54 protein-coding genes and 2 tRNA genes (2 of these 56 cut by a window edge) are annotated in these 56,647 nt (G+C 63.8%); 30 read left to right on the forward strand and 26 right to left on the reverse strand.

Annotation, left to right across the window (positions count from 1 at the left end):
* From GSQ92_RS01235 to recJ, 3 genes are all read left to right on the forward strand, one after another.
* On the forward strand, positions 1-1,159 hold the 3' portion of the coding sequence (locus GSQ92_RS01235; protein WP_158801068.1) for a homoserine dehydrogenase. Its footprint begins 134 nt before the window's first position; the window shows 1,159 of its 1,293 coding nt (coding positions 135-1,293); its start codon lies beyond the left edge, outside the window; the stop codon is at positions 1,157-1,159.
* A 101-nt stretch (positions 1,160-1,260) separates the two neighbouring features.
* Positions 1,261-2,244 carry a class II fructose-bisphosphatase gene (gene glpX, locus GSQ92_RS01240; RefSeq protein WP_158801069.1) on the forward strand — a complete coding sequence of 328 codons (984 nt, stop codon included), beginning with the start codon at positions 1,261-1,263 and terminating at the stop codon, positions 2,242-2,244.
* A 34-nt stretch (positions 2,245-2,278) separates the two neighbouring features.
* Positions 2,279-4,096, forward strand: a complete 1,818-nt coding sequence (gene recJ, locus GSQ92_RS01245; protein ID WP_159012848.1) for a single-stranded-DNA-specific exonuclease RecJ — start codon at positions 2,279-2,281, stop codon at positions 4,094-4,096.
* Positions 4,097-4,100: 4 nt separating this feature from the next.
* On the opposite strand, the gene GSQ92_RS01250 is transcribed toward recJ, so the two are convergent.
* On the reverse strand, positions 4,101-4,340 hold the full coding sequence (locus tag GSQ92_RS01250) for a DUF1902 domain-containing protein (RefSeq protein ID WP_158801071.1): 240 nt from the start codon (positions 4,338-4,340) through the stop codon (positions 4,101-4,103).
* 887 nt (positions 4,341-5,227) lie between these two features.
* Positions 5,228-6,046, reverse strand: coding sequence for a hypothetical protein (locus GSQ92_RS01255; RefSeq protein WP_159012849.1), 819 nt, complete (start codon positions 6,044-6,046; stop codon positions 5,228-5,230).
* A 96-nt stretch (positions 6,047-6,142) separates the two neighbouring features.
* Here GSQ92_RS01255 and GSQ92_RS01260 point away from each other — a divergent pair, with 96 nt between their 5' ends.
* The gene (locus tag GSQ92_RS01260; protein ID WP_216849870.1) at positions 6,143-7,096 is read left to right on the forward strand and encodes a DUF5996 family protein; all 954 of its coding nucleotides are present in this window, start codon (positions 6,143-6,145) and stop codon (positions 7,094-7,096) included.
* Between the two features lie 24 nt (positions 7,097-7,120).
* On the opposite strand, the gene GSQ92_RS01265 is transcribed toward GSQ92_RS01260, so the two are convergent.
* The 8 genes from GSQ92_RS01265 to GSQ92_RS01300 form a co-directional block, all read right to left on the reverse strand.
* Complete coding sequence (locus GSQ92_RS01265; RefSeq protein ID WP_158801074.1) at positions 7,121-8,023, reverse strand: alpha/beta fold hydrolase; 903 nt, start codon at positions 8,021-8,023, stop codon at positions 7,121-7,123.
* 231 nt (positions 8,024-8,254) lie between these two features.
* A complete protein-coding gene (locus GSQ92_RS01270; RefSeq protein WP_159012850.1) occupies positions 8,255-8,995 on the reverse strand; it encodes a helix-turn-helix domain-containing protein in 741 nt (246 codons plus the stop codon).
* A 368-nt stretch (positions 8,996-9,363) separates the two neighbouring features.
* Positions 9,364-9,576 carry a hypothetical protein gene (locus GSQ92_RS01275; protein WP_158801076.1) on the reverse strand — a complete coding sequence of 71 codons (213 nt, stop codon included), beginning with the start codon at positions 9,574-9,576 and terminating at the stop codon, positions 9,364-9,366.
* Positions 9,577-9,699: 123 nt separating this feature from the next.
* Entirely contained in the window at positions 9,700-11,406 is a 1,707-nt protein-coding gene (locus tag GSQ92_RS01280; RefSeq protein WP_159012851.1) for a hypothetical protein, read from the reverse strand.
* 109 nt (positions 11,407-11,515) lie between these two features.
* Positions 11,516-12,850 (reverse strand): DUF1254 domain-containing protein, encoded by a 1,335-nt coding sequence (locus GSQ92_RS01285; protein ID WP_158801078.1) that lies wholly within the window; start codon positions 12,848-12,850, stop codon positions 11,516-11,518.
* A gap of 143 nt (positions 12,851-12,993) precedes the next feature.
* Positions 12,994-13,069, reverse strand: a tRNA-Glu gene (locus GSQ92_RS01290).
* Positions 13,070-13,213: 144 nt separating this feature from the next.
* Positions 13,214-13,390: a hypothetical protein gene (locus tag GSQ92_RS01295; protein ID WP_158805634.1), complete on the reverse strand. Its 177-nt coding sequence runs from the start codon at positions 13,388-13,390 to the stop codon at positions 13,214-13,216.
* A gap of 18 nt (positions 13,391-13,408) precedes the next feature.
* Positions 13,409-13,741: a DUF1488 family protein gene (locus GSQ92_RS01300; RefSeq protein ID WP_158805633.1), complete on the reverse strand. Its 333-nt coding sequence runs from the start codon at positions 13,739-13,741 to the stop codon at positions 13,409-13,411.
* A gap of 314 nt (positions 13,742-14,055) precedes the next feature.
* Here GSQ92_RS01300 and GSQ92_RS01305 point away from each other — a divergent pair, with 314 nt between their 5' ends.
* A complete protein-coding gene (locus tag GSQ92_RS01305) occupies positions 14,056-14,265 on the forward strand; it encodes a molybdopterin-binding protein (RefSeq protein ID WP_158805632.1) in 210 nt (69 codons plus the stop codon).
* A gap of 5 nt (positions 14,266-14,270) precedes the next feature.
* Here GSQ92_RS01305 and GSQ92_RS01310 read toward each other — a convergent pair whose 3' ends face one another.
* Complete coding sequence (locus tag GSQ92_RS01310) at positions 14,271-14,912, reverse strand: DUF1345 domain-containing protein (protein WP_158805631.1); 642 nt, start codon at positions 14,910-14,912, stop codon at positions 14,271-14,273.
* A 120-nt stretch (positions 14,913-15,032) separates the two neighbouring features.
* Between GSQ92_RS01310 and GSQ92_RS01315 the strand changes: the two genes are divergently transcribed.
* Positions 15,033-16,262 (forward strand): AGE family epimerase/isomerase, encoded by a 1,230-nt coding sequence (locus GSQ92_RS01315; RefSeq protein WP_158805630.1) that lies wholly within the window; start codon positions 15,033-15,035, stop codon positions 16,260-16,262.
* Between the two features lie 387 nt (positions 16,263-16,649).
* Positions 16,650-17,405 (forward strand): hypothetical protein, encoded by a 756-nt coding sequence (locus tag GSQ92_RS01320; RefSeq protein WP_159012852.1) that lies wholly within the window; start codon positions 16,650-16,652, stop codon positions 17,403-17,405.
* A 313-nt stretch (positions 17,406-17,718) separates the two neighbouring features.
* On the opposite strand, the gene GSQ92_RS01325 is transcribed toward GSQ92_RS01320, so the two are convergent.
* The 4 genes from GSQ92_RS01325 to GSQ92_RS01340 form a co-directional block, all read right to left on the reverse strand.
* Positions 17,719-18,582 carry a carbohydrate ABC transporter permease gene (locus tag GSQ92_RS01325; RefSeq protein WP_216850564.1) on the reverse strand — a complete coding sequence of 288 codons (864 nt, stop codon included), beginning with the start codon at positions 18,580-18,582 and terminating at the stop codon, positions 17,719-17,721.
* Positions 18,583-18,683: 101 nt separating this feature from the next.
* On the reverse strand, positions 18,684-19,976 hold the full coding sequence (locus GSQ92_RS01330; RefSeq protein WP_158805629.1) for an extracellular solute-binding protein: 1,293 nt from the start codon (positions 19,974-19,976) through the stop codon (positions 18,684-18,686).
* Positions 19,977-20,028: 52 nt separating this feature from the next.
* A complete protein-coding gene (locus GSQ92_RS01335) occupies positions 20,029-20,871 on the reverse strand; it encodes a carbohydrate ABC transporter permease (RefSeq protein ID WP_158805628.1) in 843 nt (280 codons plus the stop codon).
* The gene (locus tag GSQ92_RS01340; RefSeq protein WP_158805627.1) at positions 20,868-21,653 is read right to left on the reverse strand and encodes an SDR family NAD(P)-dependent oxidoreductase; all 786 of its coding nucleotides are present in this window, start codon (positions 21,651-21,653) and stop codon (positions 20,868-20,870) included. Before GSQ92_RS01340 ends, GSQ92_RS01335 begins: the two co-directional genes overlap by 4 nt.
* Positions 21,654-21,784: 131 nt before the next feature.
* Between GSQ92_RS01340 and GSQ92_RS01345 the strand changes: the two genes are divergently transcribed.
* The 3 genes from GSQ92_RS01345 (at position 21,785) to GSQ92_RS01355 (ending at position 23,988) form a co-directional block, all read left to right on the forward strand.
* Entirely contained in the window at positions 21,785-22,627 is an 843-nt protein-coding gene (locus tag GSQ92_RS01345) for a DeoR/GlpR family DNA-binding transcription regulator (RefSeq protein WP_158805626.1), read from the forward strand.
* A 26-nt stretch (positions 22,628-22,653) separates the two neighbouring features.
* Complete coding sequence (locus GSQ92_RS01350; RefSeq protein WP_158805625.1) at positions 22,654-23,454, forward strand: BtpA/SgcQ family protein; 801 nt, start codon at positions 22,654-22,656, stop codon at positions 23,452-23,454.
* 171 nt (positions 23,455-23,625) lie between these two features.
* Positions 23,626-23,988 (forward strand): response regulator, encoded by a 363-nt coding sequence (locus GSQ92_RS01355; RefSeq protein WP_158805624.1) that lies wholly within the window; start codon positions 23,626-23,628, stop codon positions 23,986-23,988.
* Between the two features lie 15 nt (positions 23,989-24,003).
* Here GSQ92_RS01355 and GSQ92_RS01360 read toward each other — a convergent pair whose 3' ends face one another.
* Complete coding sequence (locus GSQ92_RS01360; protein WP_254065899.1) at positions 24,004-24,702, reverse strand: SDR family oxidoreductase; 699 nt, start codon at positions 24,700-24,702, stop codon at positions 24,004-24,006.
* A 114-nt stretch (positions 24,703-24,816) separates the two neighbouring features.
* On the opposite strand from GSQ92_RS01360, the gene GSQ92_RS01365 reads away from it, so the two are divergent.
* Complete coding sequence (locus tag GSQ92_RS01365; protein ID WP_159012853.1) at positions 24,817-28,296, forward strand: tetratricopeptide repeat protein; 3,480 nt, start codon at positions 24,817-24,819, stop codon at positions 28,294-28,296.
* Positions 28,297-28,328: 32 nt separating this feature from the next.
* Here GSQ92_RS01365 and GSQ92_RS01370 read toward each other — a convergent pair whose 3' ends face one another.
* Positions 28,329-30,887, reverse strand: coding sequence for a glycosyltransferase (locus GSQ92_RS01370; RefSeq protein ID WP_158805621.1), 2,559 nt, complete (start codon positions 30,885-30,887; stop codon positions 28,329-28,331).
* The gene (locus GSQ92_RS01375) at positions 30,884-33,040 is read right to left on the reverse strand and encodes a lipopolysaccharide assembly protein LapB (RefSeq protein WP_158805620.1); all 2,157 of its coding nucleotides are present in this window, start codon (positions 33,038-33,040) and stop codon (positions 30,884-30,886) included. Before GSQ92_RS01375 ends, GSQ92_RS01370 begins: the two co-directional genes overlap by 4 nt.
* Positions 33,041-33,578: 538 nt before the next feature.
* Between GSQ92_RS01375 and GSQ92_RS01380 the strand changes: the two genes are divergently transcribed.
* The 6 genes from GSQ92_RS01380 (at position 33,579) to GSQ92_RS01405 (ending at position 39,843) form a co-directional block, all read left to right on the forward strand.
* On the forward strand, positions 33,579-34,751 hold the full coding sequence (locus GSQ92_RS01380; protein WP_158805619.1) for an acetyl-CoA C-acetyltransferase: 1,173 nt from the start codon (positions 33,579-33,581) through the stop codon (positions 34,749-34,751).
* Positions 34,752-34,925: 174 nt separating this feature from the next.
* Positions 34,926-35,495: a biotin transporter BioY gene (locus GSQ92_RS01385; RefSeq protein WP_254065898.1), complete on the forward strand. Its 570-nt coding sequence runs from the start codon at positions 34,926-34,928 to the stop codon at positions 35,493-35,495.
* Between the two features lie 7 nt (positions 35,496-35,502).
* Complete coding sequence (locus GSQ92_RS01390) at positions 35,503-35,979, forward strand: DUF6314 family protein (protein WP_256367062.1); 477 nt, start codon at positions 35,503-35,505, stop codon at positions 35,977-35,979.
* A gap of 96 nt (positions 35,980-36,075) precedes the next feature.
* Positions 36,076-37,278: a pyridoxal phosphate-dependent aminotransferase gene (locus GSQ92_RS01395; protein ID WP_158805617.1), complete on the forward strand. Its 1,203-nt coding sequence runs from the start codon at positions 36,076-36,078 to the stop codon at positions 37,276-37,278.
* A 10-nt stretch (positions 37,279-37,288) separates the two neighbouring features.
* On the forward strand, positions 37,289-38,500 hold the full coding sequence (locus GSQ92_RS01400; protein ID WP_159012854.1) for a pyridoxal phosphate-dependent aminotransferase: 1,212 nt from the start codon (positions 37,289-37,291) through the stop codon (positions 38,498-38,500).
* A 128-nt stretch (positions 38,501-38,628) separates the two neighbouring features.
* On the forward strand, positions 38,629-39,843 hold the full coding sequence (locus GSQ92_RS01405; protein WP_158805615.1) for a DUF1232 domain-containing protein: 1,215 nt from the start codon (positions 38,629-38,631) through the stop codon (positions 39,841-39,843).
* Positions 39,844-39,963: 120 nt separating this feature from the next.
* Here GSQ92_RS01405 and typA read toward each other — a convergent pair whose 3' ends face one another.
* From typA to GSQ92_RS01420, 3 genes are all read right to left on the reverse strand, one after another.
* The gene (gene typA, locus GSQ92_RS01410; RefSeq protein WP_158805614.1) at positions 39,964-41,793 is read right to left on the reverse strand and encodes a translational GTPase TypA; all 1,830 of its coding nucleotides are present in this window, start codon (positions 41,791-41,793) and stop codon (positions 39,964-39,966) included.
* Between the two features lie 206 nt (positions 41,794-41,999).
* A complete protein-coding gene (locus tag GSQ92_RS01415; protein WP_158805613.1) occupies positions 42,000-42,188 on the reverse strand; it encodes a hypothetical protein in 189 nt (62 codons plus the stop codon).
* A 133-nt stretch (positions 42,189-42,321) separates the two neighbouring features.
* The gene (locus GSQ92_RS01420) at positions 42,322-43,593 is read right to left on the reverse strand and encodes an RsmB/NOP family class I SAM-dependent RNA methyltransferase (protein ID WP_254065897.1); all 1,272 of its coding nucleotides are present in this window, start codon (positions 43,591-43,593) and stop codon (positions 42,322-42,324) included.
* A gap of 70 nt (positions 43,594-43,663) precedes the next feature.
* On the opposite strand from GSQ92_RS01420, the gene GSQ92_RS01425 reads away from it, so the two are divergent.
* Together GSQ92_RS01425 and GSQ92_RS01430 are read left to right on the forward strand one after the other, a co-directional pair.
* On the forward strand, positions 43,664-44,503 hold the full coding sequence (locus GSQ92_RS01425) for an undecaprenyl-diphosphate phosphatase (protein WP_158805612.1): 840 nt from the start codon (positions 43,664-43,666) through the stop codon (positions 44,501-44,503).
* A 9-nt stretch (positions 44,504-44,512) separates the two neighbouring features.
* Positions 44,513-45,352: a GDSL-type esterase/lipase family protein gene (locus GSQ92_RS01430; RefSeq protein WP_158805611.1), complete on the forward strand. Its 840-nt coding sequence runs from the start codon at positions 44,513-44,515 to the stop codon at positions 45,350-45,352.
* Between the two features lie 76 nt (positions 45,353-45,428).
* Here GSQ92_RS01430 and GSQ92_RS01435 read toward each other — a convergent pair whose 3' ends face one another.
* Complete coding sequence (locus tag GSQ92_RS01435) at positions 45,429-45,920, reverse strand: Lrp/AsnC family transcriptional regulator (RefSeq protein ID WP_158805610.1); 492 nt, start codon at positions 45,918-45,920, stop codon at positions 45,429-45,431.
* 165 nt (positions 45,921-46,085) lie between these two features.
* On the opposite strand from GSQ92_RS01435, the gene trxB reads away from it, so the two are divergent.
* Both trxB and GSQ92_RS01445 read left to right on the forward strand, forming a co-directional pair.
* Positions 46,086-47,054 carry a thioredoxin-disulfide reductase gene (gene trxB, locus GSQ92_RS01440; protein WP_159012855.1) on the forward strand — a complete coding sequence of 323 codons (969 nt, stop codon included), beginning with the start codon at positions 46,086-46,088 and terminating at the stop codon, positions 47,052-47,054.
* Between the two features lie 60 nt (positions 47,055-47,114).
* Complete coding sequence (locus tag GSQ92_RS01445; protein ID WP_158805608.1) at positions 47,115-47,999, forward strand: LysR family transcriptional regulator; 885 nt, start codon at positions 47,115-47,117, stop codon at positions 47,997-47,999.
* 28 nt (positions 48,000-48,027) lie between these two features.
* On the opposite strand, the gene GSQ92_RS01450 is transcribed toward GSQ92_RS01445, so the two are convergent.
* A complete protein-coding gene (locus GSQ92_RS01450) occupies positions 48,028-48,537 on the reverse strand; it encodes a DUF2244 domain-containing protein (protein ID WP_159012856.1) in 510 nt (169 codons plus the stop codon).
* 93 nt (positions 48,538-48,630) lie between these two features.
* Here GSQ92_RS01450 and nth point away from each other — a divergent pair, with 93 nt between their 5' ends.
* From nth to GSQ92_RS01470, 4 genes are all read left to right on the forward strand, one after another.
* Positions 48,631-49,374 (forward strand): endonuclease III, encoded by a 744-nt coding sequence (gene nth / locus GSQ92_RS01455; protein WP_159012857.1) that lies wholly within the window; start codon positions 48,631-48,633, stop codon positions 49,372-49,374.
* A gap of 20 nt (positions 49,375-49,394) precedes the next feature.
* On the forward strand, positions 49,395-50,474 hold the full coding sequence (mnmA, locus tag GSQ92_RS01460; protein ID WP_159012858.1) for a tRNA 2-thiouridine(34) synthase MnmA: 1,080 nt from the start codon (positions 49,395-49,397) through the stop codon (positions 50,472-50,474).
* Between the two features lie 17 nt (positions 50,475-50,491).
* On the forward strand, positions 50,492-51,328 hold the full coding sequence (locus tag GSQ92_RS01465; protein WP_158805604.1) for a phosphodiesterase: 837 nt from the start codon (positions 50,492-50,494) through the stop codon (positions 51,326-51,328).
* A 100-nt stretch (positions 51,329-51,428) separates the two neighbouring features.
* Positions 51,429-51,503: transfer RNA gene (locus GSQ92_RS01470), tRNA-Met, on the forward strand.
* Between the two features lie 110 nt (positions 51,504-51,613).
* Here the strand turns inward: GSQ92_RS01470 and GSQ92_RS01475 are convergent.
* Positions 51,614-52,105, reverse strand: coding sequence for a hypothetical protein (locus GSQ92_RS01475; RefSeq protein ID WP_216850563.1), 492 nt, complete (start codon positions 52,103-52,105; stop codon positions 51,614-51,616).
* Positions 52,106-52,548: 443 nt separating this feature from the next.
* On the opposite strand from GSQ92_RS01475, the gene GSQ92_RS01480 reads away from it, so the two are divergent.
* A complete protein-coding gene (locus GSQ92_RS01480) occupies positions 52,549-52,818 on the forward strand; it encodes a hypothetical protein (protein WP_158805602.1) in 270 nt (89 codons plus the stop codon).
* Positions 52,819-52,948: 130 nt separating this feature from the next.
* Here the strand turns inward: GSQ92_RS01480 and GSQ92_RS01485 are convergent, their stop codons facing one another.
* Positions 52,949-53,194 carry a hypothetical protein gene (locus GSQ92_RS01485; RefSeq protein ID WP_158805601.1) on the reverse strand — a complete coding sequence of 82 codons (246 nt, stop codon included), beginning with the start codon at positions 53,192-53,194 and terminating at the stop codon, positions 52,949-52,951.
* 358 nt (positions 53,195-53,552) lie between these two features.
* On the opposite strand from GSQ92_RS01485, the gene GSQ92_RS01490 reads away from it, so the two are divergent.
* Positions 53,553-54,257, forward strand: coding sequence for a glycosyl hydrolase 108 family protein (locus GSQ92_RS01490; RefSeq protein WP_158805600.1), 705 nt, complete (start codon positions 53,553-53,555; stop codon positions 54,255-54,257).
* Between the two features lie 131 nt (positions 54,258-54,388).
* Positions 54,389-54,520 carry a hypothetical protein gene (locus GSQ92_RS31355; RefSeq protein WP_256367063.1) on the forward strand — a complete coding sequence of 44 codons (132 nt, stop codon included), beginning with the start codon at positions 54,389-54,391 and terminating at the stop codon, positions 54,518-54,520.
* A 66-nt stretch (positions 54,521-54,586) separates the two neighbouring features.
* Here GSQ92_RS31355 and GSQ92_RS01495 read toward each other — a convergent pair whose 3' ends face one another.
* Positions 54,587-54,811, reverse strand: a complete 225-nt coding sequence (locus GSQ92_RS01495) for a cysteine rich repeat-containing protein (RefSeq protein WP_158805599.1) — start codon at positions 54,809-54,811, stop codon at positions 54,587-54,589.
* A 250-nt stretch (positions 54,812-55,061) separates the two neighbouring features.
* Here GSQ92_RS01495 and GSQ92_RS01500 point away from each other — a divergent pair, with 250 nt between their 5' ends.
* Both GSQ92_RS01500 and GSQ92_RS01505 read left to right on the forward strand, forming a co-directional pair.
* The gene (locus tag GSQ92_RS01500; protein WP_158805598.1) at positions 55,062-55,358 is read left to right on the forward strand and encodes a hypothetical protein; all 297 of its coding nucleotides are present in this window, start codon (positions 55,062-55,064) and stop codon (positions 55,356-55,358) included.
* Between the two features lie 428 nt (positions 55,359-55,786).
* On the forward strand, positions 55,787-56,647 hold the 5' portion of the coding sequence (locus GSQ92_RS01505; RefSeq protein WP_158805597.1) for a redoxin domain-containing protein. Its footprint extends 276 nt past the window's final position; 861 of the gene's 1,137 nt are visible here — the first part of the coding sequence; its start codon is at positions 55,787-55,789; the stop codon falls past the right edge of the window.

Genomic DNA, 56,647 nt, shown 5'->3' on the forward strand with positions numbered 1-56,647 from the left:
GCGGAACCGCACACGGGATCGCGGCCTGCCGGTGGCGGGTCTGTCCTGGCATGAGGACGCGGTGGCGCTCGCCAACGATCCCGAGGTCGATGTCGTGGTCGAGGTCATCGGCGGCAGCGAAGGCGCGGCACCGGCCTTGGTGCGGGCGGCGATCGCCGCAGGCAAGCCGGTGGTGACCGCGAACAAGGCACTGCTCGCGCTGCATGGCGGCGAGCTTGCCGGGGCGGCAGAAGCGGCCGGTGTGCCGCTGGCTTTCGAGGCCGCCGTGGCGGGCGGCATTCCCGCCATCAAGGCGCTGCGCGAAGGCCTGGCCGCGAACAATCTGACCTCCGTCGCGGGCATCCTCAACGGCACCTGCAACTACATCCTGACCGTGATGCGCGAGCAGGGCCATGACTTCGCCGAGGTCCTGGCCGAGGCGCAGCGGCTCGGCTACGCCGAGGCCGATCCCGCCTTCGACGTCGACGGGATCGACGCCGCGCATAAGCTCGCCATTCTCGCCAGCCTGGCCTTCGGTGCGCCGGTGTCCTTCGCGAGCATGCATGTCGAGGGCATCCGCCGCATCTCCGCGCTGGATATCGCCTTTGCCCGCGAGCTAGGTTTCCGCATCAAGCTGCTGGGTATCACCCGGCGGCGCGACGGCGGTATCGAGATGCGCGTGCACCCCGCGCTGGTGCCGGAGGCCGACCCCCTGGCGCAGGTCGATGGCGTCTTCAACGCCGTCGTGGCGGAGGGCGACGCGGTCGGCCGGGTCATGCTGATGGGGCGCGGCGCCGGTGCGGGACCCACCGCCTCCGCCGTGGTTGCCGACCTCATCGATATCGCGCGCGGCCGGTTCGCGCCGAGCTGGGGCGCGACAGTTGGCGCCTTGCCCGCTTTGCCGACGCTGCCGATGGAACGGCATGTTGGCGCCTATTACCTCCGCCTGACGGTGCGCGATCAGCCTGGCGTCATCGCCGATGTCGCGGCGGCGCTGCGGGATGCGGGTGTCTCGCTCCAGTCGATGCTGCAACACGGCCAGGATCCGGGTGAGCAGGTGCCGATCGTCCTGGTGACGCATGAGACGGTGGAGGCGCAGATGATGACCGCCCTCGCCGCTATCGCCGCCCTGCCGACAGTATTGGAGCCGCCGGCTTTGATCCGAATCGAGGCGGGGTAGTAAGGGCTGGACCGGGCCGCCTGTTCTCCAGCCACCCTCGGCGAAGGCCGGGTCCGCGTCTGATCTGATCGCCGCTTAGGCCCCGAAGGAGAAAACGTCCCATGGTCTTACAGACACCGCAGCATTCCGACCGCAACCTCGCCCTCGAGCTGGTGCGGGTCACGGAAGCCGCCGCCATCGCGGCCGCGCAGTGGATCGGCAGGGGTGATAAGAACTCCGCCGATGGCGCCGCCGTCGAGGCCATGCGCCACGCTTTCGACTCTGTCGCCATTTCCGGCACGGTCGTCATCGGCGAAGGCGAAATGGACGAGGCGCCGATGCTCTATATCGGCGAGAAGGTCGGCCAGGGCGGGCCGGAAATGGATATCGCCGTCGATCCGCTTGAGGGCACCGAGATCGTCGCCAAGGGCGCCGCCAATGGCATGGCGGTGATCGCGCTGGCCGATAAGGGACGCTTCCTGCACGCGCCCGATGTCTACATGCAGAAGATCGCGGTCGGCCCCAACTTGCCGCAGGGCGTCGTGGACCTCGACGCGCCGACGCGCGAGAACCTGCGCAACCTGGCGCGGGCGAAAAAGATCGATGTCTCGGATCTCGTCGTCTGCCTGCTCGACCGCGAGCGCCATGAGGAGATCATCGCCGAGTGCCGCGAGGCCGGCGCCCGTATCATGCTGATCTCCGCGGGCGATGTCGCGGGCTGCATCGCGACGAGCCGGCCGGAGGGCGGCGTCGATATCTATCTTGGTTCCGGCGGTGCGCCCGAGGGCGTGATCGCGGCGGCGGCCTTGCGTTGCGTCAACGGGCAGATGCAATGCCGCCTGTTGTTCGAGGACGACGCCCAGATCGCCCGCGCCCACGGCATGGGTGTTACGGATCCGCGCCGCAAATATGGGCTGCACGAAATGGCTGGTGGCGACGTGATGTTTGCCGCGACCGGCGTCACTACCGGTCCCATGCTGCGCGGCGTGATGCGCGAGGGGGACGGCGCCGTGACCCATTCGGTCATCATGCGCAGCAAATCCGGCACAGTGCGTTTCGTGGAAGCACATCACGATTTCAGCACGAAGACCTGGTCGCGCGGGTGATATCGACACTGGCGATTTTCGCATCGGACTTCTCTTGAGCGCCGTCACTCGCTTGCCGGAGCCAGAGGCCGCGTCCCCCTCAGAACTTGTGCTTGGTGTCGAGCTCAGCCTCGGCGGGCGACGCTGGGTATGGCACCCCTCCACCGCGACGGCCTCAGAAGCGCAGGCGCTTGGCCTCGCACAGCGGCTCGAATTGCCGGAGATCCTGGGCCGACTGCTCGCCATGCGCGGCGTGACGCAGGAATTGGCGGCGCAGTTCCTCGCTCCGACGCTGCGCGCGCTGCTGCCGGACCCGTCCTGCTTCTCGGACATGGACATTGCCGCTGCCCGCCTCGCGGCTGCCGTGCGCGCGGGTGAAACGGTCGGCATCTTCGGCGACTACGACGTGGACGGCGCCTGCGCGACGGCGCTGATGACGCAGTTGCTGCGCGGCCTCGGCTGCGTCGTCCATACCCATGTGCCCGACCGCATGAAAGAGGGCTACGGCCCCAATCTGCCAGCACTGCGCGGACTCTGCGCGCGAGGCGCCACACTCATCCTCTGCGTCGATTGCGGCACGGCAGCGACGGACGTTTTCGCGGCGATGGCGGGTGAGGCCGAGATCATCGTGCTCGACCACCACAAGGCCGAGGGACCGCCGCCGCCGGTGCTGGCGACGGTCAATCCCAACCGGCTCGACTGCAACTCCGGCCACGGCCATATCTGCGCCACGGCGGTGGTCTTTCTCGCGGCGGTCGCGGCGATGCGGGTGCTGCGGCGGGACGGCTTCTTCACGAGCCATCCAGAGCCCGACCTCATGGCGCTGATCGATCTTGTGGCGCTGGCGACGATCTGCGATGTGATGCCGCTGACGGGCCTCAATCGCGCGCTGGTCGGCCAGGGTTTGCGCGTCATGGGGCGCGGCTTGCGGCCGGGTGTGGCGGCGTTGCTGGAGGTCGCGCAGGTGCGCGGCCTGCCCACCGCGATGACCTGCGGTTTCGCGCTTGGCCCGCGCATAAATGCCGGTGGGCGGGTCTCCGATTCCGGTCTCGGCCTGCGGCTGCTGCTCACCGAGGATGCCGCCGAGGCGCGGGAAATCGCCGAAATCCTGGATGGGGTGAACCGCCAGCGTCAGCAGATCGAGGCGGGTGTTCTGGAACAGGCCATCGCCATGGCGGCGGCCCAGGTCGCGTCCGGCTGTGCCGTGCTGTTGGTGGCGGGCGACTGGCATGCCGGCGTCGTCGGCATCGTGGCCGGCCGCCTCAAGGAACGCTTCAACCGCCCCGCCTGCGTGCTCGCGATCACGGAAGGCAATGCCGTCGGTTCTGGGCGTTCCATGCCCGGCCTCGATCTTGGCGCCGCGATCCTGGCAGCGCGCCAAAGCGGCCTGCTGGACCGAGGCGGCGGCCACGCCATGGCGGCCGGCTTCGCATTGCCCGAGGCCGGGATTGCGGCCTTGCACGACTTCCTCAACACACAGCTGAACGCGGCGACGGCCATGCCCCGCGCCGCGGCACTCACCATCGAGGGAAGTCTCGCCATTCGCGGCGCCACCGTGGAAGTCGCAGAACATTTGCTACGCCTCGCCCCCTTCGGTTCGGGCAATGACGAGCCGCTGCTTGTAGTGCCGCATGCCCGGGTCAGCCGCGCTGACCGTATCGGGAAAGATGGCGCCACGGTCCGGGCTTTCCTCACTGGCGAGGATGGCGGCCGTTTGAAAGCGGTGCTGTTTCGCGGCAAGACCGGCGCGGTCGCGGAGGCGCTGCTCGACCCCTCCGGCCGGCCGCTCCATCTAGTAGGCCACCTCCGCGCCGAGGCCTGGAACGGCGCGGTGTCGGCGAGCTTTATTGTGGTCGATGCAAGCTGGGCATGAGGCGTTAGGTAAAGTGGCGGGCACCCCATTCGGCGCGATCGGCAATCAGTCTGAACGGGATTGGGCCACTTGCGTGATAGGGATCGACCTTGGTGCTCAGCAACTCGGGCACAAGATCGCGCAGATCACGTAGCAGTAGCTCCACGGTCGCCGCCTCAGCCACCAAACCCGGCACATCCTCGCTTTCGGCTCGCCAGAGCCGTCCTTCGCCATCCCAATGCGCCTTGACCTCGTAGATTTTCATTTCCCCTCACCCCTGCAAGCCCCTTTGCGGAGCCGTTTTGTTTTATCCAAGCGTAGCGCTGCGGATCGTCAAGCGACACTCCCGAGAGGCACTTTACATTCCAGGCGACATCGACCGGCCCGGCCCGCGGCATCGCTCAGCGCCATTATGGTCGTCTTCATTGCGATAAACCAACAGACAGAAACCGTAATCCTCTACCTCGATTTCGAGCCAGGCGTCGATCATCCATCGCCCAGGCGGCGCCGCCGTCTTGGTTCACGGATAGCAATTGGCACGGGAAAGGCCGCCCCCCGTTATACGCCTAATGGCTAAAAAACGGGGCAATTTTTCAGCCCAATCGCGGCGACGCCGGACCACCCAGCTCCGCCCCGGACGCTAGATGGACGCGCGCAAGTTGCATTTCGCTTTACAATTGCACTTAAGGGTTGCGTTTCTCTCCCCGCCGACCAAAAGTTGTTTGTCCGCAGGAGAACGGGATGAGAGGAACGCCTGCCGGCATCCTGGTTTCGACTCCTCAAGTAACAACACAATTCCCGGGTCTAACGCGCGGCCACATTTCGCGAGTTTCTCCGGCCGCGGTTCATCACCCGGCGCGCAAACGCCGACGACACTGGCATCGGGGTCCAGACGCTTGGACTTCCGCCAAATTAGACCTCAATCCTGCGAGAGCGCCTCCGCGTTCTGGTCGGGCAATAATAGTCGGATTTCGATTTTTCTGGATTTGCGAATCCTTGTGACGCTCTCGCGAGCGCCGGTGGGAGCATTCCCAGCGCGACCATTATAGGCGAGGCAACCGGAGCATCTCTCGGGCAATGGAAGCGACGTCATCTATGCCGAGGAAAATCAATCCGATGGCGCGCTCGCACCGAGCGGGCACGGGCGCGAAGCTAGGAGGACCCGAAGAAACCGATCCGCACCGCTTCGTAGACGGCAGGCTTCTGATTTGCCTGGTCGATCGGATAGGTCTGGCCTTTTCTGGTCTTCCCCGTTCTGGTCGGAGTTGGCGGAGGCGCACCGAACTCATTCCATTTAACCTGGCCGAAATTCCCCTCCGTGCAGGTGTTGCTATATTTCGCTTTTCCTCCACTCGGGTCGCCGCATTTGTAATAGGTGTTGAGCCACTGGAAGAAACACATTCTTCGTAAAATCGCATAATACGCGCGGGTATTGTTTGTGTTGGCGATCTGCTGCGCGACGATTCGGGCTTGATTTGCTTCGTCATGGGTTCCGCCGTTGCCTTGATATATCGGCAACGCGGCTTGAACCGCGTCAAACCCATGCTCGGTCAAAAGGATCGGAACTTCACTTTGATATTTTTTCCAGACGGCCTGAACGAAGTTGTGGATTTCACCGGTAAACTGAAATGATTGGATGCCGATGACAAAGCGCTCCGTCCACACCTTGCGGCTATTGAGGAAGTGATTGCCTCGAACCACAGTGCCATCGGGCAACCTACCGCCGGAAACAAAGGCGAAGCGCAACGCCTCGATCTGTCCCCTCGACTGTCCGCTTACCCCGAATTTCTCCGCGGTGGGCACCCCGACAATGATCGGAATTTTGTTTTCATCGGCTGTGACGCCTGCCGCCTCCTCGACCCGGACGATATATTCAACCAGCCGGGCGCGGTGCAACATTGACGGGCGGGAAGATCTGGCCTTCGCCTGGTCTTGGACCAGCGGCGCTGCCAGTATTGCAGTCGCCTCCAAAGGGCTAGATACGGATTGGCTTCCGTAGGTTGTATTGAGTGACCCGCTGTTCTGTGCGAATATTCGTGCTCCGCCTAGTGCCCAGGGAGAATGCGTGTGGCGCGACCAGCTTCGGATAGTGCTTGGCCCCATCTGGACTATGATGCGCTTCGACCCACGATCGAAACTCTGCAGCTTTGGACGCAAATTGTCGGCAAGATCCGCCTGGCCCGAACGCCTTGGTTAAATCACGCCTGGCACGCGACATTCTATGCCTCCGCACGCGGATTGACGACGAGCCTGATTCCGCACGACGCCCTCGCATTTGAACTCGAATTTGATCTCATCTCACATGTGTTGCTCATTCGAGTGAGCAACGGCGGCCAAGATCAGATTCCGCTCTCTTGCGGCAGCGTCGCGAGTTTTTATTCGAAGGTTCTGGAAACGTTGACGAGGCTTGGTGTCCCAGTCGAAATCGATATCCATCCAAACGAACTGGCAGATCCGACGCCGTTCCCTGAAGACGTAACGATGCGAGAGTACGACAGGGAGTCCGCGCATCGCTTCTGGCTCGCGCTCGTCCAGTGCGACCGGGTTTTCAAACGCTTCCGCACGCGATTCATCGGCAAGTGCAGTCCTGTCCATTTGTTCTGGGGCAGCTTCGACCTTGCCGTGACCCGGTTCTCCGGCCGCCCCGCGCCTCTGCACCCGGGCGGCGTTCCTCACTTGCCGGATCCCGTGACACGCGAAGCCTATTCGCATGAGGTGTCGAGCGCCGGTTTCTGGCCCGGCGGCGGCACTGTTCTCCACGCCGCCTTCTACTCCTACTGCTACCCTGCCCCTCCCGACTTCGCGCGCGCCCCGGTCCTGCCGAGCGAAGCGAAGTTCGACCCGAAGCTTGGCGAATTCATACTGCCATACGATGTCGTTCGAGCCGCCAAGGATCCGGACACCACTCTGCTCGCATTTCTGCAGAGCACCTACGAGGCCGCGGCGAGCACCCAGCAATGGGACCGCAAGACTCTCGAAATCGAGGAAGGCCTGCTCAGCCGGCCACGCTTTGTCGGCTGAGCCACCGACGGATACGGGTTCGGCCTATCGCGCGTTGGTGCGGTCGAGGAAATCGTGGATCAGCGGGGCCATGACATCCAGCCTATCCTCAAGCGCGAAATGCCCGGTATCAAGAAGGTGGAGTTCGGCATTTGGAAGATCCCGAAGATAGGGTCCAGCGCCATCGGCCGGGAATATCTTGTCATTCTTGCCCCAGACGATCAGCGTCGGGGGCTGCCGCTCCCGGAAGAAGGCCTGGAATTTGGGATAGAGCGGGACATTCGTGCGGTAGTCGTAGAACAAGTCCATCTGGATATCCTCGTTGCCCGGTCGATCCAGCAGAGCCTGGTCATGCTGCCAGTTGTCCGGATCGATGCGCGACACATCGCTCATGCCATCCGTGTACTGGAACTTCGTCGTGGCAGAGGCCACCAAGACACTCAGCGCCTTGCGATGGGCCGCCGAGCCATCCGCCCAGTAGAGCTTGATCGGGTCCCAGAACTCCTTGAGACCTTCCTCATAGGCATTGCCATTCTGCACGATCAGGGCGCTGACCCGCTCCGGGTGCAGCAGCGCGAGGCGGTAGCCGACCGGCGCGCCATAATCCATCACATACATCGCGTAGCGCGTTATCCCAAGTTGCTGGAGGAGACCGTCCATCAGCTCTGCGTATTTGCCAAAGGTATAGGAAAATTCGGTATTCTTAGGCATCGCGCTCTGTCCGAAGCCAGGAAAATCCGGCGCAATGACATGGTAGCGGTCGGCGAGTACAGGGATCAGGTTACGAAACATATGCGATGAGGTCGGAAAGCCGTGGAGCAGCACAACAACGGGCCCATCGGATGGGCCAGCCTCGCGGTAGAAGATGCTCACGCCGTCAATCATGGCCGTGCGGTAATGGGTCACGAGCGCGGTATTAGGCGCCACGCCAGGCTTCCTGTCTGTCATCTTTCTTTCTCATTCCTTGTTGCCGTCAGCAGATCCGGCGCGCGACGAAACCAACGCCCGCTGACGCACGGCTCCCGGGCCGAGGATTGTCTCACTGCACGACGGTACGGCATCGTCGCTGAGATCACTTTGCCGGATCGCACGCCATTTGTCGCAAACGCACGTTCGAGGCACTTCCGGCACCGTCTCCAGGCGTAGCCGTCGCCGGGAAAGGGCCGTCGTCGGTCCGGCTCAAGGCCCGATATTTTGCGCCCGGCGCCAAGCATTGGGTGGCTCACCGACAAAGCGCCGGAATGTGGAGGTGAAATGGGCCTGGGTCTGGAAGCCGACCTGTAAGGCGACATCCAAAATCGAGTTATTCGAGTAACGCAGCATCGTTTGCGCTCTCTCGATGCGGCGGCGGAGCAGGTAATCATGCGGCCGCAAACCGGTTGCGCCACGGAATTGCGCGGCGAAATGCATCCGCGTCAGCCCGGCGGCGGAGGCAAGGTCGGCAAGGCTGACCGCTTCACCGAGATTGCCGTCGATATAATCAAGCGCCCGCTTGAGCCGCCATTTCGCAAGTCCCGAGGCCTTTGGCCGCTCGGAGTGATTCCTCTTGCGTGCCGTGTCCAAAAGCCTGGTAACGATCGCGATGCTGATGGAATCCGCGTAGAGGGACCCGAATGCGCTGCCGAACTCGTCCGCTTCAAGCAAGGCCATCCCAAGGCGTTCTATGGCCGGATCTCGCGCGGAACTCGGCCCGGAAGGGAGCTCCGCGGTGCCGCGCGACTCCATGTATCTCCCGCATTCGGCAATGATCTCGTTCGGGATATGCAGGTGAAGAACGTCCGTCGGTCCACGAAGTAGGCCGTCAATGACAAGGCCGGGCGCATTCACAACCGACATCCCAGGCATCAGGACACCGTCCTGCACAACGCGGCCGCAGAACGAAAGTTGAATGTCTATCCTGCGAAGCGCGATGCCAATCACGTGGCTGTCCTCAGCGGATTCAGCTCGCACCTTCAGCGCATGCTTTTGGAATGCGCGCCACCTTGTTGGAATGACTTTCGATTGAGCATCGGCATTTGAAAGGGCGGGCTTGTGCCGCCATTTCGGCTCCTCCTCAATGACGCGGGTCGCAGGCGCTGGCTGACCACGCGAGACCTCGGGAAAGCGACCTGAGGGGGTACCGAGTAAATTCATGATGCCTCCAAACAACGCAAGCGGTTGAGATCTCCGGCCTCTGCGTATCTTGATGGCGGTCAAGGCGTTGTTCGGACCATCCTTAGGAGAGTCGGACGATCAGATACACGAGGGAGAGCCGAGGCTAGACAGCCGAGGCGCCCGCGACGGTTGGATCATCCCGTCCTGGAAGACCAATCGTCCAATCGCGGTTCGGGCGGAAGGGTGACGATAAGTTGGCTCCAGGCGCGATCGAGCTTCCGCTGCGTCTCCGCGGAACGCGGCTTGGTCTCCACGGCGGCCAGGATCGCGCTGAGCTCGCAGGTATATTTCAGGGCTGCCTCAAGTCGGGCGATTTTGACGTCCTTTGCATCCATCCTTTCTACCATCCCCGGCTCCCTTCGGAGGTATCGTGGCCAAGGCCGTCGGCAATTGCCACGCAGAATCGCGCGCCGAGCCAAATTGCTTAAGCCGTCCAGCGGCCTTTCCTGGGCGCCGACGCGTTTGACTCCTTACCGGACGCGGTAAAGCGTTGATCCATCGGCACCACGGGCGACAAGCGCAAGCCATGGCGGCGGACGGTCTTGATCCAGTTGGTCCAGCAGGGTCTGTGGCGGCAAATCCTGCACCAACAGCGAGCGCGCCGCACCCGGACAGGCCAGGATCGCCACTGCTCCAGTGTTGCGCAGGGCCTCAGGCTCCACGCGCGAAGCGGCGCTCCGCCAGGCAGCGCGAAGCCGCATGAAACCCGCGATATTTGAGTGATAGAGGGAGCCGACCGTCAGCACCCCGGTCCGATAGAGAAGCTCCGGCGTATCATCGACATCCGCGAGCACCACCTGACCGGCAAAGGGCGCCAGCAAAGGCACGGCGGCCCGAACCGAGCAGACGGTATCGTCATCATCATCGGACCCATCATCCGCCAGCAGGCCCGCGAAAGGCCCGAGCAGAAAGACCGCCGCGACCCCGATCCGCAGCAATGCCTTCGCCCGAAAATGCGCCGGACCAAAGCGGTGCCGAAGCGGGGACAGCGCGACCGGCAAGGCGCCCGCCCCGAGCACCGCGCCATAGGTGCCAAACCGAATATGCGTGATGCCGAGCGCCACAACGAACAGGCTGCACAGCACCGCATAGCCCCACAGAACCGTCCGACGACGGAGCGCCATCGCGATCACGACTGCGGCACCAAGCAGGCCCGGCAACACAGTGCTCAAGAAAGTCGAAACGGTATCGGCCGGCGCCATCTCGGCGATGAGGCCAAAAAACGCACGGCTCTGCTCGCGCGTGAGCAACCCGGACGGTCCAAGAGTGACGGAGGGATAGCGAAGGATCCATGCCCCCAGGAGCACAGCCGCCAGAAAGCCGCCGATGACCACCCGTCGCGCGCCCGCGAAACCGGCCCGGTCGAGGGCCCAAGCCGCCCAGCCTATGCACAGGCAGGCCAGGCCCATCCAAACATAGACGATTGAAACACGATCGATTTGAGGTGCCCAGAAGCCACCACTCGGCGGATCGACAGCAACAACGAGCATGACCACAAGCAACAGCGCGGTGCCCATCGCGCAGACGCTCCGCCCAGCGGCGCGTTCGGGCCTCGCGGTCATCCATCCGAGCCCCAATGCACCGAATGCCATGAGCGTGAAGGGCATCGTCTCCGGGCTGAACCATAAGCCGATCGCGGCCCAGAGACCGGCTTGCCATCCGGCGGAGGCGCGGCCGCCGGCACCCCGAAAGGCCCAGCCGACGGTCGATGTCGCGCTCAGGGCGACGAGGATGTGATGGTGGATCACCCCCGGCAGGGCGTAGTCGACAATCGGCGCATAGGTCAGGGCGACGACCGCCGTCGTCCAGCGCCACGCGGGGTCCGTCAGCGGCGCGCAAGCCCAGGCGGTGCTCGCGCACAGCAGCCCGACGCTCAGCGGTCCGAGCAGAATCCCCGCCCAAAGCAGCGACTTCGTCGGGTCAAGAAACCAGCCGAGCGGCCAGGCAAGCAGCAACAAAAGCGAATCCAGCAAATGCGACCAGGCGAGAACTGTTCCGGCCCCCGACGCATCCCGCGCCACCGCCTGCAGCGGCGCGTGAGCCGCCATCATGTCGTGCAGCCGGACCAGACGCATGTAGCTGTCCGGATCAGGCAGCGCGCCGTCCATCACTTCCCGCGATTGGGAAAAGCCCAGGAGAAGGTCCTGCAGGAAACCGAGGACGAAGCAAAGCAGCATGCGGATACCGAGCAATCCCAGCGGCCACGATGATGGCCTTCACCCTCGGCGAATAGCCTCCGTCATTGGACCGTGACGATCCAATCCCAGCGCGAGGCCTGCGGCTGCCCTAGGCGGAGCAGTTCACCACGGCGGGCGGGTTCCATTTGCCCGTGAGCGCTTCGCTTCTCGGCGCATAGAGCCGCATCGTGAGGTTAAACGTGCCTTTGGGTGCCGGCAGCCAGTTCGCCTCTTTGTCAGGCCCGGGGCTGGCGTTCTGGACATAGAGATCGAGTGAGTCATCCGCATTGTATGTCATTGGCATCCAACTGCTGATCGCGAAGCGGTTGAGCGTATTCGCGACCTGAAAGCCGTCGTCATCGTAGAGCGTGATCGACCAGAAGGCGTCGACCGGCGGCTTGGCCGAGCTGTCGAAATGGAGCACATAGGCGCTCGAGCCCCCGAGCGGCTTGCCGGCCTCATCGGCGAGATTGAGGGGGTAGATCGCATCTTCCGGCAGGTTGGCGCCGAGGCCCAATTGGGCGACGATTGCCCGCTTCAGATAGTAATTGCCATAGACGCCCATCGTATCGGTGTTCATCGACCAGCCATTGGTCACGGATGCGAGGGTCGGAACCTTCCAGGCCATCAACTTCAACGCTTCCTCAGGCGCGGATTGAAGCCCGGACCTGATCGCGGAACTGAGTTTGTCGAGATCAAAGCTCTTGCCCGGCTCGATGCCGATCCGCTTCATCTGTGCGAGGATCGGCTGATCGGTGACATGAGGCGGCTGCAGCTTGAGGATCTCGGCCGCATAAGCGAAGAACTTGCTGGCGGGCATCCTATCGACCGCGACTTTCGGCGGCGTCTTCATGTCAAGGCTCGGATCGACGGTTCCGGTCGCGGGCTCCCACACCCTACCCCAGCGGGACAACGGGGTGATCCTGTAACCGGCTTGGATCTTATGCACAGCGTCGTAATCGGCGGGACCGTCGGTTTTCGTGCGCCCGATGATCCAGACATAGGGTGTGGGCGCATCGATCCTCACCGCATCCGCCGGCAGCGGCCCATTCCAGCCCGGCGGCACAAGCGCGAAATCGCCCGCTCGCGTTCCCGTCGTGCGCCACCCCGGAGAGGCGAAAACATCGCTCCACATATCGAGCATCGGCAGCAGGTAGAACCGCCCCGCCGTATCCGGAACCGAGACGATCATCGGTTCCTTGGTCAAATCGAGCCAGGCGCTGGAATATAGCGTGTCGAAATTCGGACGAACCACAGCCTTCATCTCCGCCGGCGGAAACGCGGCGACACTGACGAAGGTATTCATGGGGCCATGGATGCCTTGCGGCTCAGCAATGTTCGTTAGTTGCCTGCGCGTGAGATCCATCGTGACGAGAGGATAGAAGTATAGATAGGCCGCCACCGCGATCTCGTGCGCGTCCTGATCTTCAATCGCTTCCGCCATGGAGCCGCTCCCCTGGTGACCTCACGCGTCTGTGAGCCCCTACTAGCACTGAGCGCGGGAGCAGGCACATAGCGCGACTTGCGGTCAGACCGAGGAGAATGGCGGTTGCCATGCTGATCGTTGATATGGCTGGGGAAAACAGGTGGCGTCCCGTACGGGATTCGAACCCGTGTTACCAACGTGAAAGGCTGGTGTCCTAGGCCTCTAGACGAACGGGACATCGACGCCGGGCGGTGCTGGGTAGCGGAGGCACCCCTCGAAATCAAGTCCGCCCCCGTATCGACTGGTTAGCCGCCCGTCCCAGAGCCGCGAGGCCACCCTGCCCCGCCAGCAACCCGCGCCAGAAGGTCCTTGCCTCTATGACTATTTGCGACCGGCCTTGGTCGGCAGGACGGCTGTTGGTGTCTTTATGAACGAAGAAGTGGCGGCGACAACCGTCTTCTTGGCCGCCTTCGGCTTCTTCGGCTCACGATTTCCGCGGTTCTCACCCTTGGCCATCTCGATCTCCCGCCTGGTTACATCAATGCCGTCATCGCCCATCCAAACGTCGCGCCACCCTCAAGCGCGGATGCGCTGCTCCTGCGGACGAGCCGTCGCCTCGGCCACCGGTGGGTCGTCGATGTCGTCGGCCCAGATGCTCAGGATCCCGCAGACGCTGTCGGGGCGCGAAGTGAACTTGATCTGAGCGATCCCCTCGATCTGTTCGCGGATGCCCGCAAAGCACTTCAGCAGGTCGGCGGCCGAGAAATGGCGGTGGCCACTGACCTCCTGCAGCGCGGCGCGGGAAATCGCACAGGTGACCGGCTCGCCGCCAACGTCGATCTCAAAGACGACCCGACTTCCGTCCCATCTCGGCTTCGCCAGCACGGCCTTTGGGGTGATGTCGGTCATGTACACACGTCCTTCCTGAGGAAGACAAGGCGAAACGCAAAGAAAAATCGGAAATTCCACTATGTATATGGAAGCTCACCCTCGATATTACGAGCCGGCGACCAAAATAGACAGCCGCTTTATCCTGGATAATTCTTTAACGGCGCCCGGACGTCATTTTGCTGGATTATGGCGCCCCTGGATTTGCCCACCCTGCCCCACCCGTGACCAGCCTCTGCCCAGCCGCCAATCAGGCTCGACGTGGCTGCCGCCATGGAGGAGAAGCAAACCTAGCGCGCTTGCCTGCGCGCCCACGAGGGAGGAACGGCATCGCCATGAAGCTCAGCGCGCGCAACCAGATCAAAGGGAAGGTCGTCGCCGTCCAGAAGGGACAGACCACCGGCCATGTCCGTATCGATGTTGGCGGCGGCATCGTCATCACTGCCTCGATCACCAATGAGGCGATCGACGACCTCGCGCTCAAAATCGGCGACGAGGCGGTGGCCGTGATCAAGGCGTCGGACGTGATGGTCGGGACGCTGTAGCGCCTCTACATCAACCCGGCCGCGAGGTTCACCGTCAGCGCCAGGATGATCGTGTTGAACAGAAAACTGATGAACCCCTGAAGCGTCGCAAGACGCCTCAGATGGCGATCGGTGATATCGACGTCGGATACCTGGAACGTCATGCCCAAAACGAGCGAGAAATAGAGGAAGTCGTAATAATCCGGCTCGGGCTCCTTCGGGAAATCGAGGCCGCCCTGCAGCTCGTCATCCGACTTGGTGTAAAATTCATGCGCGTAGCGCAGGGCGAAGACGAGATGCATCGTCAGCCACGAAATGATCAGCGTCGCGACTAGGACCATCACATGCGACGCGCGCTCCGACCCATGCAGATTCTTGATCGCGCTGAATTCGAGAATGATGGCGAAGACGCTCGCGACAACGCCACCGAGCGTCATCGCAAAGATGGTCCATTCGCCGTCCTGCTGGGCCGCCGCTTCCGCGGGCATGCGATGAGGCGGCGTGATCGCCATCAGAACGGCATTGACCACGAGGAACAGCCCCGCACCTGCATCCCAGCCGATAATCAGACGGACCTTCGGGAACGGCACGAACCAATAGACGAGGAGCCCCACCACCACGGCGGCGACCAGCCGGGGGCGGCTGGAAATAATCTGCTTGAGGTGCATCAGCTGAACCGCGGGCCGCGTGGGACGATCATCTTAGCCTCCTGGGCAGACCACGCGCTCATTGCATCGGCGGCCGCGCTCTGCAACGGGTAGGCCCAATGCCGATGGGGAGGGAAGACGATGGAAGCGACGGAAGCAGCGGGACGGCCATGGGTGGAACGCCCCGCTCACCGGGCCTGGCTCGCGCGCCAGGCGGAGATTTTGCTCGATCAGTTTCAGTATTCGGTGATCGATCCGGCTGGAGGATTCTTTGACCTCGACGATAGCGGCGCGCCGCTGCGGGAGAGCCCGGTCCGCCGGCTGATCACCACCACGCGGCTGGTGCATAGCTTCGCCGTCGCTCAGATGCTGGGCCGGCCCGGTGCCGCGACGGTTGTCGATCATGGCGTGGCGGCACTGTGGGATTTCCACCGGGACACCGCCTCGGGCGGCTATCCCTGGGAAACCGGCGAAGGCGCCGATGCCAGCCGGCAGGCCTATGGCCATGCCTTCGTCCTGCTCGCCGCTTCCAGCGCCCGCATGGCGGGACACCCCGATGCCGACCGGCTGCTCGCGGATGTCACCGATGTCCTGCTGAAACGCTTCTGGGAGCCGGCCCATGGCGCGGTCGCCGAGGAGTTCGACGCGGCGTGGCAGCCGCTCTCTGGCTATCGCGGCCAGAACGCCAATATGCATCTCACCGAGTCACTGATGGCCGCCTTCGAGGCGACCGGGGACGCGCGTTATCTTGAAATGGCGGAGAGCATCGCGACGCTGCTCATCAACCGCGTGGCGCGCGCCCATGGCTGGCATGTGATCGAACATTTCGACACCCAGTGGCGGCCGGATGCGGTCTATCGCGGCTCGGACATGTTCCGGCCCTTCGGCACAACGCCGGGCCATGCGCTGGAATGGTCCCGCCTGCTCGCACAGCTCGATGCGCTGGGCGGTGGCCGGCTGGGCTGGACGATGGAGGCGGCGCGCGGCCTCTTCACCCAGGCGGTGACGGATGGCTGGGACCACGCGGCGGGCGGCTTCTACTACACGCTCGACTACGGCAACGCGCCGCTCATCCGCGACCGGCTGTGGTGGCCCTGCTGCGAGGCGATCGCCGCCGCCGCCTTCCTGCGCGACCGCACCGAGGATGATGTCTTCGAGGTTTGGTATCGCCGGGTTTGGGATTGGTCGGCGCATCACTTGCTCGACCGCCGCCATGGCGGCTGGTTCTCGGAGCTGGATGACGGGCTGGTGGCGCGTCCGCGGTTCTTCAGCGGCAAGCCCGATATTTACCACGCGTTGCAGGCTTGCCTCATCCCGCTCTATCCGGCGGGCGGCAGTCTGGGCGCCATGGTGCGTGAGGCGGTGCAGTAGTCTTCGCGACGGATGGTGGAGCGCATGGCGGGACGGCCGCGATGCGCTCCTCGGCTTCGGCTTTGAGCGTGACGCATGGGGCGAGCGCTTTCGCAGTTTGCTTGATGGTAGCATTTATTTCTGGATGTGGTTGGTAAGAGAAGCGCCGTTACTCCTGGCCGCGCACTAGGCACATTCCGCTAGAGGCGGGTAGCCCTGACGCGATTTTACACGCGCGAGAATATCGCTGGCGAATCCGAAAGCCGGAGGCACATAATGCTTCGTCACGAAAGTTCCTGGGCTATCTCTCATTTCGAGATCGCCGGCGCGGAAGCTCGTGGAGGCTAACGAAGACCGGCGTGCCATCGTGTCCGCAACATTGGCTTCAAGGCTTCGAAAGGTACGAGAATGGCCCTGAGTTCTGTCGGTAAGAAGCAACTAACTCTTGAGACTCCTTACGAGGGTCTAACACCGACTGATCACGAATTTGTAAGGAGTCTGCGGGCCGCTGCGGCTAACAAGGCTTACGCAGCGAATCATGCGTATTATGATGAAAAAACCGGGGAGCTGTATGAAAAAGGTGTCGTTCCACCCAAGAATTTCACGCTGACGCCAAATGACTATAGCCTCCTCCAAATTTCCGCAGGGGGCGGACCTCCTCCTCCACCTGGAAACCTCGCGCCGCCACCTATCCCCCCGCTGGCTCCGCCGCAGCAGGCCGGTTTCGAACCGCCGCATACAACGCATCGACACTATTTCTACTTTGATCCCGAAGAATCAAGTGGCGCCGCGCCTCAGCTCCGGCGTCAACCCGCTCCCAATATGACCTATCAGCCGGCCGCTGGGTATTTGCGGCAGCCTTCGACCTATCAGCAGGCTCACAGTCCTTCTGCGAATCCGCAGCAGCCAGCACTGTACCAGCAGCGGCAGCAATACCCCACGCCCTACCAGCAGCCCGTACTGTACCAGCAACAGCAGTACCCCACGCCCTACCAGCAGCCCGTAATGTACCAGCAGCAGCAGTACCCCACGCCCTACCAGCAGCCCGTACTGTACCAGCAACAGCAGTACGCCACGCCCTACCAGCAGCCCCCGCCGTCTCAGCCGCAGGCTTCCTATAGTTCGTCTACGTATCAGACCCCACGCAACTTCCAGCCTTGGTGAGACCATCCCCGATACCCTCGCCGTCTGCGATACGCAGACGGCGAGGCGCTTCCCGATCAATAGCCCACGCGTATAAACTGACGCTTTCGCGACGCAGATCTCCGCAGCGTCGAGGAGCTGGCATCAGGCGCGCCCGTAGCGCAAAAACTTCTTGAGGTCCCGGTAGCTGACTACAACCCACACAAACCCAAGCAAACGACTGGCATGATGGAAGATATCTCCGCTAAAACGGCGGCCTTTCCATCTACGCCTTCATAGTGAGACGCGTTTCACACGTCATTCTCCGATGACGGCAACCCTTATGCAGGGAATCTCAACGCCCCTGCCGGCTCGTATAAACGAAAAACACCGTCGTCAGCGCCAACACAATGAGCAACAGAACAAACGCAATCGCCGAACCCTCGTTCAGCGCTAGCCCCAGGAACGCGCGGCGATATGCGAAGAAACTCAGCACATCCGTGGAAACGCCCGGCCCGCCGCGCGTCAGCACATAGATGAGGTCGTACGTCCGAAACTCGTTGATGAGCTGGATGATGATGGCGATCACCGCGACCGGCCGCAGCATCGGCAGCGTCACGTAGCGGAAGCGCTGCCACGCATTGGCGCCATCCACTGCCGCGGCCTCCAGCGGCTCCAAAGGCAGTGATGCGAGCCCGGCGGCCAGGATCAGGATAACGAAGGAAACCTGCTGCCAGATATCGACGCCCACAATCGTCCAGAAGGCGAGATGCGTCGAGCCGAGCCAATCCACGCCTGGAATGCCGACGCTCTCCAGCAGCGTATTGGTGATGCCGAGGTTCGGCTGCAACAGCATATGCCAAACCAGTCCGACACTGACCGGCGACATCGCCATCGGGATCGTCAGGATGGCGAAATAAACCGCCTTCATCTTCACGACCTGATTGAGCATGACCGCGACGACAAGGCCGAGGAAGAACTCGCCCCCGACGGTCGCGACCGAATATTCCACCGTCGTCTTCATCGAATTCCAGAACAGCGGATCGGCGAAGATGGTGGCGAAATTGGCGAAGCCCTTAAAGGGCGTCAGCCGCGCATGGAGAAAGGTCAGCGAGGAGAAAGCCAAAACCCCCGCATAGACAACGGGAAAGCCCATCACCAGCGCGATCAAGGCGACACCGGGAAAGGCGAAACCCCAGCCGGTCAGCCGTGTCTTCACGCGCGACGATCCAGACCCGCGGCCGCCTCCTCTCCCGACAAGGGAGAGGAGCGCCGAGACACGAGACACGTTAGCTCAATGGTCATCGAGAGCGGATGCGTCTACTGTCCCGCCTTTTTTTGCAGATCGGCCAGCCCGTTCGCCGCTTTCTTCACCGCGGTATCCACATCCGTCTGATTAGACGCGGCGAGGGAAAGCTGCGTGCCGAGAACATCCTCATACTGCGCCGAATACGGGAATACTGGGAAGGCCATGCCCGTCGCCACAACCTGCTCGGCTTCCTTGTAATACGGATACTTCTTCAGCACGTCCGCATTCTGGTAGACGTCGCTGCGAACCGGGGCATGGCCCTCCATCGCGCGGGCGATGGAGATCTTCTCGCCCTGCACCCACTGAATGAAGGTCCAGGCCGCTTTCTGCAAAGCCGGACTCTCGTTCTTTGGAATTCCCCACCCCCAGCCACCGCTTTCGCCATGGCCGCCCGGCATCACCGCGATGGCAAGCTTGCCCGCGACCTTGGGACAAGCCTTCGGATCATTGACCTGCGGCAGCATCCACCAATAGGTCACGAAGCTGAAAGCGGCGCCCGAACACATGAGTCGCTGCGTATCGTCAAGCGTTGCCGACAACGCACCCTTCTGCGCCGCATGCTGAATGGCATCGACATACAACGTCAGCGCCTTCCGCGCCTCAGGGCTGTCGAGCGCCACATGTCCCTGATCGTCGAGATACCGGCCGCCCGACGAGAAAAGATAATTGGAGAACTCCATCGCATTCGGATCGCCGCGCTGGCCCTGCATCGCGGAACCGGCAATGCCCGCCTGGTCCTTCATGAAGCTCGCGATCCGCACATACTCCGCCAAGGTCTTCGGCGGTGCGAGATCAGTGTTGTATTTCGCCTTATAGGCTGCCTGCAGCTTGGGATCCTGCAGCAGGTCGGTCCGGTAGATCAGCCCCATCGAGTAGTTGTACATGGGGATCATATACAACGTGCCCTGGTTCTTCCCGACGAGGTCGATCATCGAGGGGATGAAGGGCGCGAGATCGAACTTCGAGGCATCGACCATCGGCTGCAAAGGCTGCAGCCACCCAGCGGCCGGAAACTCGCCGGCCCAGAGGAAATCGACTTCCAGCACATTGTAGAAACTGCTCGATCCAGTGAGCTGGGCCACCAGTTTGTCATGCATGTCGGAATAAACGAGCTTTTGGAACTCGACCTTGATGCCGGTTTCCTTCTGGAACTCCGGCAGCATGGATTCGATGATGTGCGTCTCGGGCACATCCTCCATCAGCGCATGCAGCGTGATGTCCTTCGCCTGCACCTGATGCAGGCCGAGCCCGAGAAAAGCGGTCAGAGAAGCAGCGAGAAGCGGGGTCTTCAGTTTGCGGCGCATCGGACGTCCCTTTCTGTTGTTTCGAGAAGAACAGCGGCAAGGCCGGCAGCGCTCACTTCACGCTCCCGAAGGTAAGGCCTTGCACGATGAAGCGCTGAATAAAGCGCGAGCCGATCGCGAGCGGCAGCACGGCCAGCACGACACCCGCCGAGATCGTCGCGATTTCCACCCCATTTGAGGATTGCAGTGCGGCGAGCGTCACCGGCACGGTCGCGGTGTCGGGACCCGTCAGCACCAGCGCGAACAGAAACTCGTTCCAGGCCAGGATAAAGCCAAGCGTCGCGGCGGCGGCGAGGCCTGGCAGCGAAACCGGAATCACCACCCGCCAGAAAGCGCCCCAGGGCGTCGCGCCGTCGATTAGCGCTGCGCCCTCCAAATCGGCTGGCACGCCCTCGAAGAATCCCATGAGGATCCAGCTCAAGAATGGCAAATTCAGCGCAGCATAAACGATGACGAGGCCAAGCACGGAATTGGTCAGGCCCACCGCGCGGAACAACGTGAAGACCGGCAAGACCAGCGCCACCGGCGGCAGCATCTGCGTCGCCAGCACCATGAAACGTCCCGCCAGACCGCCGAGACGGAAACGCGCGAAGGCATAACCCGTCATCGCCGCGAAAGGCAGCGCGATCAGCGTGGCGCCGCCGGCCGCGACCAGGCTGTTGATGTACGAGGAGCCAAAGTCGCTGTCCTCGCTGAACAGCGATGCGTAGTTACCGAAGGTGAAGCTCGGAAAGAGGCTGGCGGCATAGGCGCTGGCTTCCGGCACGAAACTGGTGCGCAGCACCCAAAGCAGCGGCAACAAGATGTAGAGCGAAAAAACCACGAGAACGAGGTGCGGCAGCAGACGATGACGCCTCAGCCCGGCCGCCCTGCCCGCTACGACGACCCCGTTCATCCCATGTAGACGCCGCCGGTGACGTTGACGCCCTGGCCTGTCATGAACCGCGCCGCGTCCGACAGCAGGAACACCACGAGCCCCGCGATATCCTCCGGCTCCTCCAGCCGTCCAAGCGGCGTGAGGGCGACATATTCGTTGAGGACCTCCTGCGGCGTCATGTCCCGCAGATCAGCCTCCCAGATCACCTCGCGCGACTGCATGCCCGTGCGCACGAAGCCGGGACAAACGGCGTTCACGCGGATGCCGTGCTTCGCCATCTCCCGCGCCAATGCCTGGGTCCAACCGAGCACCGCGAATTTGCTCGCCGAATAATGCGCGAGCAGCGGCGCACCGACCTTGCCGGCCAGCGAGGCGGTATTGCAGATGGCGCCCTGGGTGCCAGTGGCGACAAAGTGCCGGCAAGCCGCCTGATTGACGAGAAAGACGCCCCGCGCGTTGACGTCGAAGTTGAAGTCCCAGTCCTCGTCGGTGAGGTCGAGCGCGGGCTTCATCGAGGAGACGCCGGCATTGGCAACCAGCAGATCGCAGCCACCCGCTTTGGCCAGCACTTCATCAAAACCGGCGGTGACGCTGGCGCGCTGAGTCACATTCATGTGAACAGCCAGGGCGTCGGGCGCCAGTTGCCGTGCAGTTTCGGTTGCCGCGTCCAGATTGATGTCGGCGATCACAACCCGAACGCCATGCGCCACCAGGGCTGCGGCGATCGCCCGGCCGATACCGGTTGCGCCGCCGGTGATGAGCGCGGTCTTCCCCGCAAGATCCTGGCCTAGAGGGTGCATGTCTTCTCCCGCGCGAAAGTCCCTGACTCATACCAGCCGTTAACAAGGCGTCAAACATTTTCCACCAGCTTTGTGGTTATTTTTGTTCGATTGTGTTGTATGCACTTCGTTAGTCGGTTAAGGATTCCTGCATGAGCGAGCGAGCGGCGTTACTTCCCAGCCAAAGTTTCGGCATACTCCCGGCCAGTCCAGCGGAGGCGCGGCGCCACGCGATCTACCGCCTCATCACGCGGCAGGGCTTCGTCTCGGTCACCGACCTCGCCAAGGGGATCGGGATCTCCGATATGACCGTGCGACGCGATCTGGAAGCGCTGGTGCGGGACGGGCTGGTGCGCCGGTCGCATGGCGGCGCCACCAGCGCGGTCGAGCATCCGGCCGTGGTGCCTGTGGAACCTTCTTTTGCCGCACGTCGCGATCTCAACCGCCAGCTTAAGCAGGACATCGCGGCGGCGGCGGCGGCCCAGGTGCAGCCGGGCGACGTGATTGGCCTGGACATCGGCTCGACCGTCGCCTGCCTCGCGGCTGAATTGGCGCCGCTCGCAGGGATCGAGATCGTGACGAATAGTATGCAAGCCGTACTGGCGATGGCCTCCCCGGTTCAGCCGGAGGTCTTCATGCTCGGCGGCCAGCTACGACCGCGCGAGGGCTCGCTCTGCGGCAGCATCACGCGGCAACAACTCGCGGGGCATTGGATGTGCCGCGTCTTCCTCGGCGCCTCCGGCATCGACGAACATGGCATTTACGATTATGCGCCAGCCGAGGCGGAGGTGAAGGGTGCCTTCATCCAACGCGCCGAGGCGGTCACGGTGTTGTGCGACAGCAGCAAATTCGGACGGCGCTCCTTCGTTCGCGTCTGCGACTTCACGCCGATCGGCACGCTCATCACCGACGCCGCGCCGCCAGAGGAGATCCGCGCTGCCTTGGAGCAAGCCGGCACGGAGATCATCATCGCGCCTTCCCGCGCCGCCAGCTAACCCCAGCAGCCAACAAGGACGACGGCATGTTCGATTTCTTCGAGGGCACGAAGAAGGTCGTGATCGGCATGATCCATATCGGCGCTCTGCCGGGGACGCCGCTTTATGACGAGCGCGGCGGCATGCGCGCATTGATCGACGGCGCGATGGCGGATCTGGAGGCCTTGCAGGCCGGCGGGGTCGACGCCGTCATGTTCGGCAACGAGAACGACCGGCCCTATTCCCTGAAAGCGCCGGTCGCTTCCATCGCCGCGATGAGCGCCGTAGTGACCTCGGTCAAGCCCGCGATCGACCGGCCCTTCGGGGTCAACTACCTTTGGGATCCGGTCGCGAGCGTCGCCATCGCGGCGGCCACCGGCGCGCGCTTCGTGCGGGAGATCTTCACCGGCGTCTATGCCTCGGATATGGGGCTCTGGGTGCCGGATTGTGACGGCGCCCTGCGTGCGCGGCGCGACCTCGGTGTGCGGGACCTCAAGTTGCTCTTCAACATCAATGCCGAATTCGCCGCCCCCTTGGATACCCGGCCGCTCGGGCTCCGGGCGCGCAGCGCGGTTTTCTCCTCCCTGGCTGATGCGATCCTGGTTTCCGGCCCGATCACCGGTCAGGCGACCGAACAGTCGGATCTAAATGCCGTCTGCGCGGTCGTGAAGGACGTGCCCGTGCTCGCCAATACGGGTGTCAATATCGGCAATGTGGCTGATATCCTTAGTGTCGCCGACGGCTGCGTGGTGGGCACTCACTTCAAGGTCGATGGCCATACCTGGAACGCGGTGGACACGACGAGAGTGAAGCGCTTCATGGACTTAGTCGGCACACTGCGTGCCTGACATTCGCAACGAAGCGGGCGTGCTCCCCGCCAGGCGCGACACATGACTGGCTCATTGCTCGCGCTAAACTGACTTGGCGGGAGGCCTGGAAGGGTTGCAAATACTCCTTCACTTGGCATCTCTCGCGACAGCTATGAAAAATGATTCGGTCAATGAGGCGGTCGTCGCCTGATGTGCATTCTCCTCGTTGAGGATGAATGGCTCATCCGTACCATCATGGCCGAAGAATTGGTGGATGCGGGCTTTGAGGTTGAACAGGCCGAAAGCGGCGACGCTGCACTCTCGATGGTCGATGTTCCCTTTCCGTTCTTTACCATTCTCGTGACCGACATCCATATGCCCGGCAAGACGGACGGAATCGCCCTGGCCCGTTTCGTCCGCCGGCGGCACCCCAACGTTCCCATCATCTACACCACAGGCCGGCCCGATGCGCTGGACGCCGACGAACTACAGGGCGGCCGGATTTCCACGCTCGTGAAGCCCTACAAACCGAGCCGGCTGATCGAGGCAGTGCGCATAGCCCTCGCCGCCTGAGGCAAGTGCGACGCGCTAGGTGTAGATCATCTTCCGGGTCATGCCTCCGTCCACCACGAACTCCGCTCCGGTCACGAAGCCGCTGTCCGTCCCAATGAGCCAGGAGACGAGCGACGCGATGTCCTCCACGCGGCCGACCCGCCCGGCTGGATGCTGGCCGTGATCCTCCGGCCGTAAAGGCTCGTCTTTGGTATTGATCCAGCCGGGGCTAATGCAATTGACCCGGATTGCAGGCCCGAGACTTACCGCGAGCGCATGAGTTAGCGCGACGAGGCCGCCTTTCGACGCCGCATAGCTCTCCGTATCCGGCTCCGACTGATGCGCCCGGGTCGAGGCGATCGTGATGATCGTGCCACGCGTCTCACACAGCAAAGCCTCCGCGGCCTTGGCGAGAAGGAAGGTGCTGGTGAGATTCGTCGCCAGCACCGCATTCCATTCGGCAAGCGTGAGATCGCGGATCGGCTTGCGGTTCATGAAGCCTGCATTGCTCACGAATGCGTCGAGGCGGCCTTCCGTCGTGCGGATTCCGTCAACGAGCGTCGCGACCGCCGCTTCTTCGGACACGTCCGCCTCGACGAAGCGCGCGCCGGCTATCTCTTCGAAAGGCGGCTGGCGATCCGCCATCACCACGCGCCACCCTTCCACCGTCATCCGCCGCGCGACGCCCAAGCCGATGCCAGCAGCGCCTCCAGTGACCAGAACCACTTTCGTCAAGACACTCACCCCCGAAACCACGGTGCCCTGCACCGTCTGCCACAATGGGCGAGGATTGGCACGGCACGGCCCTCGGGCGCTTTCCAATTCATATCGAATCTGCAATATAAAGGCATGTACAACCGCCTACATGCCTTGCGCGCGCGCGGCCAGCTTGATTCCGCGGAAAATCACTACCGCCGCATCCTAGCCGATACGCCAAGGGATTTCGACGCGCTCATGGGCGTGAGCTTCTGCGCCCGGCTCAAGGACGATCAGGCGATCGCGCTGGCAGGCTTCGAGGCCGCGTTCCGGGCCCATCCCGATCGGCCGGAACCGGTCATCGAACTTGCCCGAACCCTCAGGGACACCGGGCAACTCGCGGAGGCGGTTGAGGCACTCGGCCGCCTCCCCGATCACTACATGGCCCGCATGATGCGAGGCGCGGTGGCTCGCAGGCTCGGGGAGATCGAAGCGGCGCTCGTCAGCTTCGGCCATGCTCATGTCCTGGCACGGGACCGGCCGGAACCCCTCAACGAACTCGTTGTCACACTGCGCGACCAGGGGCGCTACGCGGAAGCTCTCGAAGTGGCTGGGCGCCTGCGGCAGCGCGACCTGGCCGTGGCGCTTGTGGCCGAGCGTGGCATCGGCGCCGCCCAGCGCCGCGAAGGCGATCACCATGGTGCACTCGCCACCTTCGCCAAGGCCCTAACCGCCAACCCGGAAAACCTAGATCTGCTGATCGAAACCGCCACCGAGCATGATGCGCTAGGGCAGCCGGAACAGGCGATCGCCCTGCTCGACCGTGCTCTGGCGATCGACGGCCGCCATCTTCCAACATTGATCGCCGCAGCGAACCATCATCGCGGCCAGGGCGACGGGCTTGCGGCCCTCGCCTGTTTTCAGGCGGCAATGGCGGCGGATCCCGCTGATGCCGAGGCGATCCTGGGTCTAGGCCGGGAATTGCGGGACGCCGGGCGGCTCGATGAGGCGGCCGCCATTCTCGCGCGCCTGCCCGATCACTACGGCGCTGTTCTGATGCGCGGCCTGGCGGCCCGGCGGATGGCGGCGATCGACACCGCCATCGCCTGCCTCGAACATGCTCACAGCCTGGCCCCCGCGCGTCCCGAACCGCTCGCCCAGATTATCGTCACGCTACGCGACCAAGGGCGTTTCGCTGAAGCGGCTGCGGTGGTCGAACGCTTGCGGGCGCTGGATCCGGATCAGGCGACGGCAGCGACGCGGATCATCGGGCTGAATCAGCGTCGCGCCGGGGATCGCGCCGGCGCCCTCAGTGCCTTCACTCGTCTCGCGAGCAGCGCGCCCGGCAACGCCGATTGGCCAGTCGAGATGGCGACCGAATGCCAGGCGCTCGGCCGATTGGAAGAGGCGAAAGCCCTGCTCGACCGGGCGCTCGCGATCGACGGCCGCCACCCGCAGGCCATGCTCATGACTGCGGAACACCATCGCGCGGTGGGCGATCGAGCGGCGTCGCTAGCCGCCTTCGAGAAGGCGCTCGCTGTGCATTCCGAACACGCTGAGCTCGTCCTCGGCTATGCAAAAGTGCTGCGGGATGCCGCGCGGATACAGGAAGCGCGCGACATTCTCGCCCGGCTGCCGGACCACTACGCCGCCCTCATGCTGCGCGGGGCATTGGCGCGACGGGATGGCGATACCGAAGCCGCCCTCGTCAGCTTCGGCCATGCCCATGTCATGGCCACAGCGCGGGCCGAGCCACTTCAAGAACTCGTCGTCACCCTGCGCGACCAGGGCCGCTACGCCGAGGCTCTCGAAGTGGCCGGGCGACTGCGATCCCAGGATCCTGCGCGTATTGTATCGGCGGAAAGCACCATCGGCATCATTCACCGTCGCGCTGGCGACCGCGCCCTCGCACTCGCGGCTTTTTCGCGTGCCGCGGCGTTGAAAGCCGACGATGCCGATCTCATCGTCGAGATGGCGACCGAGTATCAGGCACTCGGCCAGCCGAAACATGCTGTCGCCCTGCTCGATCGCGCGCTCGGTCTGAACGCCAACCATCTGCGCGCGCTCACGATGTCCTTCGACCGCCTGCGGCTCCTCGGCGACCGCGACGGCGCGCTTGTTCTGGCGCAGCGCATCGCCTCGCATTACCCGGGGCTGGCACAGGCGAGACTCCATCTCAGCCGTGCGCTTTACGAACTCGATCACCTGAGCCAGGCCGAAGCCGTTCTCGCCGAGGCCGAAACCGAATTCGGCCCTCTGCCGGAGTTCACGGCCGAACGCATCACTCGCCTGCGCCATAGTGGGCGACGGCAGGAAGCATTGGCCAAATCCCGAGCTGCCCGCCTCGCTCATCCGCGCGACTTCAAACTATGGTTCCAGGGTCTGCACCTCGAATTGCTGATCGGCACACCAGCGGAGATTCGTCTCTGCCTGGATCGTGCTGCAGCCGCTACGGCCGCCAATCGCGGCCGGGTGCTGCAAGGCGAGGCGCTTCTCGCGGAGCGCGAGCATCGGCTGGAGGATGCGATTACCCATGCGGAAGCCGCAATGGAGACCGACCCTGTAGGCCTGCCGGGACTCGCGGATGCGTTGCGCTTCCGGCTCCTCATCTTGGACCTGCCAAAGGCGCAACAGCATCTCCAGGCGCATGCGGCCGGGCTTCTAGCCGCCAAGCGGCTGCATGGAAAATCGCCCAACGCGTCGCAGAACTTCCTCGGCAAACTCTGCAACGAACTGGCCCTCGACCCCGCCGCGCTCGCCGATCTCCGAGCTCTGCGCCCGCTACCGCCCATACAGCGCATCGCCGCCCTCGCCGAGCTCGCGCGCCACCGCCCGGACCATATCCCGACCGCGACGATGATGGTGATCGCGCTACGCGAGGCGGGGCTTTTAGACCGGCAATCCGGGGAGGACGACGCGCCCCTTGCCAGCACTCCGCTGATCCCGCCGACCATCGGCCAATATTGGGATACGATGGAACCACCGCCGGACCTCTGGGCGCTGCACCAAAGCTGGGGTCTCCTAAACCCTGACCACGAGGTTCGGCTGTTCAGCCACGAGACGGCAACCCGCTTCCTGGAAGCCAATTTCCCGCCGCCTATAAGGCTTGCCTATGCACGCTCCTCCGAGCCGGCGAAGCGAGCGGATATCTTCCGCCTCGCCTATCTCTGGATGGAAGGCGGCTTCTGGGCGGATATGGATGATCGCGCGGTCGCACCGTTCGCGTCGCTCGTACGGTCCTCCACACGTGCCTTCTTCGGACAAGAACAATGGGGCACGCTCGGCAACAACATCATGGGCGTGACACCGCGGATGCCCCTGATCGGCTGGGCGCTGAGCACGGCGGTGACTGCCACCAATCGAGGCGACACCGATCTCCTGTGGTTCTCGACCGGTCCGGGGCTCATCACGCGCGCCTTCGTCCAGCAGGTCGCGGCGGCGGGTACAGACTGCACAGCCTGGCTAAGCGACGTGCTGGTTCTGGAGCGTTACGACCTCTACCGGATCGCATCCTTGCATTGCCGCACGTCGCACAAGAAATCGCAGAAGCACTGGTCCCACACGGCATATGGCGGAGCCCGCGAAAACACGACACGACACGACGCGGATCTGGCTGCACGACGCGCCGGATAACACCTCCAGACGCTCCCGAAGCAAGCGACCCGCTAATCCTCGCGGCCGGTCACGATCCTCTCGTAGAGTTCGAGCGCTTTCTGGTTCTGCTTGACAATGTTGAATTCGAGCATGACATGCGCTCGCCCCTGCCGCCCAAGCTGCGGACCTAGATCCCGGTTGTCGTAAAGATAGATGATGTTGCTCGCGAGGGCCTCGACATCGTGCTCGGGGGAAAGCAGGCCCGTATAGCCATCTACCACCGCTTCCGGAATGCCGCTATGGAATGTCGAGAGCACCGGCAGACCCGTCGCCATCGCTTCCATCGCGACCGTTGGGATGCCTTCCATATCGCCGTCCGGGCCGGTGACGCTGGGCACCATCATGACATGCGCCGTCGCCATGAGCCGCGTCACTTCGGCATGGGGCTGAGCGCCGAGCAGCGAGACATGCCGGCCTATATCGAGCGATGCAACCAACGCCTCCAGCTTTCCCTTCTCCTCGCCCTCACCCACGAGCAAGTAGCGAAGTCTCAGATCCGGACGCCGTTCCATCGCCTTCGCAACCGCGAGGATGCCGTATTCCATCCCCTTTTTGTAAACCAGACGTGCGACCGAGATGATGTTGAGCGCTTCGCCCTCCTCTCGATGACGACGAGCGAAACTGAATTTCGTCGTGTCGATACCGACGCGATGAACCTGCACATCCTTCGGTTCGAAGCCCAGCGAGATAAGTCGCTCACGAAAAAACTCGCTGACCGGAAGCGCCTTGTGGAGACGCCGCTTGATGTCGTCATACAGGGACGTGCCAAACCGCTGGATATGCGCCGAGACATCGATCCCATGGAACGAGCAAACCACCGGCGCGCTGAAGGCGCCAAGATCCATGTAGCGGAAGACCACCTTGGGCCGGTGCCCGAAATGGCAATGCACCAAATCCACATCGGCGGCAGTACGCGAAATGATATGAGCGGCGTGATAATCGGCGATCGTCTCGTTGGACCGCTGCAACAGATCGCGCGCCATCTCCAGCGTCTCGCCGTGTTCACCCAGGGAATCAGCACTCCCCGCGCGAAGCGATGGTAGCTTGGCCGCCAGGACACGGCCCGGCCGCACTAATTGGTTGATCGCCAAAATCTGCCGCTCAGGCGGCTGCAGCATCGTCGAACGTTCGGACAGTCCATATTTGTGATATTCCGGTGGCATTTGATCCATGCGGCTCGGCCGCGTGTGCAGAACGCGAACGTCGTGCCCGAGGTCGATCAAGCCGGTAATGTGGTTCAACACGAAGCTTTCGGACAGCTTCGGAAACTCCCCCGTCATCACCAGAATTTTCAACGGCCGGCGCATGCGGGCCGGCAAGTTCGTCTTGAAGCTCCGCTCCACCTCGGCGCGCGCGACATCACGCTCATAGACGCCCCGAAGCCGCTTGACGGTGAGCGAAGTCGTTTTTGCCTTGATTTCGATCAGCTCACGGTAAGTCGCCAGATATCGCTCGCCCACAATCTCCGGCACATAGTGCTGAGCGGCCGCGTGTGCTGCGTCGCGCATCTCCTCCAGCCGTTCCTCGGTCGTGGTCGCCAAACCCTCGATGATCTCGGCGAGCTGTTGCGGATGATCCGGATTGAAGATCCAACCGCTCTCCCCATGCGCGACGGTATCGGGAAGGCCGCCGCGATTCGTCGCGATGACCGGAACACGATGGGCGAAAGCCTCGATCGTGATGCGGCCAAAAGGCTCATGCCAGATCGATGGCGCGAGCAGCACATCGATCTTCGGGAAGAATTGTTCAGGATCGGCGAAACCGATGAAACGTGCGTCATGTGTCGCCGACAACGCCTGGATCCGGCTTGCAATCTCCGGATCCTGCAAATCTCCGGCCATGATCAGACTTGCCGCGTCGGGCCGCAGCTTGCTCATCACATCGATGATGAGGTTGATGCCTTTGCTGGCATGAAGGCGGCCAAGAAAGCCGATGCGGATCGGCGCTCCAACGGCTCGCGCCACTCTTGTTCGAGGTATATTTTTCGGACGGTATGAATTCGGAATCACGCGGGCGACAGCAGCCTTCGCGAAAAATCCTTTCGCCAGATGTCGTTGAAGCGTGAAGGAGCTGATTCCGACCACCCCATCGACGTGTTGCGACATCTGCAAGGCGAATTGGCTGCCAAGTTCGCAGGTTCCGCACTGCTCCCCGCAATCCCGCGCGCCGTCGAACAGATTGCGATCGCACATCAGCTTGTATTCACGAAGCGTGTGCAACACCGGAATGCCGAGCGGCGCCATCGTGCGCCACAATTGCGGCGCCCGGTGAAAAACATTGGTGTGTATGATATCCGGCCGCTCCGACAGGATAACGGGAAGCAGCAGATCGGCATGGGTGGCGGCGGGGTTGGGCCGCCCGACCAGAATGGTTTTCACCCCGCCGAGATCGCGCACCGAGTGAAGGCCGCTCTCAGGCATATCCCGCATATAGACGCGACGCGCCATGCACAGGAAGGTCACCTCATGACCCGCCTTGACAAAATGGTCGGCAATGCTCTGAACCGAGCGCTCGGCGCCACCAGGCCCTCCGAAAGCCGCGTGCTCCTGATTGATCAGCAGGATTTTCACGCGTGCAGCTCCACCAGCGTTCCCTCATGTCTAGGTGCCTTGTGGCGACGGCCTGCTCTCGTGGCAGGTTTTGCGTCTTGAGACTGCGGGAGACTGGCCGCCGCCGGTTGGTCCGCAATGCCGGTCTCCTCAAACGCCACGCCGACAATCTCCAGCCGCTCGGGCGCCAGCGCCGCGCGTGGTGCGAGTTCGGCGAGTGCGTGCAAGATCGCGCCGCGAAGCTCTGCCCGGGTGCTCACCGGAACGGAAATGGATCTTCCCTTCAGCCAGCTGGTAACATCAGCGCCATGTCGCGACAGATGCACCACCGGGGCGCCACGGGAAATCGCGAAGATCGCGGTATCCTCATCGGCGCAAATCACCGCGCGAGCCTCGTCGATAGCCGCCGCAACAGCTTCGACTCCCAGCATATCAAGATCCAACACGCGGAGTGGTTCTCGCGGATCGAATGCCAGGTCACACCCCTCGGGCAAAGGGTTCTTGCCGGTCGCGAACAAAACGGTCTCGGACCGCGAAGCCTCCGAATTCCGTTCGAGAGGCGCCGGACAGGCACCCGACGCCAGATCGCAAATCTCGGAGAGCCAGGCGGTATAGCCGCGATACCGGATCTCCGGATTCGCCGACTTCACGCTGCGCATGTCGGTGTAGTTATAGAGCAGCCGACAATCCGGTAGCGGAACATCCTCGCCCGCCATCACATATTCCGGCAGAACGAAACCAACCTCCGCGCGTTCCCAGACATCCTCCACGGCATGAAGCGCCGCCACCGAAGGATGCGCCCCCAGGATGAAGTCGGCGGCAGGCGTTGACCAAGGCACCACGACCTCGATCCTGCAATCGAAATGCTCGGCGAGGCCAGTGATCAGGCGACCGGCCAAGACACAATCCGCCAAGCGGTTCCCCGTCGCCAAAACCACAGGAATCCTTGCTGTAAGCGGATTGCGGTAGCGCCGCGTGATGGCGACGGCGGGAGCAACACGGCGATCGCTAAGCGCCGCAAGCAGGGCAAGTGTCTTGCTGTCGTCTGGAACGAGATGCAACACTTGCTCGCATTTGATCCTGGACGAAGCCCGTTCGCCAATGTCGTGCAGCAGTTGCGCGAGCACGCGCCGTGGCGGAACGAGAAGAGGATCCTGAGCGATCACATCCTCGAGGCAGAGCCGCGCCTCATCCGGCCGCTCCATGCCGAGCAATAGCCGAGCCCGCGCCTGCTGTCCTTCGAGATAGGTCGGATGCGACTTCGGCACCCGGTTCCAATACTCGAGCGCCAGCGCCCGCTGGCCTTCCTTATCAGCGACGCGCGCGAGAAGCGCCGCCGGCCACGGATCGGCCGGCCGCACCTCCATTGCACGCAAGGCAAACTCGCGGCTCGTCGTCAGATCATTGCTCGCCCGTGCGATACGCGCGCGCCGGAACAGGGCGTCGAAACTCTTTGGCTTACGCGATAGCACGGCATCGAGATGGGCGGCGGCCTCGGTGTAGTTCTTCGCTCGCTCGGCCTCGATCGCCAAGGCGATAAGTTCGCTGTCGGTGATCTTGTCTGGAGTCATGCAAGGTGCGACCGCCTGAACGGGTGGCGCTTCAATGAGCGTGCTCTGCGCGACCTCGGTCCAATCCGCGGGCAAGGTCAGCGCGCCGATCTCGTGATCACCGTAGTCCTCGTCTGTCGTCGCCCGGAAAATGAGGTTCGCGCCGGGCAGAACCGGGCGGGTTGTAGCATCGAGGGAGAATCTGAAGCTGTAATGCCCGTTCCCGATGCCGGCTTGCCGAAGATCATTGCGGTAGCGATCCGCGACCAGCTTTCCGATCGTGACGCCGTCGCTTTCGACAAGAATCTCCAGCCGTTTCTGCGGATTCAGTCGATCCCAGGCCCAGCCATTGATATGGCGGCCCTTAAGTCCCTCAACCCGGCCATCGATGGTATGCGCGCCGCTCTCCAACGCCGCCACGATGGCCGAGATCGTTGTGGCGTTCGCGTCATCGACAAGACGCAGCGAGATGCGATGCGTGTCGCCATCGCGGAATTGCGCCGGGAGCAGATATTCGAAACCATGTGCGCCGCTGCCGATCCCCGCATGTTCTAGATCCTTCCGCAGCCGATCAGCGGCAACCTGGCCGACCACAGCACCATCAATCAGGATTTGAAGGTTCAAGCGCAACTCCGGCGCGGCGGTGTCCCAGGCCCATCCTCGGAGCACTCCCGCGGAGGCGCCTTCCAACTTCCCACGTATCGTCACTCTCGTCCTTTGCGCGTCGATGCCCGCATCATGGACAGGCGGTAACCTTACGTCAATCGTAACGAAATCAGAAGTTGTGGCTCTAGCGTCGCCGAAGCTCCTTGTGTCAACTTCGTCTTTTTGGAGCGAAAAACTCCCATCATTCCGGGCCCTAGGATCTATCTCGCGACTATTTGGACTGATTTCCGCGTGACGCTCGACGTCACGGAATCAACGAGCGCGATCAAGATTTTCAGACACGGCGGCGGCTTTGGATTTCTCATTTGCCTCAAACGGGACGACCGTTAGTCCTGTCTGTGGGGTTCAGGCCGCGCCCGTCTCGCTCAACGGCCGCCTTTCGCTTGCCCGGCAGCCATGTCCACCGCCTATGGTGGAGCGCGCCCAGCACGCCTAAATAACGTCCAGGAGCTGCCAGGGATGCGGCAGCATCAGGCAAGCTTTGGGGAGGACGCTCATGGAAGACATCGTCATCGTATCCGCCGCACGGACGCCCGTCGGCAGCTTCAACGGCGCCTTCGCGACCGTGCCCGCGCACCAGCTCGGGGTGGTCGCCATCAAGGCGGCGCTGGAACGCGCCGGGCTGACCCCCGAGGAGGTCGATGAAGTCATCCTCGGCCAGGTGCTGACAGCGGGCCAAGGGCAGAACCCGGCACGGCAAGCCGCCATCCTCGCCGGCATTCCGCAGGAGCGCACTGCTTTCGGGATCAATCAGGTCTGCGGCTCGGGCCTTCGCGCCGTGGCACTCGCGGCGACGCAGATCGCTACCGGCCAGGCCGATATTATTGTCGCTGGCGGCCAGGAGAGCATGAGCCAGTCGACCCACTGCGCCTATCTGCGCGCGGGCCAGAAGATGGGCGACCTGAACCTGGTCGATACCATGATCAAGGACGGGTTGTGGGACGCCTTCAACGGCTACCACATGGGCACCACCGCCGAGAACGTGGCGACTCAATACCAGATCACGCGCGAGCAGCAGGATCAGTTCGCCGCCGGCTCCCAGCAGAAAGCCAGTGCGGCGCAGAAGGGCGGGCGGTTCAAGGACGAAATCGTTCCGGTCACCGTAAAGGGCCGCAAGGGCGATATCATCGTGAGCGACGACGAGTACATCCGCCATGATTCGACGGTCGAGGGAATGGCGAAGCTGCGTCCCGCCTTCAGCAAGGATGGCACCGTAACGGCTGGCAATGCCTCGGGCTTGAATGATGGTGCGGCGGCCCTGGTCGTGATGTCCGCCAAGGAAGCGGCGCGCCGTGGGCTTACACCGCTCGCCCGCATCGCCGGCTTCGCGACGGTTGGCGTCGATCCCAAGGTAATGGGAACCGGGCCCATCTATGCCTCACGCAAGGTGCTGGAGCGTACCGGCTGGAAGGCGAGTGACCTCGATCTGGTGGAGGCCAATGAGGCTTTCGCGGCGCAAGCCTATGCGGTGAACCAGGAGATGGGCTGGGACACCGGCCGCGTGAACGTCAACGGCGGGGCCATCGCGATCGGCCATCCGATCGGCGCCTCGGGCGCCCGGGTGCTGACGACCCTGCTGCATGAGTTGCAGAAGCGCGACGGGCACAAGGGGCTCGCCACGCTCTGCATCGGCGGCGGCATGGGCGTCGCGATGGCCGTGGAGCGGTAGTCGCAAGGGACAGAAAGGTTTCTCGTCTGCGGCACTCGCGGGGGGCGGCGGCCGGTTCGGCTCACCCACTGTCTGCATCCTGGCGTGCGGGGGAGCGCAACGCACACGACAGTCTTGGCCAAGACTGTCGAGTGGGCGTGTGCTAGCGTTCCGGCTAACCCTGGAGAATAGATCGTGCCGAGCCAAGCCATCACGAGACCTCTCGACCTTCCGGCGAAGCCCCTTATCGGCGGTAGCTGGACCCAGCGGATCGCGGCCGTTGCGATCGGCAGCGCGCTGCTGGCGATCGCCGCACATGTGCAGGTGCCATTCTGGCCGGTGCGGCTTTCCATGCAGAGCTTCGTGGTGCTGGCGATCGGCCTCGCCTGCGGCGGCCGGCTCGGCGCCGCCACCGTGCTCGCCTATATCGCGGAAGGCGCCTGCGGCCTGCCGGTGTTTCAGGGCGGTGCGGGTCTTGCCTATATGGCTGGTCCGACCGGCGGCTATCTGCTCGGCTACGTGCTGGCCGCCTGGACCGTCGGCACTATGGCCGATCGCGGCGCCACCCGCAGCTGGATCCGCACGGTCGCCGTCCTGTCTCTCGGCGAAGTGCTGATCTACGCCCCAGGCGTCGCCTGGCTCGCTGTCCTGTTCGGGCCGGCGAAGAGCCTGGGCTTCGGACTTCTGCCATTTCTGCCTGCCGAGGCGGTCAAGCTCGCCCTCGCAACAGCTGCGTGCCCCCTCCTGCGGCGCCCGGCGCGCTAAACGCCCCATGAGTGCCCGCGTGGCATGGGAGCCGACGAGCCACGCGGCCTCCGACTTAGCCGGCTTCTTCCTCGGCTCGTGGCAATTGACGCGGCGCGGCTGGGGCTGTGGACCAGGATCGTGCATGCGGCTCTCAGGCACCGCGCGATTTTTCCCCCTCGACGGCGCTCTGCTCTTCGAGGAGCGGGGCGTTATGACGCTCGGCGGCTATCTCGGCGAGGCGATCCGCCGATATGTCTTCCGCTTCACCGACGCCGGCACGGCTCTGGTATCTTTCGAGGACGGCAGACCGTTCCACCACTTGGAACTCCGGAACGGTAGCGCTTGCGTCCGGCATGATTGCGAACCGGACCTCTATGAGGGCCGCTACCGCCTGCTGGGCCCGGACCAGTGGCTATTGAGCTGGCGGATCACCGGCCCCCGCAAACAACAACTCATCACCAGCCGCTACCGGCGCAAAGCTCAACCCGGGCGGATCGTCTAGCCGCTCCACCGCTGCCCTGCGCCATCTGCAATTGCGGCGCGGTCGCGCGCGGCAGTAGGGTCCGCCGCGCTTGCCATCAGCAAAGGTATTCGCGCCGTGAGCCTGACCGCCGAACGTCTCGACCGCATCAGCCCCAGCCAGACCATCGCCATTTCGTCCAAGGCGCGGGCGCTGAAGGCCGCGGGCCGCGACATCATCAGCCTCTCTGCTGGCGAGCCCGATTTCGATACGCCTGCCAATGTGAAGGCCGCGGCGATCCGCGCCATCGAGAATGGCGACACGAAATATACCGACGTCGGTGGCACGCCGGCGCTGCGGGCGGCCGTCGCCGCCAAGTTCAAGCGGGACAGCGGGCTCGACTATTCGCCGTCCGAGGTCATGGTCTCCACGGGTGGCAAGCAGGTCATCTACAACGCCATGGTCGCCACGCTGAACGCCGGGGATGAGGTGATCATTCCGGCGCCGTGCTGGGTGAGCTACCCCGATATCGTAACCCTCGCCGATGGCGTGCCTGTCGTTCTTCCTTGCAGCCAGAACAACGGCTTCAAGCTCCGCGCGGAGGATTTGGAAGCCGCGATCACCCCGCGCACCCGCTGGCTGATGATCAACAGCCCCTGCAACCCGACCGGTGCCGCTTACTCGGCCGAGGAGCTGCGGCCGATCGCCGATGTGCTGCTGCGGCATCCAAACGTTTGGGTGATGACCGACGATATCTATGAGAAGCTGGTCTATGACGGCTTCAAACCCGCCACCCTCGCCGAGGTTGAGCCGAAGCTTAAGGACCGCACGCTGACCATGAATGGTTGCAGCAAGGCCTATGCCATGACCGGCTGGCGCATCGGCTTCTGCGGCGGTCCGGTGGCACTGATCAAGGCAATGGACAAGCTGCAGAGCCAGTCGACCTCGAATACCTGCAGCATCGCCCAGGCCGCGGCGGTCGAAGCACTGAACGGCGACCAGAGCTTCATCGCGGAGATGGTAGCGGTCTATAGGGAGCGGCGGGACCTGGTTGTCGGAATGCTCAACAAGGCACCGGGCCTGAACTGCGCGACGCCCGAAGGCGCCTTCTATGTCTTCCCGTCCATTCACGGCTGCATTGGCAAGACCAGCCGGGGCGGTACGGCGATTTCGGACGACGAAGCCTTCGTGACCGCGCTGCTGGAGGAGGAAGGCGTCGCCGCCGTGCATGGCGCGGCCTTTCTCTATCCCGGCCATTTCCGCATCAGCTACGCGACCGACACCGAATCACTGCGGAAGGCGTGCGAGCGCATCCAGCGGTTTTGTGAGGGCCTGAAGTAGGGCGCCACCAATGGCCGCCCTCGCCTCCCGCCTCGGCCGCGCGGAAACCGCAGCAGTGGTGCAGATGTCGGCCCGCGCCCGCGCCATGCGGGCCGAAGGCCTCGATGTAATCTCGCTGGCGATCGGGGAGCCCGACTTCCCGACGCCCCCGGTCGCCATCGAGGCGGCGCATCGCGCGGCGCTGGACGGCCAGACCAAATACCCGCCGGTCGATGGGCTGCCGGTGCTGAAACAGGCCGTTCGCCGCAAGTTCCAGCGCGACCAGATGCTCGATTTCCCCATCGAGCAAATCCTCGTCTCCAACGGCGCCAAGCAGGTGATCTTCAACGCCTTCGCCGCGACGCTGGACGAGGGCGACGAGGTCATCATCCCGACGCCCTACTGGTCCTCTTACGCTCTGACGGCAGAGCTTCTCGGCGGCCGGCCCGTCTTCGTGAGCTGTCCCCAAAACAACCGCTTCCGCCTGCGCGCTGAAGACCTGGAAGCGGCTATCACGCCCCGCACCAAGTGGCTCCTGCTCAATACTCCGAACAACCCAACCGGCGCCGCCTACGCACCGGAGGATCTCGCGGCGCTTACGAAAGTCCTCGAACGGCATCCTCACGTCTGGATCTTCGCCGACGAGATCTACGAGCACCTGCGCTACGACGGCGAGGGTTCCGTCAGCATCGCGGCGATCGCGCCGCAGCTTGCCGACCGGACGCTGGTCGTCTCCGGCGTCTCCAAGACCTACGCGATGACCGGCTGGCGCATCGGCTTCGCCGGCGGCCCCCTGCCGCTCATACGGGCCATGGCGCTTGTGCAGAGCCACGCGACCTCCGGCATCTCGACCGTTGGCCAGGCTGCGGCCGCCGCCGTGCTCGACGCGCCTCAGGATATGGTCGCCGAGATGGTCGCCGCCTATCGCCGCCGCCGCGATCTCGTCGTGGAAGCGCTCAACTGGATGCCCGGCGTCACCTGCGTCGCCCCTGAAGGCGCCTTCTACGTCTTCCCCTCAATCGCCGGCTGCATCGGGCGCCGGAGTAGCGGCGGGCGGCTCCTGGATACCGACCAGGACTTCGCCACAGCTTTGCTCGAGGAGGCGCATGTCGCCGTGGTTCATGGCGGCGCTTTCGGCATGAGCCCACATATCCGGATCAGCTACGCCACCGACGACCTGACTTTGACCGAGGCTTGCCGGCGGATGGCGGCGTTCTGTGGCGCACTCGGCTATCGCCCCTAACGATTTGTCACATTGGCTCTCGCCTCGATTGGCTCGCCCGACTAATTTTCGTCTATGCTCTTCGCGTGATTGTCCGGCGGGCTGCCGAGTCGTAGAGGAATGGAATGGTCGCCGGATGGCTAGATGCTGTGAGCTGGACGGTTAGACGACTAACCTATCGCCTGGCGATCGAGGCAATCATCCTCGCTCAATGCGTGCTCCTGTCGCTGTCGTGCCTCTGGTCGAAGCTCGCCTTGGTTGTCGGCGTTGGCTACTCCTTCGGCCCTGTTGACCTCATACCGGATCGCATCCCTTACTACGGTCATCTCGACGAGGCGGCCTTTGTCATGGTCGGCTTGATCCTCGCTCGACTGCTGGTGCCGCCCCTGCAGGTCTCGGCCGTGCGATCCCGGCATCCGGCGCCGGCCGCCTTGCCTTCCTTTACCATCGTCTTCTGCCACTGTCCAAAGACCGCCGGCACCAGCCTGTTTCGCGCGCTGAGTGACAGGCTTGGTTATCGGCGCAGCTATCTGATGAGGCGGACGCGCCCAGATCTGCGGCTGCTACGAAGGCGCGGCTTCGCCCTTGTTTCCGGTCACGCGCCCTACGGCCATTATCTCGCCTCCGGCGGGGTGGAGGGCGCGACGCGCTTCACCACCTTCTTCCGTGAGCCGCGAGCCGTCGTTCTCTCGCACTTCGCCCATGTGCTGCGTCACCGTCACGAAATCCCAGCGGCGCAACGCTTTTTCGACGTGGAACTTCCGCGGCTCGGCCACCCCACGACATCGGCGGAAGCGGTTCGTCTCTTCATCGCCCGGTTTCGGGAATTCGACGGCTGGGACGCTGACAATCCACAGGTACGGTTTGCCACAAACTGCATGCGTGGTCCGCTCGACGCCTCGCATCTGGAGCAGGCGAAAGCCACCTTTACCGCGATGGATATCGTGGGCTGCGCTGAGCGCTTCAACGAATCGCTCATGCTGATGGCTGACCGCTTCGGCTGGCAGGACATCGCTTATCACCGCCTTAACGTCTCGACCGCGCGGCAGCGACCCGTCGAGGATCCGGCGCTGCTTGATGAACTCGACAAGCATTTGCTCTACGACCACGCGCTGATCCGCTGGGCGCGGAACCGCTTCGAGATGGAGCTGGCGGCGACACTAAGTCGCGTGAACAAGAGTGGCCGTACACCGCCGACTGTGACCCTGCTGGAGGCGGAGCCGCCGTACCGCGCCTTCCGCCACCGGCTCGCGGCCGCGACGACGCTGATGCTGGACGATTGGAGATGGTGGCTCAGCACAAGACGCGGAGCGGCCGCGCGCGCCATCACGACACAAATCTCCGAGCGCCTCACGCACCGCTGAGACGGTTTTCTGACGTCATCCTGGCGAGGGCTGAGGATGACGTCTTGTTCGTGACATGAGGGCGAGACGCGTACCCCTACGCTCGCCCCCTGCGGACCGCGAAGGAGCCGGCGCTGTCGGCTAGGCCGCGTCGGACTCCGAAGCCCGACCGGCACGCTTGCGCGCGTTCGGGTCGAGATGGCGCTTGCGCAGACGGATGGCGGCGGGGGTTACTTCCACCAGCTCGTCATCCTCGACATAGGCGATCGCCTGCTCCAGCGACATCCGGCGCGGCGGGATCAGCAGCATCGCCTCGTCCTTGCCGGCGGCGCGGATATTGGTGAGCTTCTTTTCCTTGATGACATTGACGTCCAAGTCATTGTCCCGGCTGTGCTCGCCGACGATCATCCCGGTATAGACCTTCTCGCCCGGGTTCACGAACAGCGTGCCGCGCTCCTGCAGATACCACAGCGAATACTGCACAGCCTCGCCATCAAGGTTCGAGATCAGGCTGCCATTGCGGCGGCCCTCGATCGGGCCCTTCCAGGGACCGTAGCCGGCGAACAGCCGGTTCATCACGCCCGAGCCGCGCGTGTCGGTGAGAAATTCGCCGTGGTAGCCGATCAGGCCACGGCTCGGCATGCGGAAGGTGAGGCGAACCTTGCCGCCGCCCGAGGGCCGCATGTCCTGCAACTCACCCTTACGGCGGCTGAGCTTCTCGACGACTACGCCGGTATAGGGCTCGTCGACATCGGCCAGCACATCCTCCATGGGCTCCTCGCGCTCGCCGGTCTCCTCGTTGACGCGGGTCAGCACGCGTGGGCGGCCGATGGTGAGCTCGAAGCCCTCGCGGCGCATCGTTTCGATCAGCACGCCGAGCTGCAACTCGCCCCGGCCGGCGACCTCGAAGGCGTCCGTCTCGTTGCTGATAGTGATCTTGAGGGCCACGTTGCCCTGGATCTCATGCATCAGCCGGTCGCGAATCTGGCGGGACGTAACCTTCTTGCCCTCACGGCCGCCGAGCGGGCCATCGTTGACGCGGAAAGTCATCGAGAGGGTCGGCGGGTCGACCGGAATGGCCTGGATCGGCGACATCAGCTCAGGCGAGCCCAAGGTATCCGGGATCGTCGCATCGGTGAGGCCCGCGATCGCGATGATGTCACCGGCCTGCGCCTCCTCGACCGGCACGCGGTCGAGGCCATCGAAGGACATCAGCTTGGTCAGTCGCCCGGTCTCGACTACCGTGCCGTCCGCGCGCAGCACCTTCAACGGCATGTTGAGGCGCGCACGGCCCTGCTCGACACGCCCGGTCAGCACGCGGCCGAGGAAGTTGTCGTAGTCCAGGATGGAGGCCAGCATCGCGAAAGGCGCATCGACATTCAGGTTCGGCGACGGGACATGCCGGATCACCAGATCGAACATCGGCGCGAGATCCTTGCGGGCGCCTTCGAGCACCTCATCCGCCCAGCCCTGGCGGCCGGAGGCGAAGAGCATCGGAAAGTCGAGCTGCTCCTCCGTCGCGTCCAGCGCGGCGAATAGGTCGAAAACCTCGTTATGGACCTCGTCGGCGCGGGCATCCGGGCGATCGACCTTATTGACTACCACGATGGGGCGGATGCCCCGCGCCAGCGCCTTGCCGAGCACGAACTTGGTCTGCGGCAACACGCCCTCAGCGGCATCCACCAACAGGATGGCGCCGTCCACCATGCTCAGAATGCGCTCGACCTCGCCGCCGAAATCGGCATGGCCTGGGGTATCGACGATATTGAGCCGCGTGCCCTTCCAGATGACGCTGGTGCATTTGGCGAGGATGGTGATGCCGCGCTCACGCTCCAGATCGTTGCGGTCCAAGGCGCGTTCCGCGACGTGCTGATTGTCGCGGAAGGCGCCGGACTGCTTGAGCAGCGCATCCACCAGCGTCGTCTTGCCGTGATCGACATGGGCGATGATGGCGATGTTGCGAATATCCATAGGGATCAGGTCCGGCTTTTGGAGCCCACGAAGGGGCAGGATAAGTTCGGCGGTACAGAAATTGCCCCGCCGATGACGGGTCAGCCGTCAGAGGCAGGGCGTGTCGTGTTGCGGCGCACACATAAACGAACACCGCCGCGGAAGCGAGCGCTAACCGAAGGCGCCACTAACGCGGCGCAGGCCCCGGCTATGCGTCGCGGGCGAGCCTAGCGCAGGTGGGCGTCGTCGGCCGCGGTTTCTGCGTCAAGCCCGTGTTGGATCAAGCGATGCACTGCCTCGGAGCGATCCTCGACGTGATGCTCAGCGGACCAGCGGTCGACGGCCTTAGCCTCGGCCGGGCTCATGACCAGGGAAACCTCGGTCACATCGCTCGAATCGCTGCCCACATCCGTCATCACCAGTCACCCCCTGTTGCACTTGCGAAGATAAGACAAATGGGGGCGTTAGGGGTCTGAAAAAAGGCCATGGCTGGTTCGCGGAACTACCCCGCGCGGGGACCCGACGCGGTAACGTCTTGGCGTGTTGGCGCTAGAGCTTCCTGAACCTTGCCACGAAAAACCCGTCCAGCCCGCCGCGCTCGGGCCATAGCCCCGGATGGGTCCGCAAAAATCCCGCCGGCGTGATGGCCTCGGCAAGCTCCGGAACCTCTTCGGGCAAGATCGGCATCACCTCCAGCGGCAGCCGGGCGAAGGCACCCGCGGCGCGAGTCGCGCCCTCCTCCGGCTGTAGCGAGCACACCGCGTAGATCAGCCGTCCGCCAGGGCGCAGCATCGTCACGGCAGCCCGCAGCAGGCGGTCTTGCGCCGCTACCAGCGCCCCGATATCGCCGGGCTTCTTGAGGAAAGGCAGGTCGGGGTGCCGCCGCATCGTGCCGGTAGCGCTACAGGGCGCATCGAGCAACACCGCATCCAATGGGGCTGGCGGCTGCCAGTTGATGGCATCCGCCTCAACGAGGGTCGCCGAGAGGCCGAGCCGGTCGAGATTGCTCCGCAGCCGGCGCAGCCGCCCCGCATCACGCTCGATCGCGAAGACTTCCGCGCCGGCGGCCGTGAGTTGCGCCGTCTTGCCGCCCGGTGCCGCGCAAAGATCGGCGATCCGCTCGCCCGGCTTTACCGCGAGCAGCCGCGCCGGCAAAGCCGCCGCCGCGTCCTGTACCCAGCTTTGGCCCTCGGCGAATCCGGCGATGTCGGCGATGTGCGTGCCGGCGGGGAAGCGGACCGAGCCGGTCGGCAGGAGCGTGCCGCCCTCGGGCACCGCCGCGCCCGGCTTCAGGGTGAGGTCCAATGGTGCCTCTCTCTGATGTGCCGTCGCGATGGCACGCCCCTCGCGTCCCCAGGCCGCCCACAGCCACAGCGGTGTGTCGAGTCGCGGGCCATCCAGGTCGGCGAGTGACGCGACGCCTTGTTCCGAGACCCGGCGCAGCACGGCATTCACCAGCCCGGCGACCTTCGTCTGCCCTCGCCGCTTGGCCAGATCGACGGCGGTGCCGACCGCCGCATGAGGGGGCGCCTCCAGGAACAACAGGGCCGCAACACCCAGCCGCAGGATATGCTTGACGGCCACCGGCGGCGCCTTGGCGAGGTAGGGCTCCAGCACCGCATCGATCGTGCCGCAGCGGCGCAGAGCGGTGGCGGCCAGGCGATGGGCGGCGGCGCGATCACGCAGATCCATCGCCGGCAGGGAATCGAGCGCGTCCTCGAGCGAACGATGCCGGTCGAGAACGGCAGCCAGAAGAGCAAAAGCGCCGTCGCGGGTGGGGTCGGCGGAAGGGGGATCGTTCGGCACGCGGCGGCTATACACAGATTTCGTCGATTGCGGGCGTCGCGGGATCGGCTATGCAGACCCGCGACCTCGGAGAATCCCGCCGCCCATGGATCCGCTGCACGCCATCATCATCGCCCTTGTCCAAGGCGCGACCGAGCTTTTCCCTGTCAGCAGCCTCGGCCATGCCGTCGTGCTGCCCGCGCTGCTTGGCTGGCATCTCGATCTGCAGAGCAGTGGCTTCCTACCCTTCCTGGTCATGCTCCACGTCGGCACGGCCGTGGCCCTGCTCGTCTTCTTCTGGCGCGACTGGCTCGCCATCATCCGCGCACTGCTGGGGATGAGCGACGCTCATGCGAACAAGGAGGGCCGGCGAGTCTTTGCCCTCATCATCATCTCGATGATCCCGGTGGTGGTCATCGGCCTGGTGCTGGAGCATCCGCTGCGCCGAGTCTTCGCGACACCGCTGATCGCCGCCGTGTTCCTGGTCGTCAACGGATTGATCCTGCTCGTGGGCGAAAGAATGAAGGGCAGCGGCAGCCGCGCGCTATCGACCCTTACGGCGAAGGACGCCCTCATCATCGGTCTCTGGCAGTGCCTGGCACTCGTTCCCGGCATCTCGCGCTCCGGCGTGACGATCCTGGGCGGTGTGCTGCGCGGTGTCGATCACGAGGGCTCGGCGCATTTTTCCTTCCTGATCGCGACGCCGGTGATCGGTGCGGCGGCGGTGCTCGAGATTCCCAAGCTGCTGCATGATCCGGCGCTCCATGGCAGCGGTGTCTTCCAATTGTCATTGATCTGCGCCGTGGTGGCCGGGCTCACCGCACTCGCCAGCACCGCCTTCCTGATGCGCTACTTCCGCGGCCATGATCGCTCGGCGCTCGATCCCTACGCCTGGTATTGTGTCGCCGCCGGCCTCGGCAGCGCGGCCTTCCTGCTCTTTCGCTAGGGTCTTCCAATGTTCGCACGTCTGCTCCTGGCGCTCGGCCTGCTGCTGCCCCTGGCACCCGCGCTGGCGAGCAGCAACAACCTGGCTGCGGCGCCGATCGGCCGTATGGACCTCCCCTGGTGGAAACACCGGTTCGAGCACAGCCTCACCCGCAACCGCGAGGGTCCTGTGGGGCTGGTCTGGCTCGGCGACTCGATCACCCAGAATTGGGAACTTGCGATGCCGGCCGCCTATGCCGATTACGCGCCAGTCTGGAATCGCTTCTATGGCGACCGGTCCGCGATCAATCTGGGCTTCACCGGCGACACCACGGCCAGCGTGATCTGGCGCCTGGATCATGGTGAGGTCGATGGCATCTCTCCGCGCGCGGTGGTGGTGCTGATCGGCGCCAACAACCTCGGCCGTGCCCATTGGGATGCCGAGCAAACCGTGGGTGGCATCGAGGCCATCACCACCATCCTGCACCGCAAGCTGCCCCAGGCGAAGGTGCTGCTATTGGGCGTCCTGCCCAGTCGTAGGACGCCCTGGGCCAGCGCGCAGACGGCCATCATCAACGCCGACCTGGCGACCGTCTATCGCGACAGCGACTTCGTGACCTTCATGGATGTCGGCCATCTTCTGCTGAAGAACGGCCAGATCGACGGCGACCTTTACCTCGATCCGAAATTCTCGAAGCTCTCGGCCGCCCTGCTCATCCCGAGCCACCCGCAGGTCGCGCATATGGTCGTGCCGGGCGTGCTGCTGCATCCGGACGCCTTCGGCATGGCCCGCATCGCCGCCGCCATCGAGCCCCGCCTGCACCGGATGTTAGGCGACCGCGATCATCTGGCGGTCCAGGCGAGTCGGTAGAGCGGCGCACTAACACCCCCGGCCCTCCCTTCTAGGGCTGGGATCGGGGGTGAGTTTGACTGGGCGCCACGCCAACTTAAATCGGCACCCCCGCCAGGCTCTTGCTCGTCCGGATCGTCGGCAGCGTCTGCACCCGGCTTACCTCCGCGATCCCCGTCAGCCGCTGGGTGAGTGCATTCTCGTGCGCGGCGTCCCGCGCGAGGAGGCGGAGCAGGAAATCGCCGCCGCCACGGATCATGTGGCACTCGCGCACCTCGTCCCAGCCGGCCACCGTCTGCTCGAATCGAGTGAGAACCGACTCCTTCTGGCTGTCCAGCCCGACGATGACGAAAAAGGAGATGGTCCAGCCCAGGCGCGCGGCATCGGTCTCCGCATGGTAGCCGTGGATGATGCCGCTTTCCTCCAGCCGCCGCACCCGCCTCAGGCAAGGAGGCGCCGAAATGCCCGCGCGGCGTGACAGTTCCACGTTGGTGATGCGGCCATCGGTCTGGAGTTCGCTGAGAATGCGGCGGTCGATGGAGTCGAGCTCGCTATCCTCGGCCGCCTTGGCTTGAACATGGGACTTCATCGGCGGATCGGCGGCCTCCAGAGGCGCCGTTGAATAACGGCTGACGAAATATTATTTCATCCGCATGGTTATGGAGCAATAACCGGCGCTTTCCGCAGGCCGTTTTCCTTGCCATGCATCCTGAGCACTATATTCTTTGAACTGGCGAATCGAATGGATCCCTCTATGCCTCAGGCTCACCGCACGCCGGTGCTGATCATCGGCGCCGGGCCTGCCGGCTATACCGCCGCGATCTACGCGGCTCGGGCAGGCTTGCAACCGATCCTTGTCGCGGGTTTGCAGCCTGGCGGCCAGCTTACGATCACCACGGATGTCGAGAACTATCCAGGCTTCGCCGAGGTCATCCAGGGACCATGGCTGATGGAGCAGATGGCCGCACAGGCTGAAGCCATGGGCACCCGCGCCATCCATGACATCATCACCGAGATCGACCTGTCCCGCCGCCCTTTCGTCGCGATCTCCGACTCCGCCGAGCGGTTCGAGGCCGATACCATCGTCATCGCGACCGGCGCTTCCGCCCGCTGGCTGGAGATTCCGTCCGAGCGTGTCCTGCGCGGCGCCGGCGTCTCGGCCTGCGCGACCTGCGATGGCTTCTTCTATCGCGGTAAGGCGGTTGCGGTGATCGGCGGCGGCAATACCGCCGTCGAGGAGGCGATTTACCTCACCCGCCACGCCAGCCACGTTACACTGGTCCACCGCCGCGATTCGCTGCGGGCCGAGCGGGTGATGCGGGAGCGGCTATTCGCCAATCCGAAGATCTCCGTGATCTGGGATCATGAGGTGGACGAAATCCTCGGCGGCGGCACGCCCGCCGTGGTGGACGGCCTCCGCCTCCAGCACGTTCGCACCGGCGAGAAGCGGACCCTGGCGCTCGACGGCGTCTTCGTGGCGATCGGCCATACGCCCAATACGATGATCTTCGAGGGGCAGGTCGAGATGGACCGGGATGGTTACATTCTGACCTCGGGCGGCAATACCGCCACTTCCGTGCCTGGGGTCTTTGCCGCTGGTGACGTGCAGGATCGCATCTACCGCCAGGCCGTCACCGCCGCCGCAAGCGGCTGCATGGCGGCTCTCGATGCCGAAAAGTTTCTCTCGCATGCCGCGCGAGAGGTTGCCGTCGCCGCCTACTGACCGCGGGAGGTCATGCGACCTCCCGAACCGACTTTTGCCTTGGATCGGGAATAGCGAAGCATGGATTGGGACAAACTGCGGGTTTTCCACTCGGTGGCCGAGGCGGGCAGCTTTACCCATGCCGGCGACACCCTAAACCTCAGCCAGTCGGCGGTCTCGCGACAGATCTCGGCACTGGAAGAGGCGCTTCAGGTGCCGCTCTTCCATCGCCATGCGCGCGGCCTCATCCTCACGGAGCAGGGGGAAGCCCTCAACCGCACGGTGCGCGAGGTCTTCGCCAAGCTCGCGATGACCGAGGCGCTGCTGACCGAAAGTAAGGAGCGCCCTGCCGGGCGGCTCAAGGTGACGACGACGGTGGGCTTCGGCTCGACCTGGCTCGCCTCCCGGGCGCAGCTTTTCCTCGAGCAGTATCCAGAGGTCACGATGTCGCTGATCCTGGATGACGGGGATCTCGATCTAGCGATGCGGGAGGCCGATGTCGCGATCCGCATGCATCCGCCGAAGCAGCCGGATCTGGTGCAGCGCCACCTGATGGACATCCATTGGAACGTTTTCGCGGCGCCGGAATACCTCAAGAAGAGCGGCACGCCGCAGACGCCGGAGGACCTCGACAACCACAAGATCATCCTCTTCGGCGGCTACCGCCCGCCGGTCGAGGACATCAACTGGCTGGCCGAGGCCGGACGCCGCCCGGGCAATCCGCGCCGTGCGGCGCTCGAGATCAACAACCTGCACGGCATGGCGCTGGCCATCCATTCGGGCCTCGGCATCGGCGTGCTGCCGGATTACCTCGCGCGTGACACCCAGGGCCTGGTGCAGATCCTGCCCGAGGTGAAGGCGCCCAAGGTGGATGTGTTCTTCGTCTATCCGGAGGAGCTGCGGAACTCGAAGCGCGTTGCGGTGTTCCGGGACTTCCTGCTCGCGCATATCGCGGAGAAAACCTGAGGCGGCATCGGGGCGTATGACGTGTAGCCTACGCCCCGTCTCTAAGCTGTGGATTGTCGAAGGTCGGATGCCGCAAGCGATACAGCGCCTCGCCGAGCGCCTCCGCGAGGTCCCGCTTCTCCGTCTCGCCTAGGCTCTGCGCCACCTCGAACTGACGGCGGCGGCTGATGAGGAAAAGCCGCGGCACCCGCCCCGGCGCTTCCTCCAGCCGAGAGCCGAGCCAGGCGGCAGGAAGCGTCGTGCTGCGGCGCCGTCCGCTTGGCGTCGCACGGTCGATGCGTAGCGACTGCCGGGTCAGTACCAGCGTCTCCAGCGCATTTGCGCCACGCGCGTTCCAGCGCAACGCGATGAGAGCGAGCCCAACCTCCACGCCCGCGAAGCCGGCCACCGGCCAGGCTCCCAGGATCCAGAACATCGTGGTGACCGCGAGGCTAAGCCCGCCCAGCAGACAAATGGCGATCGTGATCCCGCGCGGCGAAAGGCTGCGATAGGGCGGAAATTCCGCCTCGAACACGACGGGTTCGGCATCCTCGACCATGCGGCAATCTTGGCCCTTCGGCGGCGAATTCTCCAGCCCCAAACCGCGCGGCGCTGCCTTGGCGGGACGCCGGCAAAGCGGCTAGCAGTGCTCATGGCCCAAGCCCCGCCCGCCACCGCCGCCCACCCCGTCCGCATGCCCACCCGCAATGTGCGGCCCTTCATGCAGGCGCTGGCGGATCAATGGCCGGATGCGCGAACCGAGCTCAACTATCGCGACCCCTTCACCCTGCTCGTCGCCGTGGTGCTGTCCGCCCAGGCGACGGATGCCTCGGTCAACCGCGCCACCGCGCCGCTCTACAATAAGATCGACGGACCGGCAGCCATGTTGGCGCTCGGTGAGAAGGGCCTCGGTGACTACATCAAGTCGATCGGCCTGTGGCAGTCCAAGGCGCGGGCGGTGATCGGCCTCTCACGGGCGCTGCTAGACAATCATGGCGGCGAGGTGCCGCATGACCGCGAAGCGCTCGAGGCGCTGCCGGGTGTCGGCCGCAAGACCGCCAATGTCGTCCTCAACGTGGTGTTCGGCGAGGCGACGATCGCCGTGGACACCCATCTGTTCCGTCTCGGCAACCGCACCGGGCTCGCCCCCGGCAAGACGCCGAGGGTGGTCGAAGACGGGCTGCTCAAGCGTATCCCCAAGGACATGTTACTGCACGCCCATCACTGGCTCATCCTGCATGGCCGCTACATCTGCAAAGCCCGCACGCCGGAATGCTGGCGCTGCGGCGCCGCTCCCTGGTGTGCCTACAGACCCAAGACCCCAGAGCCACGGGCGAAGCAGCCGGCCGCGAAACCGCGTGGCAGAGCGACCGCCATCGAGGTAGAAGGCGGCTGAGTTCAGCCGAAAGTCTCCTGATGCGCATCGTGGTCGCCATGTCCGGCGGGGTGGACAGTTCCGTCGTCGCCGGCCTACTGGCCGAGCAGGGCCATGAGGTCATCGGCGTAACCCTGCAACTCTACGACCACGGCGCCGCCGCCAAACGCCGCGGCGCCTGCTGCGCGGGCGAGGACATCCACGACGCCCGCCGCGTCGCGGATCGCCTGGGCATCGCCCATTACGTGATCGACGCCGAGGCCCGCTTCCGCGCGACCGTCATCGAGGACTTCGCCGGTGGCTACGCGGCAGGCGAAACCCCGGTCCCCTGCGTGCGTTGCAACCAGAGCCTGAAATTCGGCGACCTCATCGACATGGCCCGCGATCTCGGCGCCGAGGCCATGGCGACCGGCCACTACGTCCGCCGCGTTGATGGCGCCAACGGCCCCGAATTGCACCGCGCGATGGATGCGGCCCGCGATCAGAGCTGGTTCCTTTTCGCCACTACAGCCGAGCAGCTCGCCTATAGCCGTTTCCCGCTCGGCGACATGCCGGACAAGGCAGCGGTGCGGGCCCAGGCCGCGCGGCTCGGCCTGTCGGTCGCGGTCAAGCCGGATAGCCAGGACATTTGCTTCGTCCCCGCCGGGCGCTACACTGATATCGTCGCCAAGCTGCGGCCGGATGCGATGGCGCCGGGGGAGATCGTGGACGCGGCGGGGGAGGTTCTCGGCCGCCACGAAGGCGTTGCCCGCTTCACGGTTGGCCAGGCAAAACGCCTCGGCCTGCCCCGCGTCGAGGGCGTCAAGCCGCCCGTCGTCACCGCGCTCGACCCGGGCCGCCGCCGCGTGACGGTTGGCCCGCGGGACGGCGGCACATGCGAGGTGCGGCTGCGCGAGGTCAACTGGCTCGTGACGCCGCCGCCCGAGGGCCTGTCGGTTCTCGTCAAGCTCCGCGCCCGCGCCGAGCCGCAGCCCGCGCTAGTGCGCGCGACGGCGGAGAACGGCGCCTCCGTCGTGCTGGAGACGCCCGCTTTGCCCGCGCCCGGGCAGGCCTGCGTCTTCTATGACGGCGAGCGTGTCCTCGGCGGCGGCTTCATCACCCGAGCCGCCCTCGCCGCCTGATCCCGAAGGACTTTCGCATGCTGATCGCCCAGCTCTCGGACCTGCATATTCGTCCGCGCGGCGAACTGGCCTCACGCATCATCGACACGAATATGCTCGTCGAGCGTGCCTTGTTGACTCTGGCGGCGATGCGCCCCGTGCCGGATGTCGTTGTGATCTCGGGCGATATCACCGAAAGCGGCCGGCCGGAAGAATATCGGATGGCGGTGACGCTGCTGCGCCGCTACCTGACCATGCCGGTTTTCGTGGTGCCCGGAAATCACGACCGCCGAGAGAATTTTCGCACTGGTCTCGCCGATATGCCCGGCGTCACCTCCGACGAGCCTTTCGTCCAATATGTCGTCGAGGACTACCCGATCCGCCTGGTGATGCTCGACTCGGTCGTCGCGGAGGCGGGTCATGGCCTGCTCGACGGCGGCCGTCTGGACTTTCTCGACCGCAGCCTTAGCGCGGCGCCGGACCGGCCGACGATCCTGGTGCTGCATCATCCCCCGATGCTGACCGGCTCCGTCGGCATGGACCGCATTCATTTGCGCGACACTGCGGCGCTCGGCGAGGTTCTAGCGCGGCACAACCAGGTCGAGCGCATTCTCACCGGACACCATCACCGCGCCGTCGTGGGCCGGCTCGGCGGCGCCATCGTGCTTGTGGCGCCGGCGGTGGTGCATCAGTCCTGGCTCGACCTTACCCCTGTCGGCCTGGATGCGATGGTGCTGGAGCCGCCGGCATTCCTTCTGCACCAGTTGCAGCCGGATGGCGGCATCGCGAGCCATACCGCCTATGTCGAGCGCTTCCCCGGCCCCTTCCCTTTCCAGGTGGATGACGATTACCCCGGCCGCCCCGCCAAGGTCTGAGTCTGCGGGCCGCTTCGCCGTCGGGACGGGTTGACGCCGCCCATAAGCCGGCGCTATCGCCTCCCACCGCATGCCGGCACGCCCGGCATGACCCATCCGTGGCGGCGTAGCTCAGCGGTAGAGCAGGAGAATCATAATCTCTTGGTCGGCGGTTCAAATCCGTCCGCCGCTACCATGGGTTTCGTTGAGCCCAGAAGTTGATAACCGGGTCCACTTCACCATCCCCTCGAAACGCTTCGGTCGGTAGGCACGCTTCCCCCGGCCTAGCTCGTCGGGCATACACGGTCATTGAAATGGATTTGTCCCGCCACCCGCAGCGCCTCCGCCTATCCCTGCGCAGGTCCTGAAGGCGTTCAGTGCCTTGGAGCTTCCTGACAGCGACACGGAAATTGGCTTCGCCTTTCCGATGGTCAAAGTCAAACTGGAAGCCTTCGCCATGTCGTCGAGAATCGGCTGCACTTTGTCAGCATCGACATCAGCCGAGACCATTGTGTCCGTGTTTGACACAATATCGAAAGAATAGGTGTTCCCGTTCACGGTAAAGCTTATCGAGCCTTGGACACCATCGGGTAACGACCATGAGTCATTGCCGGAGCGAAGTTCCACGGTGGTGCCGTCCGATCTCAGCGCCATTGCGCCGTTTATCACTGATGCCAGGCAGACATCGGGTGGATCCGTCATCGAAGGACGATGCTCGACGGCTGCCCAAGAGCCGCTTTGAGCCAGAGGAATGAGTTGTTCATCCGCCAGCGCGGGAATCGCGCAGGAAACCGCCAAGGCAAGGCCGAGGATGCCGAAGGACCGCATCTATCCCTCCGTTGCTTAGGCGGAATGATAGCGATGCGACCCGAAATTGTCATCCTGCGTTCTTCAGCCGTTTATCGCCGGACATGCCGCAGACTGCGCAAGACGGTCACTTCCTGCTGGCCAACGGCGCTCAGGCAACGACGATCTACGGCAAGGGATCGCACGCGAGTGTGCATGGACGTACGACCGACTTCAAATAATCTTGGTGTTTCACGTATTGGCCCGTAGCGCCTTTGCCACAGTGCGCCACGCCCTCCGGCGGGTAGCTTTTTGGAGCGATCGATAAGGCGAAAACGATTGCCTACACGCTGCCGACGACAGCCAGTGTTAGCCGGCGGCAGAGGCGATCGGTCGACAAGGCCAATCCACGTTTGATATTGTTACAGAGCGATGACCTGGCGGGAGGGGCACTGATGGCGGATGACACAGGCCTCTGGGTAGTCGGGAAACCGCCAGAACTGCCAGCAGATGGCGAGGGCATCTGGGTTGTAAGGAAGTCCGCCCCGCTCGGCGTCCGGGTCTCGGTGCCATCGGCGCCAAGCACCATCAGTGCGGCTCCTCCAACCCTAGCGGCGCCCCCTGAGCCGTGGCCCGCGGTAAGAGGCATCGGCGGGCTCATCGCTGTAGTAGTCGCGCTATTTGGCGTTGCGCTGACGATCGTGATCTCGATGTTTTTCCGTTAGCGAAGTCCTCTGCGCAGGAGCCCACGTCACTTACCGGATCGCGCTGTCCAGTCTTGCTATTCAGGAAACCACTACTCACCCTACCGAACACGAAAAAGCCGGTCTTTCGACCGGCCCATCGTGGCGAAGATTACGCGAGGTAGTCCGGGCGCTGGCTGGGCAGCCAGCTCAGATAGGCCGGGCGCTGGCTGGGCAGCACGCTGCTGTTGCCCTGGGCGCCGTTGCTTGCGAGGTAAGCGGGCCGCTGCTGCGGAGCCACTTGGTCGTTGCGGGCCTGCTGATCCACCGAGTGGCGCATCATGGGCTGGCTCGCCATTGCGGCGCCGGTCATGCCGAGCGACACCGCGGCCACCGCCGCCATCAGAAAATTCTTCATAACAATGCTCTCCAAGTCAGTAGCCGGTCGTCTCATGGCGGCCAGCGCGGAACCAACACCGCAATCGTCGTTGCATCCCGTCGAGCTAAATTTACGATTGCTGCGGCGCAGCAGAAGTCCTGTTAACCGATGGAAGCCATGCTCAGAATAATGGCTTCAGATGTAAGCTATGCGTTTCAATTGTAGCTTTAAAGCGTCAGCAACTATTCGACCCGTGGTCATCGTGTGCCTGAGCGTGCACGGGACAGCACATTATCAACCCAAGCCTCGTCTTTCCGATATGCTCATCCAACGGCCGATCCCGTGGCTCGCGGGATGGCGCGCCCTGATGAACTGCTCCCCGATGGAGGATGTTTGAATGGCTGCCCACAACTTCACGCTCGCTACCGCCTTCGCCAAGTCCGAGGCATCCGGCTACAACGCCGACCCTCAGAAAAGCGGAAACTGGTCGACGGGAGTCACCGGCAAGGGCGAGCTTATTGGGAGCAACCTGGGCTGCAGCGCACCGGCGACGATCGCCTACATGGCGGAAACCGATCCAGGCGTTGTCGTTACCGCCGACTGGATGAAGACCCTGCCCGAGAGCGTGCTGAACGGGATGGCGCGCAGCCGCTACTGGGAGCCGCTGCGATGCGATGACCTGCCATCCGGCCTCGATCTCATGTGCTTCGACTTCGGCTGGGACACGGATGTCGGCACCTCCGCGAGGCTTCTCCAGAAGCTTCTGGGTGTGACGGAGGACGGATCCATCGGCTCCCGCACCTTAAGGAGCCTCGCGACGCTGGACCTGCCGACCCTCGCCCGCTCCCTCAACGCAAGCGATATGCTGCTTCTGCAACAGCGTCTCGGGGTGGTGCGGGATGGCTGGGTTGGTCCCATCACCCTCGCTGCGGTGGCGGCGCAACCGCGGCAGCGCGCCGCAGTTATCAGCCTCGCACTCGGCGATGCGCAAAACGCCTATTACCGCAGCCTGCCCAATTTCGGTACCAGTGGAGTCGGCTGGCTCGCCCGCACATCGCGTCGCTCGCAGGCAGCGCTCGCCATCCTCGGCAAGCCGGCATGAGCATACGCCCGCGGAACGCCAGTTTCGGCCGGGTCCAGGCCTAACACGTTCTTGAAGTGACAGGATTCGGCTCGCGGGTGATATCTGATCGATCCCAACAGCCCAGAGCCCTTGTCACAGGAGAGCGCAGCATGCGTCGCTTAACGCCTATTCTACTCCTAGTGGCCCTCGCCGTCTCAGTCGCGGGTTGCTATTACGGGCCGCCAGGCTACGGCTACGGGCCTGGCTACTACCATCATCCCCACTACTACTGGTACCGGTAAACAACAACGCGACACAGGCGGGTTGCGCCACAAAAAGGCGCAACCCCTGCCGGAAAGTCTCGATGATTATTGAGACATTCCTTGTTTCATCTTCACCAGTGTCCCTACGCAGACGGGCGAAAGTTCCCTCATGTGCTTCTTCATGCACTGCTTGATATGGCCCGGCCCAACATGTGAGCAGAGGCGCTGAATATCCGGGCCACAGGCCTGCATCATCGTCTGCGCCAGTGCCGCCGAGGAGAAGGCTGCAAGCCCAGAGGATAATAGAAGAGTTAAAACAAAAGATTTCATTGGAGTTCCAATATCAACCGGTTTGACTATTACGCGCGCATATACCAGCGGAATTATCGCATAGGTTGCAGAGCCGGCCCAGCGTCAATTTGCCGGTCTCACGAATTTACCGGCCGCCAGCTTCATTCGCCGGCTCGGTCGCAAGGGCAAGCGGGCGACCTGCACCAAAGGTCACTTTTGGTGAAGATGACACTTCTCCATCGCCCATTGTAGGAGACGCCAACCCCTCGCAGCCTGAGGTCGCTCAAGCGTGGCAACGCGAAATCTCTATTCGGCGCAGCGTGAGCTGCTCGGGACGATCACCTATCCCGATGCCTGGGACAAGATCGTTCAGGAACACGCCTATTACCTCTTTCCCTTCTTCGGCGAAAAGAAGGAGCCGACCCTGTTGGACTATGCGATGGGCGCGCCATTTGTTCCCCATGCAGCCCTCAGCCGAGCGCCCGGCGATCCTAGCAGCGTCAACCTCTGGGGCATCAGTCCGCAGGAATTCAGCCACCTGGAGGACTGCGCCTTCTCCTGGGTTCCGCGCACGATCGTGGCCTGAAGAACTTCGGCGCCGGATCCCGGGCGACTACGCCGTCCGGCGGTTCGGCCGATCGGCGCCGTCACAAGGGATAATTGCGGAGCCGATCGCCGCATGCCAATTCTTGGTCACTTACGCGGCAGCGGAAGCCGAAATTTCTCCGCTGATAGTGTCCGAGCCTAACGTGCCCGCGGCGTCCAGGGCCTCACCTAAACTGCCTGACGTCGAAAATTCGCCTCTCTCGCTGCAGTAAACCCCGCTTTTGCCTGGCGGGGTTTACTGTTCTGGGGCTAGCCTTCATTATGGCTTCCTGGGTACTACCCAACCAACCCAGGAAACAATTTGTCACACATGAAGTATCGCCCGCCTGATGGCCCAGCACCCGGGTCTGTTGCGCCCCTCCGCTCCCTCGGATAATCGACCAAGCGGAGTAGGAGCACCAAGGCGCCATGAACGACCAAGCAATCGCCGCCCCGTCTTTCGTGCGCTTGGAGACTGGCGACCGCGCCCCCGAATTCGTTCAGAGAACCGCGGAACTGCCGAAATTCTCCTACCAGAACTACGCCGGCCGCTACCTCGTGCTTTGCTTCTATGGATCGGCCGCAAACCCCGTCGGGAAGAGTGCCATCGACGCCATGCTGAGACACCGCGCATTCTTCAACGACCAGCGCGCGAGTTTCTTCGGCATCAGCATCGATCCCGAGGATGAAACATCCGGCCGCGTGAAGGACGCCAAGCCCGGTGTTCGCTTCATGTGGGATTTCGACGGAACCGTCAGCCGGCTATGCGGTGCCGCTCCCCAAAACGAGGCCTTCGGCGCGATGACGCAGTATAGGCGATTCTGGCTAATTGTCGATCCGACTCTCCACGTCTTGGCAGTCTTTCCGATCTCAGCCGAGGATACCGAGCACAAGAATCTATTTGCTTTTCTGAGTGGTCTACCCGCCCCGGCCGCCTTTGCCGGCTTCGAGGTTCCCGCGCCCGTTCTCATCCTGCCGAATGTTTTCGAGCCGGCTTTCTGCCGCCATCTCATCGATCTGTACAAGGCTGATGGTGGAGAAGAAAGCGGCGTCATGCGGAACAATACCGGCGTGCTCGATCGCGCCATGAAAAGTCGGCGGGACTTCCTGCTCACGGATACCGATTTAATCCAGCAAGCGCAGGCCCGTATCGTGCGGCGGGTGTTGCCCGAAATTCGCCGTGTGTTTTTCATGAACATAACCCGCATGGAACGATATCTGGTGGGATGCTATGCGGCCGAGGATGGCGGCCATTTCACGCCCCACCGCGACAATACGCAGCCCATCACC

The organism is Acidisoma sp. S159 (assembly GCF_009766125.1).
Lineage (GTDB): Bacteria > Pseudomonadota > Alphaproteobacteria > Acetobacterales > Acetobacteraceae > Acidisoma.

Coding starts and splice junctions, on each gene's coding strand:
- GSQ92_RS01450 (WP_159012856.1), bottom strand. CDS start 48,537: ATGGTCGAGGATGCCGAACCCGTCGTGTTCGAGGCGGAATTTCCGCCC.
- mnmA (WP_159012858.1), top strand. CDS start 49,395: ATGCGCATCGTGGTCGCCATGTCCGGCGGGGTGGACAGTTCCGTCGTC.
- GSQ92_RS01305 (WP_158805632.1), top strand. CDS start 14,056: ATGAAGCTCAGCGCGCGCAACCAGATCAAAGGGAAGGTCGTCGCCGTC.
- nth (WP_159012857.1), top strand. CDS start 48,631: ATGGCCCAAGCCCCGCCCGCCACCGCCGCCCACCCCGTCCGCATGCCC.
- GSQ92_RS01445 (WP_158805608.1), top strand. CDS start 47,115: ATGGATTGGGACAAACTGCGGGTTTTCCACTCGGTGGCCGAGGCGGGC.
- GSQ92_RS01495 (WP_158805599.1), bottom strand. CDS start 54,811: ATGAAATCTTTTGTTTTAACTCTTCTATTATCCTCTGGGCTTGCAGCC.
- GSQ92_RS01430 (WP_158805611.1), top strand. CDS start 44,513: ATGTTCGCACGTCTGCTCCTGGCGCTCGGCCTGCTGCTGCCCCTGGCA.
- GSQ92_RS01285 (WP_158801078.1), bottom strand. CDS start 12,850: ATGGCGGAAGCGATTGAAGATCAGGACGCGCACGAGATCGCGGTGGCG.
- GSQ92_RS31355 (WP_256367063.1), top strand. CDS start 54,389: ATGCGTCGCTTAACGCCTATTCTACTCCTAGTGGCCCTCGCCGTCTCA.
- GSQ92_RS01365 (WP_159012853.1), top strand. CDS start 24,817: ATGTACAACCGCCTACATGCCTTGCGCGCGCGCGGCCAGCTTGATTCC.
- GSQ92_RS01280 (WP_159012851.1), bottom strand. CDS start 11,406: ATGCTGCTTTGCTTCGTCCTCGGTTTCCTGCAGGACCTTCTCCTGGGC.
- GSQ92_RS01350 (WP_158805625.1), top strand. CDS start 22,654: ATGTTCGATTTCTTCGAGGGCACGAAGAAGGTCGTGATCGGCATGATC.
- GSQ92_RS01435 (WP_158805610.1), bottom strand. CDS start 45,920: ATGAAGTCCCATGTTCAAGCCAAGGCGGCCGAGGATAGCGAGCTCGAC.
- GSQ92_RS01390 (WP_256367062.1), top strand. CDS start 35,503: ATGAGTGCCCGCGTGGCATGGGAGCCGACGAGCCACGCGGCCTCCGAC.
- GSQ92_RS01300 (WP_158805633.1), bottom strand. CDS start 13,741: ATGACCGACATCACCCCAAAGGCCGTGCTGGCGAAGCCGAGATGGGAC.
- GSQ92_RS01485 (WP_158805601.1), bottom strand. CDS start 53,194: ATGAAGAATTTTCTGATGGCGGCGGTGGCCGCGGTGTCGCTCGGCATG.
- GSQ92_RS01345 (WP_158805626.1), top strand. CDS start 21,785: ATGAGCGAGCGAGCGGCGTTACTTCCCAGCCAAAGTTTCGGCATACTC.
- GSQ92_RS01415 (WP_158805613.1), bottom strand. CDS start 42,188: ATGACGGATGTGGGCAGCGATTCGAGCGATGTGACCGAGGTTTCCCTG.
- GSQ92_RS01330 (WP_158805629.1), bottom strand. CDS start 19,976: ATGCGCCGCAAACTGAAGACCCCGCTTCTCGCTGCTTCTCTGACCGCT.
- GSQ92_RS01400 (WP_159012854.1), top strand. CDS start 37,289: ATGGCCGCCCTCGCCTCCCGCCTCGGCCGCGCGGAAACCGCAGCAGTG.
- GSQ92_RS01465 (WP_158805604.1), top strand. CDS start 50,492: ATGCTGATCGCCCAGCTCTCGGACCTGCATATTCGTCCGCGCGGCGAA.
- GSQ92_RS01380 (WP_158805619.1), top strand. CDS start 33,579: ATGGAAGACATCGTCATCGTATCCGCCGCACGGACGCCCGTCGGCAGC.
- typA (WP_158805614.1), bottom strand. CDS start 41,793: ATGGATATTCGCAACATCGCCATCATCGCCCATGTCGATCACGGCAAG.
- trxB (WP_159012855.1), top strand. CDS start 46,086: ATGCCTCAGGCTCACCGCACGCCGGTGCTGATCATCGGCGCCGGGCCT.
- GSQ92_RS01265 (WP_158801074.1), bottom strand. CDS start 8,023: ATGACAGACAGGAAGCCTGGCGTGGCGCCTAATACCGCGCTCGTGACC.
- GSQ92_RS01480 (WP_158805602.1), top strand. CDS start 52,549: ATGGCGGATGACACAGGCCTCTGGGTAGTCGGGAAACCGCCAGAACTG.
- glpX (WP_158801069.1), top strand. CDS start 1,261: ATGGTCTTACAGACACCGCAGCATTCCGACCGCAACCTCGCCCTCGAG.
- GSQ92_RS01250 (WP_158801071.1), bottom strand. CDS start 4,340: ATGAAAATCTACGAGGTCAAGGCGCATTGGGATGGCGAAGGACGGCTC.
- GSQ92_RS01320 (WP_159012852.1), top strand. CDS start 16,650: ATGGCCCTGAGTTCTGTCGGTAAGAAGCAACTAACTCTTGAGACTCCT.
- GSQ92_RS01425 (WP_158805612.1), top strand. CDS start 43,664: ATGGATCCGCTGCACGCCATCATCATCGCCCTTGTCCAAGGCGCGACC.
- GSQ92_RS01310 (WP_158805631.1), bottom strand. CDS start 14,912: ATGCACCTCAAGCAGATTATTTCCAGCCGCCCCCGGCTGGTCGCCGCC.
- GSQ92_RS01355 (WP_158805624.1), top strand. CDS start 23,626: ATGTGCATTCTCCTCGTTGAGGATGAATGGCTCATCCGTACCATCATG.
- GSQ92_RS01275 (WP_158801076.1), bottom strand. CDS start 9,576: ATGGTAGAAAGGATGGATGCAAAGGACGTCAAAATCGCCCGACTTGAG.
- GSQ92_RS01490 (WP_158805600.1), top strand. CDS start 53,553: ATGGCTGCCCACAACTTCACGCTCGCTACCGCCTTCGCCAAGTCCGAG.
- GSQ92_RS01295 (WP_158805634.1), bottom strand. CDS start 13,390: ATGGGCGATGACGGCATTGATGTAACCAGGCGGGAGATCGAGATGGCC.
- GSQ92_RS01335 (WP_158805628.1), bottom strand. CDS start 20,871: ATGAACGGGGTCGTCGTAGCGGGCAGGGCGGCCGGGCTGAGGCGTCAT.
- GSQ92_RS01340 (WP_158805627.1), bottom strand. CDS start 21,653: ATGCACCCTCTAGGCCAGGATCTTGCGGGGAAGACCGCGCTCATCACC.
- GSQ92_RS01315 (WP_158805630.1), top strand. CDS start 15,033: ATGGAAGCGACGGAAGCAGCGGGACGGCCATGGGTGGAACGCCCCGCT.